Genomic DNA, 57,671 nt, shown 5'->3' on the forward strand with positions numbered 1-57,671 from the left:
AGATGTGAAGCACGCCTTTGATGCATCAGAAGCATTAACCCGAGTCGGCGGCGATGTCACACTGGATGTGATTGACGATTTAGGTCATGCCATTGATGACCGCAGCATTCAAATTGCGTTGGATCATCTGCGTTATACCGTGCCGAAGCATTATTTTGATGAGGCGCTCAGCGGTGGGAAACCGAACGATGACGATATCGTCGAGTTTCTTTGAATAACCAACCTGAGTAACAAATCTGAGCAATAAAAAAAGCCACTCGTCAGGAGTGACCTGTGGCTGATACCATATTAATATGATGGGTTGTGATATTTCATGCAATATTGCGTTTGATTGAGGGTTTTCGTGATCGATTATGATGCTTTACCTGAGCAGCGGCAGGATCTTATCCTTCAGATGCTTACTGAAACTGGCAGGGTCATTGGTGCTGATATTGCCCGTAAGCTAGGTGTTTCAGAACATACTATACGCCGTGATCTTCAGGTTCTGGCCCGTAATGGATTATGTAAAAAAGTCTACGGAGGGGCGGTTAGTCAGCTCAAGCAATCAGCTAGCTTTGAAGCCCGTGTCGAGCAGAGTGTTTCTGAAAAGTCACATGTTGCAAGACGATGCGCGGAGCTCATAAAACCGGATACCTGTATTTTCATTGACGCCGGTTCAACGTATCTGGCGATGGTGGATTTTATCCCTGAGATGCTTGAACTGACCATTGTGACAAATTCTCCACAAATAGCCTCAGCATTAAGCAGTCGACAGTCGGGTGAGTTGATTCTGCTGGGTGGAAAGGTTAATCCCAAAACGGGGAGCACTTTAGGTTTAGATACAGTAAACCAGGTGCGCAATATGATTTTTGACCAGACGTTTATCGGTGTTTGTGGCCTCGACCCGCAGGCAGGACTCACAGCCGTGTATTACGAAGACGCCTGTTTTAAAAAAGAAGTCATCGCCCAGAGCAACGAAGTTATTGCCGCTGTCATCGCAGATAAAATGTGCCAGGTGGCGAGATACAAAGTGGCTACCTGTGATGCTATTGATATTGTTGTGGTGAGCCGTGAAACCCGACTGCAGGATTTTAGCAGCGAAAACATTCGCATCGAGATTGTTGATTAGCCAGAGATTTATATCAGTGAAGACCGGTTGGAACCTTCACTGGATGACTTGTGCAAGCAGACTTCAGGGCTGAAGAGCCAGCATTCTTTTGATTGTTTCCTGAACTGCGTTTGCGTCATTGTATCCAGTGATAAAATTTGCAATCGCCTTTGTTTCCTCGAAGGCATTCCTCATCGCAAAGCTGTATTCAGCCATCGCAAGCAACTCAATATCGTTGTAGCCATCGCCGAACGCCATTGTCTCATGCTTGCTTACATTAAGCAGTTTCTGGAGCTTTTGTATGGTGGTTCCCTTGTGAACCCCATAGTCTGCAATATCAATCCACGCAGCTTCTGACACAACAATATAAGTTTCATTTTCGAAAGCGGACAGATGAGGCCGGGTCTGCGGACACTTACCTTCCTCGTCATAAATCGTAATTTTAACAAAATCAGATGTCAGTGCGTCCAGGTTGTCTACTTCAAGCAGTCTGGAATATGAACTTCGTACTTTATCCTTCAGTCTTTGCGCAAGGTCAGCACGGATCACTGCCCCTTCAGAGGTACAGGCAATAATGACATGTTGAGGATTAACCTCCTGAAGGGTTTTAATGATGCGTAAGCCCAGTTCATTTTTGATAAGCGACTGATAAACAAATTGACCGTTGTGTTTGATACGGGTTGCACTGTCTCCCACAATCCACAGATTCTCGCTGTAGTCACCAAACAACTCCTCAACCCTGTCACACTGCTTTCCTGTACAGGCTGCAAAGTGAACACCTTTTTCAGCCATTAGTGCACTGACCCCTGCGAATGACTCTCTGTCGTAGTCTCCGTTGCTGTTTAGAAATGTACCATCCAGGTCAGTAATAATAAGTTTAATCATGAAGTCAGAACCTCTATAGGATTGAATTTTTACCTGGAGAACGCAGGTACACATGTTGAGTAACTTTAGCTCGATAATGCTCGTTAGTGTATGTTTGTGCAATATTTTGAGCTAAATAATCATTATAGTGCTAGTTTGTGATTGGTTTATTCTAGGTCATATGCTTTTAGAGGTGTGTGGGATTGAGATTTGCCGGGCTGTTAGTGAGTCTGGCCTGATAACCTGAAGAGAATTTTCTATGAAAAATGAACATGTTGGTAAAATCATTATTAATGAATCAGCTATTGCTGAAGGAGTAGCGAGGGTTGCGGCACAACTCAACCAGCACTTTGATGATGCTGTCATCATTACGGTTGTGCCCGGTGGGATTCTCTACACTGCTGACCTAACCAGGCAATTAGAGTTTGATATTAATATGGATTATATTTCCTGCCCACATACTCCAGGCGATAGAAATAATCACTCAACAATAGTTTTCCATAGAAATATCGATATCAGTGATCGAAATGTCATCATCATTGATGATGCAATTGAGTCAGGCGGAACGATGAAACGTCTTGTTCAATTTATCGCTGAAAACTACACGCCAAAATCTATCTCCGTTGCTGTTCTGTTTGTCAAACCGGGGCGGGTGGATATTCCTGTCAGACAATATTATGCGTATGAGATGGAAAATGATGATTTATTGATTGGATATGGTATGCCATGGGAAAATCAGTACCGGAATCTCCCATATGTAGCCAAATTAAAACGTTAAGTTCCGACTGCAACGTTTATCCGGCCTCTGCTGATTTTGCGGTCATACTCAGAAGAATAAAGAGCTGCCAGTATGGTTAACTGACAGCCCTTTATTTGTATGATTAAGGCTTTTTCTTTGGAAAATCGTCTTCATCATCCCACTTATCGTTGAAGTCACGATGCGGGGGAAGTTCGGGCTTGTTCGCCATGTATTTTTTCGGATCGATACGTTTCATGTCCTTAATAACGTTAAGGAAAACGCCGACAAGAAATACCAGTACGATAATCCACCAGTAGTGCGAAAGCCATTCCATGCCAATACCTCACTCGAGTTGTATAGCTCATCAAGCGACGAGCTGCTCCATAATGCGTTGATACATACGGGCTAAAAGTTGCAGGTCTGCGGCGTTAACACACTCGTTAATTTTATGAATCGTCGCGTTCACCGGCCCAAGCTCTACCACTTGTGCACCCATCCGTGCGATAAAACGCCCATCCGATGTACCACCCGTGGTTAATAATTGCGGCCTGATTTCATTATAGTGCTCAACGGCATTCACTACCGCATCCACCAGTTTACCGCGTGAAGTCAGGAACGGTTGGCCTGAAAGCCACCAATCAAGGGTATAACGCAACTGATACTTATCGAGCAGGGCAATCACGCGTTGTTTGATATCTTCCTCAGTCAGCTCAGTGCTGAATCGGAAGTTGAATTGCACTAACATATCGCCTGGGATCACGTTATTGCTACCGGTGCCAGCCTGAACGTTGGCAATTTGCATGCTGGTGGCAGGGAAGAATTCGTTTCCTTTATCCCATTCGATGGTAACCAGTTCGCTCAGCATAGGTGCAGCACGGTGAACGGGGTTATCAGCCAGGTGCGGATATGCAACATGTCCCTGAACACCATGAATAGTGAGGTTACAGGTCAGTGACCCGCGGCGGCCATTCTTCACTACGTCGCCAACAACTTCTGTGCTGGATGGCTCGCCAACCAGGCAATAATCGAGTCTTTCATGACGAGCCATTAAGGTTTCGACCACTTTAACCGTGCCATTTTTAGCACTGGCTTCTTCATCAGAGGTGATCAGAAACGCGAGGCGGCCTTTATGGCGAGGGTTCTGTGCAACAAAACGTTCGGCTGCGACAACCATTGCCGCAAGTGAACCTTTCATATCTGCGGCACCACGACCAAACAGCATGCCATCACGGATGGTCGGTTCAAACGGTGGGTTGATCCAGCGATCGGCGTCGCCTGAAGGCACGACATCGGTATGGCCAGCAAACGCCAGCGTTTCACCTTTTCCTCTCCATGCCCAGAAATTTTGTGTGTCGCCAAAATCCATGTGCTCAATGGTAAAACCGATAGCACGCAGTCGCTCAATCATCAGAGCCTGGCAGCCAGCGTCGTCGGGGCTCAGGGAAGGGCGGCGGATAAGCTGTTGCGTCAGCTCAATAACCGGGCAAGACATAGGACTATACCTCGTTGATAAACTGCTGATAGTTCGATTCATTGAAACCCAGCAGCATAGGCTGCCCGGGCGTGTAGAGCAATGGGCGTTTGATGATTGCAGGCATTTCCAACATCAGAGCAGCAGCCGTCTGCGCATCATTAATGCTGGCTCGATGCGCCTCCTCAAGCTTACGCCAGGTCGTTCCTCGGGTATTCAACAACGCTTCCCAACCTAACTGCTCGATAAAACTATTCAATAACTCGGCATCCAGTCCGTCTACGCGATAATCATGAAATGTATAATCCACACCTTGAGAGTCCAGCCAGCGCCGTGCTTTCTTAATGGTGTCGCAGTTTTTAATGCCGTAAAGAGTTATCACGTAGTAATCCTTATTCTTTCAGTGTGATTATTTATGCAGGTAATTAGAATAATTAAAATGATAAAAAAGTCGCAAGGCAAAATATAGCTTAATTGCTACCCTGAATGTTATGTAATAGTGTTTCTTTTTGCAGTGGTGAGTATTTTATCGCCAATAATGCAACATTATTCTTCACCCCTCACATTATGACGGAATATCAGTGTTTTCGGGCTATGCAGCCAAAATCCTAAAGTTGAAGAAACATTTTGTTTCAAGTGTTCCGTCACATTATTAAAACTCTAGTGGGCTAATAATTAAGCCAATACGTAATCGAATTTCAATATTTGATGATAGTCAGTAAAGCCACGTAGTAACGTAGCTTCACTCAACGTATAATTAAAGCAATAATAAGTGAGGCAGTTATGATTGAACACGAACTAGGGAACTGGAAAGATTTCATTGAAGATATGCTTCGTAAATGATCTGACCGGATATAAAAATCTACAGGAACATGATGTTCTTATTCTCAATACTCTTTGAGCCATGCAAAAAGCGACCTTGTTAAGGTCGCTTTTTTGTTGTTTAGTTTTCTGAATGTGCTTTGAGCGGGAATCGCCTGCGCACCAGAACGAAGAAAAGTGGGACGAAGAATATTGCCAGCACCGTAGCTGAAATCATTCCCCCCATTACCCCAGTCCCCACGGCGTGTTGGCTACCGGAACCCGCACCTGTGCTGGTGGCCATCGGCAGTACACCGAAAATAAACGCCAGCGAAGTCATCAGTATCGGGCGTAAACGCTGTCGGCAGGCATCAAGCGTTGCGGCAACCAGTTCGCGTCCTTGGGCATTCATGTCGTTAGCAAATTCGACAATCAATATGGCGTTTTTGGCCGCAAGCCCGATAACCGTTAACAACCCCACCTGGAAGTAAACGTCGTTTTCCAGCCCGCGCATCCAGGTTGCCAGCAACGCACCAATCACGCCAAGCGGAACCACTAACATCACCGAGAACGGCACTGACCAGCTTTCATAGAGTGCGGCCAGACACAAGAACACCACCAATAGTGAGATAGCGTATAGCGCTGGAGCTTGTGCACCAGAAAGCCTTTCCTGATAAGACATACCCGTCCATTCAAGGCCAAAACCCGCAGGGAGTTTCTGCACCAGGTTTTCCATTATGTCCATCGCAGTACCGGTACTGATACCTGGAGCCGCTTCACCGACAATTTCTAACGATGAATAGCCGTTATAGCGTTCAAGCCTGGGTGAACCGGTTTCCCAATGCGATGTTGCGAAGGCGGAGAATGGCACCATTCCACCGTCTTTATTACGCACATACCATTCGTTAATATCGTCCGGCAACATGCGGTATTTGGCGGCAGCCTGTACATAAACTTTCTTCACGCGTCCACGATCCATAAAGTCATTTACATAGCTCGAACCCCAGGCTGTTTGCAGCGTATTGTTAATATCGGCAATGGAGACACCTAAAGCCTGAGCTTTGCGTTGGTCGATATCGATCTGCATTTGCGGGCTATCGTCCAGGCCGTTGTGGCGCACGCGAGTCAGCGAACTATCATTCCCTGCCATTTCAAGCAATTGGTCGCGAGCCTGCATTAGCGCCTGGTGTCCGGCACCCGCGTGATCCTGCAATTCCATATCAAAACCAGCAGCATTGCCCAGCCCGTTAATAGCTGGCGGGCTGCTGGCAATAACCTGGGCTTCTTTGATTTTACGGAATGCCTTAGTGGCACGTTCAATGATGGCAAAAGAGCTGCCTGTGCTGGAGTCTCTGTCATCCCAATCTTTGAGACGAACAAACATTCGTGCCACGTTTTGTCCGTTCCCTCCAGGCCCCGCACCAATTGTCGAGAACACCGACAGCACGTTGTCCTTCTCTTTGGTCAGATAATACTGCTCGATACGGTCAACGATTTTCAGGGTTTGCTGTTGAGTTGAGCCGCTTGGGAGTTGCACTGAGGTCGTAAATACACCACGGTCTTCCAGTGGCAGGAAGGAGGTTGGCAGGCGCATAAACATAAACACCATACCACCAAGCAACAGGCCGTATATCAGCATCCAGCGCACGCTATGGGCGAGTATTCTCCCCACGCCATGTTCATAACGTTCAGCGTTGCGGTTAAACATGCGGTTAAACCAGCCAAAGAAACCTTTCTGGCCGTGTTGTTCACCCTTATGCAGCGGTTTAAGGAGTGTGGCACAAAGCGCTGGCGTCAGAATCAACGCCACCAGCACCGACAACACCATGGCGGAAACAATGGTGATAGAGAACTGGCGATAAATTGCCCCGGTAGTACCGCCGAAGAATGCCATCGGAACGAATACCGCCGAGAGCACCATGGCAATCCCGACCAACGCACCCTGAATCTGGCCCATTGATTTACGGGTTGCCTCTTTAGGCGACAATCCTTCTTCGCTCATGATGCGTTCGACGTTTTCTACCACCACGATGGCGTCATCTACCAACAAACCGATAGCCAGGACCATGGCAAACATCGTCAGGGTATTAATACTGTAGCCGAAGGCATAGAGTACCGAAAAGGTACCCAAAAGCACCACTGGTACGGCGATAGTCGGAATCAGCGTTGCGCGGAAATTTTGTAAAAATAGATACATGACGAGGAACACCAGCAGGATAGCTTCCAGCAGTGTTTTTACGACATCCTTGATGGATGCTTTAACAAATGGTGTTGTTTCATAAGCGATTTTTGCTTCAAGCCCATGCGGGAAAAACTGCGAAAGCTCGTCGATTCTCGCCCGCGCCAGCGCATCGGTTTCCATCTCGTTGGCACCGGATGCAAGCTTGATCCCAAGCCCAGAAGCGGCTTGCCCATTATAGCGGCTCAGGAAGTCATACTTTTCTGCGCCTAACTCAACGTCTGCAATATCACCGAGCGTAACGACCGAACCGTCCTGGTTCACGCGAAGGGTAATATCTTTAAATTGTTGCGGTGTTTGCAGCAGTGACTGAGCATTAATGGTGGCATTTAGCGCCTGCATATCAACAGACGGCGTCCCGCCTAATTGCCCCACGGCAATCTGCGAGTTCTGGGAACTAATGGCATCAACCACATCTTGTGTGGTCATCTGATAACTGGTGAGTTTGGTTGGATCCAACCAAATTCGCATTGAGTACTGCGAGCCGTAAGCATCGACACTGCCCACGCCATTAATACGGCTGAGCGGGTCTTGAACGTTACTGGCAACGTAGTCGGCAATATCTTGCTTATCCATACTGCCGTCAGAAGAAACAAATGCCACCATCAAAATGTTGGTGTCACCGGTTTTATTTACCGTAACGCCTTGAGTCTGTACCGCCTGTGGCAGCTTACGTAGTGCTGACTGCAACTGGTTTTGCACCTGTTGCACAGCTTCATCAGGATCGGTCCCGGCTTTAAAACTCAGTGTAATGGTGGCCTGGCCTGCACTGCTGCTCTGGGAGGACATATACATCATATTATCCAACCCGGTCATATTCTGTTCGATGACCTGGATTACCGTATTTTCCAGCGTTTGCGCAGAAGCACCCGGATAGTTTGCCGTAATACGTACGTTTGGTGGGGCGAGGTCGGGATATTGCTCAACAGGAAGTGAAAAAATAGCCAGTGCACCGGTAAGGCACAAAATAATGGCCAACACCCAGGCAAAAATGGGGCGATTGATAAAGAAATTCGCCATTCGGTCAGAACCTCGTCAGTACTTCAAATTGTGATTATTGATATCAGTCGTCACTGTAGCCCTAACTGTAAGTCCAAACGTGGAGAAATTAAGAAGATATTGTAAATTATCTCGTGCTCTGTAGTGTTTAGAGTGCTTTAAAACCCTCGACTTTCAAGGAATAGCACGGTTGCAGCGACTCTGGAACGCACCTGAAGTTTGCGCAATAAATTCCGAATATGGACTTTTACTGTTTCTTCCGAAATATGCAGACCTGATGCAATCTGCTTGTTTGATAAACCCCTGGCGACTTCTTGCAACACATCCAGTTCACGCTCGGTCAACACGGTGAACGGGTTATCGATGCGTTTTTCAGTACCACGCGTTCGTAAATACTCTGCGACTTGTTCGCTGTAGGATTCACCTTGCGTTGCACCACGGCGGATATCTTCGAGCAGCACTTCTGGGTCACTGTCTTTGAGCAAATAGCCGTCGGCTCCGGCATCAATAAGAGTGAAAATGTCGCTGCGTGAATCTGAAACAGTCAGCACGACGATACGCGCACTGACACCATCCCGGCGTAAGGCGTTTAACGTATCCAGCCCGCTCAGACCTTTCATATTCAAGTCGAGCAAGATGAGATCTGGAGACAGTCGATTTGCCAGGCTAATGGCCTCGGCTCCGCTGCTGGCTTCGCCCACCACGGAAAAACTATCATCCATCTCGAGTAGCTGACGAATACCACGACGCATTAACGGATGATCATCAACGATCAATACCTGGCAGATAATTTTCTCACTCATCACAACCCCCACAATTGTTCATATTTTTATCGTTATAAATTTGCTGATGTTTAAAGTGTCGTCTGTTCTGACGGCGGCGAACGAAAATTCATCGTAATAAGAGTTCCACCCAGCACAGGGCGTGAAATAGTCAGCTCGCCACCTAAGCGTGCGGCGCGCTCATGCATAATATTTAATCCGTAATGCCCTTCAGGTTCGGTCAGGCTGGCAATCCCATTGCCATCATCAACAATATTCACCGTATGAATCCCCGAAAGGGACGTACTACAGCTTACGGATATATTACGTGCTCGCGCATGTTTAATCGCGTTCAGCACACCCTCACGGATAATCTGTAACAGGTGCACCTGCTGTGGAGCATCCAGAGCCTGAGTTGGAATATGGCAATCAAGCGTAATCGTGGCCGCTGTCTGGTTACGCAGCGGGGCAATCATTTCCTGCAAAGCTGCGGTTAAATCTGCTTGCTGGAGCGTCAGGCGGAATGTGGTTAATAACTCACGCAACTGGCGGTACGCATCGTTCAGTGCCTGGGAAAAATCATCAATAATGTGCTGCGCGGATGGGTTCTCTGCGGGTACGGCACGCTTTAGCAACGCCAGTTGAATACGCAAATAAGAGAGCACTTGTGCCAGCGAATCATGTAATTCGCGGGCAATCGTTGCACGTTCTTCCATCAGCAATAACTGTTGATAGTGTTTTTGCGCCTGATTGAAATACAGACCACGGCCCAACATATTGGCCAGGCTTTGCATTAACACAAGCGGCGGGCTGCCCGCTGGAGCCTGCCAGCGCAGTAAGCCTAATTCTTCATCCTCAAGGACAATGGGCAATGTTTGCCACTCTTCATTTTTTTGTTGAACACCATCGTGTATTTTCCAGTTTTCACCCGTTTTCATTTCAAGATAACTGACCGGTGTTTTCTGACGCACCTGCTGCAAAACTCGCTCAAAACAGTGTTGATCAATGGTGCTGACGGTGAGCGCCTGCGAACAGGCATATAGCACTTCCAGCGTCTGGTTAGCTTCCTGCAAGTCCAATGTTTTTTCCTGCACGCTCTCTTCTAGCGAGCGGTAGAGTTTTTGCAACTCACCAGACATACGCGTAAAGGTATGCGCCAACAAACCCAGTTCATTCGGTAATTGCGTATTCAGCGGCGGGTAATTGAATTCGCCGCGTTCAATGGAAGCACTGGCTTCCATAAGCTTGTTCAGCGGTGCCACAACCTGGTGGCGAAATCGGCGTAAGGTAAAAAAGACCAGTGTGAAAATGGCGATAAAACCCACTACCGAGGCCATAACTACCTGCATCATTTTGCGTTCGGCATAATGTTGAAGCGCTAAAACAAACAGATCGATTTGCTCTACATAGCTGGTGATGTTGTCCTGATACCATTGCAGGTCGCCACGGCGAAGATGGTTTTCCATCGCGATCCAGGCATGGTTAATGCTGTCAAAACGGCTACGCACTTCAGCGGGAACCCACAACTTTTCTAATTTTATCAGGGCAGGTGAGCGTAACGACTGGCTGTACTGTGCAAGATGGTTATCCAATTGTGCACGGTCGCCCTGTAAATCATAACCAAGGCGATAGCTCTGCATACGTAATGAACCGGCTACATTCACCGCCTCTGCGTCACGCAAACTGCTGGCAAGAGTTAGCATCGCGATGCCTGTGGAAAGCAGCGATAGCAATACGATGTAAAAGAAGGCGCGGGCCAGGCTAGTTGAGACCGAGCGTTTTACTATCACCGTGTAATAACCCTTAGAAACTATAGAGAGCGAAACGTACCAGAAACTGGCGATTCCACAAATTCTTGTTGCTTATATTTCGGCATATCTTCCAAAACGACCTTTGAGAATTAACTCAGTTACATCAGAAGAATAACTGCTGCATAACAAAAAGATGAGAAATGACGTTTCATTAAACACGAAAAGAAATTGATCCTTACCAGGTTATTAGCAGATATCGCCGCAAACTGGGCAAATGACCATTGCCAGCGAAGACATCACCAGGTAATAACATACCCCCATAAAAAATAAGCCTCCTGTTTGTCATAACGGGCCAAGGGGTAATGATGAATCGTTTTGTTCTTGCCAACGCACAGCTATGTATCGGTTGTCATGCTTGTGAGGTCGCCTGTGTGATGGCTCACAACGAAGAAAAGCATGTTCTGACAACTCAGCAATTTCAGCCCCGGATTTCGGTTGTTAAACATGATGGGCAACGTAATGCGGTGACATGCCGCCATTGCGAAGATGCCCCATGCGCAAACAGCTGTCCTAATGAAGCCATTTCACGCCTAAACGAAAGCGTGCAGGTGAATCAGCAAAAGTGTATTGGCTGTAAATCTTGTGTCGTGGCATGCCCGTTTGGTGCTATGCAAATCATCACTGTTCCGCTCAATAATGGCCGTTCAGTTAAAGCGAACGCTCATAAATGTGATTTATGTAATGACCGTGAAAACGGCCCAGCATGTGTGGAAAACTGCCCCAGTAAGGCACTGAAATTAATTAATAGCGAGACGCTAACCGCATTAGCAAAAGCCCGGCGTTTACGCTCTGCGGCTCACGAAGCTCAGCCATGGCACAACAGCGCACAGCAAATGGCGCAACAACAGTCATTGGGTGTCGATTTAAGTAAAGTGAGCAAAATGCGCGCCACACCTGCGCGAATTGACCCAGACAAAATAGACCTGGCATTACGTAAAACTGGTTTCGCCGAAATTTATCATACCTTCGATAAATCCCAGGTTGAAGGCCAGGCTGAAAGGTGCCTGAAGTGTGGTGAACACAGTATTTGTGAATGGACTTGCCCACTACACAACCATATTCCCCATTGGATTGAACTCGTCAAAGAAGGGCGCATTCTTGAAGCTGTGGAACTTTCGCACAAGACAAACTGCTTGCCCGAAGTTACCGGACGCGTATGCCCGCAAGACCGCTTGTGTGAAAGTGCTTGTACGCTCAAAGACGAATACGGCGCTGTCACTATCGGCAATATCGAACGCTATATTTCCGATAAAGCATTTGCCAGCGGATGGAAACCCGATCTCTCTTACGTAAAACCGACAGACCGCCGCGTGGCGGTGATTGGCGCCGGACCTGCTGGGCTGGCTTGCGCTGATATTCTGGCGCGTAACGGCATACAGGCCACGGTGTTTGACCGCCATCCTGAAATCGGTGGACTGCTAACGTTCGGCATTCCGGCGTTCAAATTGGATAAATCGCTGTTACGCCGTCGCCGTGAAATCTTCAGCTCGATGGGCATTGAATTCCAACTGAACACCGAGATAGGCCACGACATCACACTGGCAACGGTTCTGGCAGAGTTTGACGCTGTATTTGTTGGCGTCGGCACCTATCGTTCAATGAAAGCTGGGTTGCCGAACGAAGATGCACCAGGGGTTTATGATGCTTTGCCGTTCCTGATTGCCAATACGAAACAGGTCATGGGATTGCCAGAATTGGCGGATGAGCCGTATATCAACATGGCGGGTAAGCAAGTTGTGGTGCTCGGCGGAGGGGATACCGCAATGGACTGTGTACGTACTTCTATTCGTCACTGTGCCGGGCAGGTTACGTGCGCATATCGCCGTGACGAGGCCAACATGCCGGGCTCTAAAAAAGAAGTCAAAAATGCCCGTGAAGAAGGGGCCATGTTTGAGTTCAACGTTCAGCCGCTGAGTATTGAACTGGGCGATACTGGATGCGTATTAGGCATCCGCATGTTACGTACCCAAATGGGGGAACCAGATGAGCAAGGTCGCTGCCGCCCCGAGCCGATTGAAGGTTCAGAATTTATCATGCCAGCGGATGCCGTGATTATGGCGTTTGGTTTCCACCCACATGGCATGCCATGGCTGGAGGAGCAAAGCGTGAAGCTCGATAGTTGGGGGCGAATTATTGCCAGCGTCGAGGATAAATTACGGTACCAGACAAGTAACCCGAAAATCTTTGCTGGTGGCGATGCTGTTCGTGGCGCTGATCTTGTGGTGACGGCAATGGCGGAAGGCCGCCATGCCGCAATCGGGATAATGGAGTATCTTGCTGTTCCTCCACAACACCTTCATTAATCGTTAATTTCACCCCAGTTCAACGCTGGGGTGAGCGTTTGTTTTACAAACTCAATTCCTTTTTGATCCCACCCCAGTATTTACCCCTAAAGGGTGATGCCTCTACCACCCCTTTGTCACATAACGTAACACGTAATAAAAACCCGCGTATCCCCGTCACATTTCAAGTCGCTGGTGCGTTGGCTGTGTTTGCTCACCCGAATCACTTACTTGAGTAAGCTTATCGGGATTCGCTTTCTTGCCACCCTCCAACAACTCGGATTGTTTTGGGTAGAAAACTACGGAAATAACACAGAAGTGTTTGCCGGTTTCAATCCTTAGAAATCTGGTATTTGTGAAGCAAGGATGTGCCTGATGGCTGATTTTTCCCGACGTGGATTATTAACAGGGAGCTTTCGACGCTCCACCACTGCCTTCCGCCCACCATGGAGCGGGGATGAACAACATTTTCTTGTTGATTGCACTCGTTGCAATGCCTGTTTGTCAGCTTGTGAAACCCGCGTTTTAAGACGTGGCCTGGGTGGTTACCCCGAAGTTAACTTCAGCAATGGTGAATGCACCTTCTGCTATGCCTGCGCACAAGCTTGCCCGGAAAAACTTTTTCTTACGCGCGCGGTTTCTCCCTGGGAACATACCTTGTCGATTGGCGATAACTGTCTTGCCAGAAACAGTGTCGAATGCCGTAGCTGCCAGGACATCTGCGAAACACAGGCTATTTCATTTCGCCCCTCTGTGCAGGGCATTGCCCAACCTTTACTCAATCAGACCGATTGTACGGCCTGCGGTGCATGCATCGCAGGTTGTCCTGTTTCAGCCATCTCCATGAGGCACGCAAATGCAAGCTAACTGGCACGTCTGCGGCCTGGTGGTTCAGGCTCATCCACAAGATATTCTCGCAGTCAGTACTGCATTGAACGCGCTACCCGGCAGTGAAGTCGCGGCAAGTGATGCTGAGCAAGGAAAATTAGTGGTGGTTATAGAAGCGGCGCGTAGTGATGCGCTGCTGAATCAAATTGAGTCGGCACGCAATATTGCGGGTGTGCTGGCGGTGTCGCTGGTTTATCACCAGCAGGATGAGCAAGGTGAGGAAACACCATGAAACTCAGTCGTCGTAGCTTTATGAAAGCAAACGCTGTTGCAGCCGCGGCGGCTGCCGCTGGCCTTAGCATACCAGGCGTGGCCCAGGCTGTTGTCGGAAAACAAGATGCCATCAAATGGGACAAAGCTCCGTGCCGTTTCTGTGGTACCGGTTGTGGCGTGTTAGTCGGTACCCAGGATGGCCGTGTCGTGGCAAGCCAGGGTGATCCGGATGCGCCTGTAAACCGTGGCCTGAACTGCATCAAAGGCTATTTTTTGCCAAAAATCATGTACGGAAAAGACAGACTCACCAAGCCATTGCTGCGCATGAAAGATGGTCAGTACGATAAAGAAGGTGAGTTCACTCCAGTCAGCTGGGAGCAGGCCTTCGACATCATGGAGCAAAAATTCAAAACCAGCCTAAAAGAGAAAGGGCCGGATGCAGTCGGTATGTTTGGTTCCGGGCAGTGGACAGTGTGGGAAGGTTACGCTGCGTCCAAATTGTTCAAGGCGGGTTTTCGTTCCAATAACCTCGATCCGAACGCCCGCCACTGCATGGCATCTGCCGTCGTGGGCTTTATGCGCACCTTCGGTATGGATGAGCCGATGGGCTGCTACGACGACATCGAGCAGGCCGATGCATTCGTGCTGTGGGGCTCGAACATGGCAGAGATGCACCCGGTTTTATGGTCGCGCATCACATCTCGTCGTCTGTCGAATGAAAATGTTAACGTTGCCGTTCTCTCTACCTTCCAGCATCGTAGTTTTGAGCTGGCCGACAACGGCATGGTGTTCACGCCGCAAAGCGATCTGGCGATCCTTAACTACATCGCCAATTACATCATTCAGAACAATGCCATCAACGAGTCGTTCTTTAAGCAGCATGTGAATCTGCGCAAAGGGGTGACCGATATCGGCTATGGTTTGCGCCCGACACATCCACTTGAAAAAGCGGCCAAAAACCCAGGTTCTGATGCTTCCGAGCCAATGAGCTTTGAAGATTACAAGGCCTTTGTTGCTGAGTACACGCTGGAAAAAACCGCCGAAATGAGCGGCGTGCCAAAAGACCAGCTCGAAGCGCTTGCTCAGTTGTACGCTGACCCAAATAAGAAAGTGATTTCTTATTGGACGATGGGTTTCAACCAGCATTCCCGTGGCGTATGGGCTAATAACCTCGTCTACAACATCCACTTGTTGACCGGAAAAATTTCTAAACCTGGCTGTGGCCCGTTCTCCTTAACTGGTCAGCCGTCGGCTTGTGGAACGGCGCGTGAAGTTGGCACCTTCTCCCATCGCCTGCCAGCAGACATGGTGGTGACTAACGATAAACACCGTCAAATTGCTGAAAATCAGTGGCAACTACCTGCCGGAACCATTCCTGCGAAAGTGGGCCTGCATGCCGTGGCACAAGACCGCGCGCTGAAAGATGGCAAGCTCAACGTTTACTGGGTGATGTGTAACAACAACATGCAGGCCGGACCGAATATCACCGAAGAACGTATGCCAGGCTGGCGTGATCCGCGCAACTTCGTGATTGTCTCCGATCCGTATCCAACGATCAGCGCATTGAGCGCGGATCTGATCTTGCCGACGTCAATGTGGGTGGAAAAAGAAGGGGCTTACGGCAACGCTGAACGTCGCACTCAGTTCTGGCGCCAGCAAGTTAAAGCGCCGGGTGAGGCAAAATCCGATCTTTGGCAGCTAGTGCAATTCGCGAAACGCTTCAAAGTGGAAGAAGTTTGGCCTGCTGAATTAGTGGAAAAGAAACCGGAATACCGCGGAAAAACGCTGTTCGACGTGCTGTTTGCTAACTCTAACGTCAGTAAATTCCCGGTCACTGAACTGGCAGAAGATCAGCTCAATGACGAATCTCGCGAGCTGGGATTCTATCTGCAAAAAGGGTTGTTCGAAGAGTACGCCGCATTTGGCCGTGGTCACGGACACGATCTTGCACCGTTTGATGACTACCACAAAGCACGCGGTTTACGCTGGCCAGTGGTTGACGGTAAAGAAACACTCTGGCGCTACAGTGAAGGCCACGATCCGTATGTGAAAGCGGGTGAGGGTTTCAAATTCTACGGTAAACCGGACGGCAAGGCCGTTATCTTTGCGCTGCCATTTGAGCCAGCGGCAGAATCCCCAGACCTTGAATACGACCTGTGGTTATCAACCGGACGCGTGCTGGAACACTGGCATACCGGCAGCATGACACGCCGCGTACCTGAGCTACATCGCGCCTTCCCGGAAGCGGTTTTGTTCATTCATCCGCTTGATGCAAAAGCGCGTAATTTGCGTCGTGGTGACAAAGTGAAGGTTATCTCTCGTCGTGGCGAAGTGATTTCGATTGTCGAAACCCGTGGTCGTAACAAGCCACCGCAAGGGCTGGTCTACATGCCGTTCTTCGACGCCGCGCAACTGGTGAATAACCTGACGCTGGATGCGACCGATCCTCTTTCGAAAGAGACGGATTATAAAAAATGCGCTGTAAAACTGGCGAAGGTGTAAGGGGGATTAAATGATGAAAACAACCATCCTGACAAAGACGTTATTTCAATGGGCTACTGCGTTTACTTTGCTGGTAAGTGGTGCGTTATGGGCTGCAAACGGTGTGGATCTGACACAGTCTCCGGAAGTTTCTGCTACACCGGAAGGTTCGATACACATGCCAAAGCAGCAAGGGCGTATGGCGCTCAATTACGTCAATCAGCCGCCAATGATTCCGCATAGTGTCGATGGCTACCAGGTTTCAACTAACACTAACCGTTGCCTGCAATGCCACGGCGTGGAGCATTACCGCACGACGGGGGCACCGCGCGTGAGCCCGACGCACTTTTTAGATAGCGATGGCACAGTACTTTCTAACGTCGCGCCGCGTCGTTACTTCTGCTTGCAATGCCATGTTCCTCAAACCGATGCGGCACCGATTGTCGAAAACACATTCACGCCGTCTAAAGGCTTTGGGAACTAGAGGCCATTATGGATAAATCAACCCGTAAACCCGGTATCATCCGACGTATATGGCAGTGGTGGCGTCGCCCAAGCCGCCTGGCACTTGGCACGTTATTGCTGATTGGTTTCGCTGGCGGGATTATTTTCTGGGGCGGTTTTAATACCGGCATGGAAATGACTAACCGCGAAGAGTTTTGTATTGGTTGCCATGAAATGCGAGCCAACGTCTACGAAGAATATATGCAGACCGTGCATTACAACAACCGTAGCGGTGTGCGGGCTACTTGCCCTGATTGCCACGTTCCCCATGAATGGGGGCCGAAAATTATACGTAAAATTCAGGCCAGTAAAGAGTTGTATGCCAAAGCGTTTGGTTTAATCGACACGCCGCAGAAGTTTGATGATCATCGCCTGGCGATGGCGCAAAGCGAGTGGCGCAGGATGAAAAACAACAATTCGCAGGAGTGCCGAAATTGCCACAACTTTGACTATATGGATTTCACCGCCCAGAAAACGGTTGCGGCAAAAATGCATGATAAGGCGGTAAAAGATGGGCAAACCTGTGTGGATTGCCACAAAGGAATAGCGCATAAGCTGCCGGATATGAGCGAAGTTAAAAACGGCTTTTAGCTTTTCGGTAGATTAATTATTCCCCTAAATAATTCGAGTTACAGGACAAAAGGCTTAGCTTTTGAACAGCGCTTGCGCTGACCCCAAAGGGGCGAGGCTACACTGAGTAACGCGGCCAGATAGCAAGTCCCTAGGAGCATAGTGATCTATGTGACTGGGGCGTGCAGTCGCAGCCAACGCATTTGCAGCTTGAAGTATGACGGGGGGCAAGACAAACGCTACATGAAAGCCTATGATTATCGGCTCCCCTAACTCATTGTGGAGACGGTATGTCGATTAAAATCGAAGTCATCAAAGATAAAATCCTCTCAGATAATTACTTCATTCTGCGTAATATCACCTACGATCTATACCGTAATGAAGCAGAAGCTATCCGTCACAAACGTGAAGTGTATGACCGTGGTAACGGCGCAACAATATTGCTGTATAACCGTGAGAAAAAAACGGTGGTGCTGACGCGCCAGTTCCGCATTGCAACATGGGTTAACGGCAATGCTGATGGCATGTTAATTGAAGCCTGTGCAGGCTTGTTAGATGCAGACGAACCGGAAGTTTGTGCGCGTAAAGAGGCCATTGAAGAAACCGGTTATCAGGTTGGGGAAGTCGAAAAAGTATTCGAACTGTATATGTCTCCGGGCGGCGTAACAGAGTTAATTTACTTCTACATCGCTGAATACACCGAGGCACATCGCGAACACGCTGGTGGTGGTATTGATGATGAAGATATCGACGTGCTAGAACTGCCTTTCCCAAGGGCACTGGAAATGGTAGCAAATGGTGAAATTCGTGACGGAAAAACGGTTATTCTGTTGCAACTACTGCAATTACGCAGACTTATGAATTAAAAACATTTAAATTCAACCTATTACGGATGAATGATTTTAAGTAAATCTATCCGATAAATCCGATTGAGCGCAAACGTTAACCAGACGAAGATATCGCCACTTTTTGTACGATTTTTCTCTTCGTCATTACAGGATGTGTGTCGCCAATGTGTCAGTGGATCAAATCGCTGTTTCTCTTTTTATTCTTTATAGCGAGCTCCGTTTTCGCGGCACCGGCACAAAAATCTTTCTCCGACTGGCAAGTTACCTGCAATAACCAAAATTTTTGTACGGCCCGTAACACTGGGCTGCATCAAGGGTTGGTCATGACTCTTACCCGCAGTGCGGGGGCGCATACTGATGCGACGCTGAGAATTGATCTAGGGAATATGAACACCACGGAAATTAAAGCCCCGTCAATTGCTCCGCACATGCTGGTTGAAGGCGAACCGCTGGTGCTGGATTTAGCCAAATGGCAGGAAACGCCACATCATCTTAAAACGGGAGATGCTGATGCGATTAACAGCTTCCTGGGTAAAGTGGTTAACGCCGATGCGATTACGCTGTCGCAAGGGCAGGGGAATATCTCTTTAGTTGGGTTGAAAGCGTCACTGTTGTTTATCGATAGCCAGCAACAGCGAGTAGGCAGCGAAACGGCGTGGATTAAGAAAGGTGACGATCCGCCACTGAGTGTTCCACCTGCGCCCGCGCTGAAAGAAGTCACGCTGACTAACCCAACGCCAACGCCGTTGACACAGGTCGAGCTAAGTGACCTGATGGATTACGGCACCTGGCGCATGAATAATAGCCAATGTTCGTTAGATCCCGCCCGCCGTGAAGTCCGTGTTTTTGCAATCAGTGATGATAAAGTGCTGCTGATGACTGGCTGTGAAGCTGGGGCTTACAACGTTGTCGATCTCGCCTGGATTGTGTCGCGCCAGAAACCGTTCGCCGCCAGACAAATTCGCTTAAAACTGCCGTTTGCGCCTGCAAGTGGGAATACAGAACTCGAGCTTATGAATGCAGGTTATGACGAAACCAACAAAGAGCTGGTAACACTTGCCAAAGGACGCGGAGTCGGCGATTGCGGCGTGACAACTCGCTGGCGTTTTGACGGGCAACGTTTCCGTTTGGTGCGTTATGCAGAAGAGCCGACGTGCGATGGGTGGAATGGGAGTGCCTCGTGGCCGACTTTGTGGGTGACGAAGTAATTTAGAATCATCCTCACTCCAACCCTCTCCTGTGGGAGAGGGTTGGAGTGAGGATAAAGAGAGACTGATTAAACCCCTAAAACTTTCTTCGCTTTTGCCACCACATTCTCAATGGTAAAGCCAAAGAACGGGAACAACTTATCGGCTGGTGCCGATTCCCCATAGGTCGTCATACCGACAATTGCCCCTTTCAAACCGACATATTTGTACCAGTAATCAGCAATACTTGCTTCTACAGCCACGCGAGCGGTGATATCTGAAGGTAAAACAGATTCACGATACGCTTCATCCTGAGCATCAAAAATATCGGTAGAAGGCAGCGAAACAACACGCACCTTATGGCCTTCCGCTGTGAGTTTATCCGCCGCCAGCACAGTAATTTCCATCTCTGAACCTGTCGCGATAAGAATGACATCCGGCTTGCCGTCACTGTCTTTCAGGATATAACCGCCGCGGCTAATGGCTTTGACCTGTTGCGGGTTGCGTTCCATTTGCGCCAGATTCTGACGCGAAAGAATCAATGCCGTTGGGCCGCAATGTCGCTCAACTGCCGACTTCCACGCAACCGCTGCTTCAACCTGATCGCATGGGCGCCATGTACTGAAATTCGGTGTCATACGTAGACTGGCTAGTTGTTCTACAGCCTGGTGCGTTGGGCCATCTTCACCCAAACCGATCGAGTCATGGGTATAGACCATTATCTGTCGTGCTTTCATCAATGCAGCCATACGCGCCGCATTACGTGCGTATTCCACAAACATCAGGAAGGTTGCTGTATAGGGGACAAAGCCGCCATGGTGGGCTATCCCGTTGGCGATTGCCGTCATGCCGAATTCGCGCACGCCGTAGTGAATATAATTCCCGGCAATGTCTTCTTTAATCGATTTGGAACCAGACCAGATTGTCAGATTGCTGGGTGCTAAATCGGCGGAACCGCCAAGCAATTCAGGCAGAAGTGGGCCGTAAATATTGAGTGCATTTTGCGATGCTTTACGGGTAGCAATTTTTGCCGGGTTAGCCTGCAATTCCTCTATGTAATTCTGCGTGATTTCCTGCCAGTTTTCTGGCATCTCTCCGTGCATCCGGCGGTGGAACTGCGCACTCAACTCTGGATACTCTTTGGCATAGGCGGCGAATTTATCATTCCAGGCCGCTTCAGCTTTTTCACCTTTTTCTTTCGCATCCCAGGCGTGATAAATCTCTTTCGGGATTTCAAATGCCGGGTAATTCCAACCCAATTGCTTACGGGCGAGAGCCACTTCCTGTTCGCCCAACGCCGCGCCATGCGCCTCTTCTTTACCCGCTTTATTTGGCGAACCAAAACCGATAATAGTGCGGCAGATAATTAGCGAAGGCTTATCCTTCACGCTTTGCGCTTCCAGAATCGCCTTCTTCACCGCTTCTGGATCGTGTCCGTCAATTTCATGGACTACATGCCAGTGATACGCCTCAAAACGTTTGGCGGTATCGTCGGTAAACCAGCCTTTGGTTTCACCATCAATCGAAATGCCGTTGTGGTCATAGAAGCCGATTAATTTGCCAAGGCCAAGGGTGCCTGCCAGTGAGCAAACTTCATGAGAGATGCCTTCCATCAGGCAGCCATCCCCCATAAATACATAGGAAAAGTGATCGACAATTTTATGGTTGGGGCGGTTAAATTGCGCCCCAAGTGTACGTTCGGCAATAGCCATGCCGACGGCATTGGCTAACCCCTGGCCAAGCGGTCCGGTGGTTGTTTCTACACCGGGCGTGTAACCAATTTCCGGATGGCCTGGGGTTTTGGAGTGTAACTGGCGGAAGTTTTTCAACTCCGACATCGGCAAGTCATACCCGCTCAGATGCAACAGGCTATAAAGCAGCATCGAGGCGTGGCCGTTGGACAGAATAAATCGGTCGCGGTTAGCCCAGGTGGGGTTCGTCGGGTTATGGTGCAAGAATTCGTTCCATAACACTTCGGCAATATCTGCCATCCCCATCGGTGCGCCAGGGTGGCCCGAATTCGCTTTTTGTACCGCGTCCATACTCAGGGCACGAATGGCATTAGCAAGCTCTTTACGAGATGACATGTTTCACTCCGTTGTTGTCGTTCAAATTTTGGCGGCGAGCAAATCTTCCAGTTTGCGTTGATCAATTGCGAACAAGCGGATGCCTTCAGCCAATTTTTCTACTGCCATTGGGTCCTGATTATGTTCCCAACGGAAGTCAGCTTCGCTAATAGGTTCCGGACGGCGGAATCCCTGCGAAGTAGGTACCAGTTTGCGTACTACGGGTTCATCGCTTTCCTGGAGCTGTTGCAGCAGGTTAGGCGCGATGGTCAAACGGTCGCAACCCACCAGCGCCAGAATTTGCTCGGTGCGACGGAAGCTCGCGCCCATCACAATGGTGCTGTAGTTATGCTGCTTAAAGTAATCATAGATATTGCGCACCGATTTGACGCCCGGATCTTCTTCAACCACATACGGGTCCATCGGCTTACGGGCTTGATACCAGTCATAGATGCGCCCAACGAACGGTGAAATTAGGAAGACGCCTGCTTCAGCACAAGCTCGCGCCTGCGCAAAGGAAAACAGCAGCGTCAGGTTGCAGTCGATGCCTTCTTTTTGCAGTTCTTCTGCGGCACGAATACCTTCCCAGGTAGAAGCAAGCTTGATAAGAACTCTTGATTTATCAATGCCAAGTTCTTCATAAAGCGCAATCAGCTGGCGTGCTTTAGCAATACTTTTCTCTTTATCAAAAGAGAGGCGGGCATCTACTTCTGTCGAGACTCGCCCTGGGATGCTTTTCAGAATCTCTGCACCGAAATTAACCGCCAACTTGTCGCAGGCTTGTACGACTTGCTGTTCTTTCGCACCACCACGTTGTTTACCGTAAGCAATGGCATCATCAATGAGCGTTTGATAGTGCGCTAAACCCGCAGCTTTCAGTAATAGTGAGGGATTGGTTGTCGCATCAATAGGCTGGTAATGACGGATAGATTCAATGTCTCCACTGTCGGCAACAACGGTGGTGAATTTTTTAATGCTGTCTAACTGGCTCATGACTATCTCCTTGAAATACAGGGTGTAGCGCGAGTGCTCCATGTCACTCGCGATAAGAATTCATCGTCGGCATAACTAAAAAGCATAGCAGATAGGCTTAGCATTGTTGTTAATGCCGAGTAACATAGTCGCCTTGATTTACTAACATTTCTCTCGGACATTGCTGATAGTATGGCGATGTTCAAAGTTTAGAGCGCGCACAAGCGTGATACTACGTGACCTTACCGACCCTTTAGAGTGATAAAAAGGAACGAAGAAATGGATGAACAACTGAAGCAAAGTGCCCTCGATTTTCATGAATTCCCTACTCCCGGAAAAATTCAGGTATGCCCAACCAAACCGCTGGCGACTCAGCGTGACCTTGCGTTGGCCTACTCCCCGGGCGTTGCGGCACCTTGTCTTGAGATAGAAAAAGACCCACTTGCTGCTTATAAATACACGGCACGTGGCAACCTGGTCGGCGTTATTTCAAACGGCACTGCCGTTTTGGGACTGGGCAATATCGGTGCGCTGGCGGGCAAGCCAGTGATGGAAGGTAAGGGCGTTCTGTTCAAGAAATTTGCCGGTATCGACGTGTTCGATATCGAAGTTGATGAAATGGATCCCGACAAACTCATTGATGTGATTGCTGCCCTTGAGCCGACGTTTGGCGGCATCAACCTTGAAGATATCAAAGCGCCAGAGTGTTTCTACATCGAGAAAAAACTGCGTGAGCGCATGAACATTCCTGTGTTCCATGACGATCAGCATGGTACTGCTATCATCTGTACTGCTGCCGTACTTAACGGCTTGCGTGTTGTTGAGAAGAATATTTCAGATGTGCGCCTCGTCGTTTCTGGTGCGGGTGCATCCGCCATTGCCTGTATGAATCTGCTGGTGCAATTGGGGATTCAGAAGCACAACATCGTAGTCTGCGACTCCAAAGGCGTTATCTACAAAGGCCGTGAAGAAAACATGGCGGAAACCAAAGCCGCTTACGCGGTGGACGATAACGGTAAACGCACACTTGATGAAGTGATTGAAGGCGCGGATATCTTCCTTGGCTGTTCTGGCCCGAAAGCGATGAGCCAGGAAATGGTTAAGAAAATGGCTCGCTCACCGCTGATTCTGGCGCTGGCAAACCCTGAGCCAGAAATCCTGCCACCGCTGGCAAAAGAAGTGCGTCCGGATGCGATTATCTGTACCGGCCGCTCTGACTTCCCAAACCAGGTTAACAACGTGCTGTGCTTCCCGTTCATTTTCCGTGGCGCGCTGGATGTAGGTGCAACGGCGATTAACGAAGAGATGAAACTGGCGGCGGTTCACGCCATTGCTGAACTGGCTCACGCCGAGCAAAGCGATGTTGTCGCTTCTGCTTATGGTGAAGAAGAACTGACTTTCGGTCCTGAATACCTGATTCCAAAACCATTCGACCCGCGTCTGATTGTGCAGATTGCGCCAGCGGTTGCGAAAGCGGCGATGGATACCGGTGTGGCTACGCGCCCGATTAAGGACTTCGATGCCTACAGAGAAAAACTGACCGAATTCGTCTACAAAACTAACCTGTTTATGAAACCTATCTTCTCTCAGGCGCGTAAAGATCCAAAACGCGTCGTGTTAGCGGAAGGGGAAGAAGCTCGTGTGCTGCATGCGACTCAGGAGCTGATCACGTTAGGTCTGGCGAAACCGATTCTGATTGGTCGCCCAGCGGTTATCGAAATGCGGCTGAAGAAACTTGGCCTGCAAATGCGTGCAGGTGTTGACTTCGAAATCGTGAATAACGAATCCGATCCGCGTTTCAAAGAGTACTGGAATGAGTACTACAACATCATGAAACGCCGTGGTATTACACAGGAACAAGCGCAGCGTGCGGTTATCAGCAATACGACGGTTATCGGCGCAATTATGGTGCACCGTGGTGAGGCTGATGCCATGATTTGCGGCACTATCGGTGAGTACCATGAACACTTTGCCGTACTGGAAAAACTGTTCGGCTACCGCGAAGGCGTAAAAGCAGCGGGTGCCATGAACGCATTGCTGCTGCCAAGCGGCAACACCTTCATTGCAGATACTTACGTTAATGACGATCCATCGCCAGAAGAGCTGACAGAAATTACCCTGCTGGCTGCGGAAACGGTGCGTCGTTTTGGTATCGAGCCGAAGGTCGCGCTGTTGTCGCATTCCAACTACGGTTCTTCGGATTCGAAAGCCGCTTGCAAAATGCGTAAAACGCTGGAGATGGTTCGCGAGCGTGCACCAGAGCTGGAAATTGACGGTGAGATGCATGGTGATGCAGCGCTGGTGGAAAGCATTCGTAACGAACGTATGCCAGACAGCCCGCTGAAAGGTTCGGCAAATATCCTGATCATGCCGAACGTGGAAGCCGCTCGCATTAGCTACAACCTGTTGCGGGTTTCCAGTTCCGAAGGGGTGACCGTAGGGCCAGTATTGATGGGCGTGGCAAAACCGGTGCATGTGTTAACACCGATTGCCTCTGTGCGTCGTATTGTGAATATGGTCGCGTTGGCAGTTGTTGAAGCGCAAACCGTTCCGCTGTGATTTAAACCCAGTCTTTAACGGGTAAGAAATCACTATACAAGGCAGCCTCCGGGCTGCCTTCTTCTGGCTGGTAGTTATATTCCCATCGCACCAACGGTGGCATCGACATTAAAATCGACTCTGTGCGCCCACCTGTCTGCAAGCCAAACAACGTTCCGCGATCCCACACTAGATTAAACTCGACATAACGGCCACGGCGATAAAGCTGGAAGTCACGCTCACGCTCACCCCACGGCAAAGCTTTGCGGCGTTCAACAATCGGCAGATATGCATCCAGATAACCGTTGCCCACCGCCTGCATAAAGCTAAAGCAGTGATCGAAATCTGGCGTGTTCAAATCGTCAAAGAACAAGCCACCTATTCCGCGCTGCTCGTTGCGATGTTTAATGAAGAAGTAGTCATCGCACCACTTTTTGTAACGTGGGAAAACGTCTTCGCCAAACGGTTGGCATAGGTCGTGTGCGGTTTTGTGCCAGTGAATAGCATCTTCTTCAAAGCCGTAGAAGGGAGTTAGGTCAAAGCCACCACCAAACCACCATACGGGGGAACTGCCAGGTTTTTCAGCAATGAAAAAGCGCACGTTAGCGTGGCTGGTTGGCACGTATGGATTGAGCGGATGTACCACCAATGACACACCCATCGCTTCAAAACTGCGACCGGCTAGTTCCGGACGATGCGCTGTTGCTGATGCAGGCATTGCATCGCCATGAACGTGGGAAAAATTAACCCCCGCTTGTTCAAAGATATTCCCGCCACGTAAAACACGGCTTCGCCCACCACCGCCACCTTCACGTTGCCAGCATTCTTCTTCGAATGTGGCTCCATCAACGGCGCTGAGTTGCTGGCAAATAGTGTCCTGCAATTGCAGCAAAAATTGTTTTACGGCGTGAATATCTGGCAAGTTCATAGGCATCAACGTTTTTTATTGTGAGCTTTCTGGTTATCAAACCAATGGAAGTAGCTAATGATGCCCGAGGCAATAGCACTAGCGATTTTCTGGCGAAAGGCAGCAGTGCCTAATAACTTCTCTTCGCCAGGATTGGTGATAAATGAGGTTTCAACCAGCACTGACGGAATCGACGGTGATTTTAAAACGACAAACGCCGCTTGTTCGGTGTTGCGGCTGTGAAGTTTATGCACCGGTTTAATCTGCTTGAGAATATGCGAGCCGAGCGTCAGGCTATTTTTGATGGTGTCGGTTTGCACCAAATCGAACAGCACTTGTTGCAGGTACTGATCTTTATGCTTCACTTTGCTGCCAGCGACGTCATCGGCGGCGTTTTCTTTATCAGAAAGATATTTTGCCATCGCGCTACTTGCACCACGATTGGAAAGGGCAAACACCGACGCACCGGCAGCTGTCGGGCTAGTGAATCCATCAGCATGTATCGACATAAAGAGATCAGCACCATGTTTATGGGCGATTTCTACACGATCGTACAACGGAATAAATTCATCACTGGTACGTGTGAGTTTGGCCTCTATCCCATTGCTTTTTAGAATGCTCCGCACATTTTTAGCAATGGCCAGTACCACATGTTTCTCTTTAGAACCGTTATGACCAATCGCGCCAGTATCAATACCGCCGTGGCCTGGGTCTAGCATCACAACCCGACGAGCACCGGATTTTTTCGTCGGTTTGCTGTGGTTAGTAGTGGTTTTAAGGGGTTTAGTCTCGGAGCTGGCCAAAGCCTTATTTACGCCCGTTAACGTTAAGGCAGCCAAACCAGTAAGCAGTAACTGGCGGCGGGTAGTCAGATGCGTCAGTGATTTAATTTTGCTCATGCGGCTAATTTTTTATCTTAAAAATTCTCGATAGGCATTTATAGCGTATCGGCAATAGCTTAACGACTAGCATTTTCTTGAAATGATTATCTTTTCATTTCAAGAAATGAATGAGGCGTAAGTATGCCATTTTTTACCTGCTTTTGCGTTAATTGTCAGTTCCCGCCATAATCAGCTTTTTAGACCTTTCAGGTGGCTAATACCATGGAAATACGTGTTTTTCGCCAGGATGATTTCGAAGAAGTCATTACGCTTTGGGAACGCTGCGACTTACTGCGTCCGTGGAACGATCCTGAGATGGATATTGAACGCAAACTCAATCATGACGCAGATCTTTTCTTAGTGGCTGAAGTGGGTGGTGAAGTGGTTGGCTCGCTAATGGGGGGCTACGACGGACATCGTGGTTCGGCTTATTACCTTGGCGTTCACCCCGAATTTCGCGGGCGTGGTATTGCCAATGCGTTGCTCAGCCGCCTTGAAAAAAAGCTAATTGCACGCGGCTGTCCAAAAATTCAGATCATGGTGCGTGAAGAAAACGAACTGGTAATTGGGATGTATGAACGCCTTGAGTATGAGCAGCAGGAAGTCATGCTACTCGGCAAGCGTCTAATTGAAGACCAAGAATATTAATGCCTTATCTGTATCCACCTTCAGATTACGATGCTCACGGTAATCTGAAAACACCCTTTATGTTCTGGTGCATCCTCCTGTTGCAGGCGCGAACCTGGTTTGTGTTGGTGTTGGCTGCGGCGTCTCGCCAGCAGGGCGATGCCATCCTGGGCGTGTTCTACCCTGACCGCGATAACTTTTGGTTTGGGTTATTGCCGGGCGTTCCTGCCGCACTGGCATTTATTCTCAGTGGTCGTCGTCATTTATATCCTCGATTATGGTCGGTCTGGCGCTGGGTATTAATTGCTGCGCAAGGGACGCTTTTGATCTGGCAACTGCTGCTGTTAGTGCAGGGTGAAGAGCTGACCGGCGTAACGCTGGCGCTGCTGATTGCCGATATCTTTGCTTTATGGTGGCTGTTTACCAGCCGCCGCATTCGCGATTACTTCATCCTCAGCCGTGAATAACCTGGCACTTTTGGGAAAGTTTGCACTCCAAAGCGCGTATCCATGCTTAACAAAGGAATTTCTGATGAAAACACTGCGCCTGATGTTGTTAGGCTTGCCACTGGTTCTGAGCGGATGTTCGACACTGTCATCCGTTAACTGGTCAGCGGCAAATCCCTTGAACTGGTTTGGTTCGTCGCTTGAAGTGAGCGAGCAGGGTGTAGGCGAATTAACTGCCAGCACGCCGATGGATGAAAAAACCGTCAGCAGTGCGCTGAACGATAACTACCGTTTGCGCAGTGGCATGAAGACTGACAATGGTGAAATCGTGCGTTTCTTTGAGGCGATGGACGACAAAACCGTGATGGTTATCGTCAATGGAGAAAAAGGTACCGTGAGCCGTGTCGATGTTATGGATAGCTCTATAAAAACCGATAGCGGTGTGAAAATTGGTACACCGTTTAGCGAGTTGTATAGCAAAGCGTTTGGTTCGTGCAGTAAATCCACGGGCGATGACAGCGCTGGTGTGGAATGCAAAGCACCAAACAGCCAACATATCAGTTATCTATTTAGCGGTGAGTGGCACGGCCCTGAAGGGTTAATGCCGTCTGACGACTCGCTCAAAAGCTGGAAAATTAGCAAAATTATTTGGCGTCGATAAAAATTAGTCCCTGGTTTGCGTCTTCTCAATAAGGCGCAGCCGTAATTGGGTATCATAAGGGAATAAACACCACGTAGAGTGGTGTGTTCTTTTTTAGGAGGATTCATGTCTCGTGTTCAAACTGGCATTCTGCCAGAACATTGTCGTGCTGCCGTTTGGCTGGAAGCGAGTTTTCAGGGCGATTTCGACGCTATTCGCCAGGGTTGCAAAACCTTTAATCAGTCACTGAGCGCTTTTCAGGATAAATTCCCTGATGCTAATTTAGGTGCGGTAGTGGCATTTGGCCATGACCTGTGGCGCGATTTAAGTGGTGGCGTTGGTGCAGAAGAACTGAAAAACTTTGCACCATTAGGTAAAGGCCTGGCACCGGCAACGCAACATGATGTGATGATCCACATTCTTTCTTTACGCCATGATGTGAATTTTTCTGTGGCGCAAGCAGCACTTGCCGCGTTTGGCGACGCACTGAAAATCGAAGAAGAAGTTCACGGCTTCCGTTGGGTTGAAGAGCGTGACCTGAGCGGTTTTGTCGATGGTACCGAAAACCCGCAGGGAGAAGAAACGCGCCGCGAAGTGGCCGTTATTAATGATGGTATTGATGCGGGTGGCAGCTACGTGTTGGTTCAGCGCTGGGAACACAATCTCAAGCAACTTAATCGCATGAGCGTATCCGATCAGGAAATGATCATTGGCCGTACTAAAGAGGCTAATGAAGAAATTGATGGCGACGAACGTCCTGAAACTTCTCACCTGACTCGTGTTGATCTGAAAGAAAATGGCAAAGGCTTGAAGATTGTTCGCCAGAGTCTGCCATACGGCACCGCCAGCGGTACACACGGCCTGTATTTCATCGCCTATTGTGCGCACCTGCATAATATCGAGCAGCAACTGCTGAGCATGTTCGGCGAAACCGACGGTAAACGTGATGGTATGTTGCGTTTCACTAAACCGGTGACCGGCGGGTACTATTTTGCACCGTCGCTAGATAAGCTTTTAAGCCTGTAATATTCTTTGGCGCAGCGCTCGCTGCGCCTGATTTCCGTCTTATACCCCTTTCTTATTGCAAATCACCAAACGATATATAAAACCGTTACAACTTTGCTGCCTGTTATAAATACACTGGTAACCATTAAGCATGACCGTTATCACATTTATAAGGGTGCCCAATGGCCAAAACGTCCGTTAAAAAAGTCTGGAGCGCGATCGTTGTTTCCGCACTGCTGGCAGGTTCAGCCCATGCCACAGAACTGCTGAACAGCTCTTATGATGTGTCCCGCGAGCTATTTGCCGCCCTGAATCCAGCCTTCCAGAAACAATGGGCGCAGGAAAATAATGGCGACAAGCTGGTGATTAAACAATCTCATGCCGGGTCATCAAAACAGGCGCTGGCGATTTTGCAGGGTTTAAAAGCAGACGTTGTAACTTATAACCAGGTCTCTGATGTGCAAATCCTGCACGACAAAGGCCAGCTTATCCCAGCCGATTGGCAGACTCGCTTGCCGAACAACAGCTCACCGTTTTATTCCACCATGGCGTTTCTGGTGCGCAAAGGTAACCCGAAGAATATCCACGACTGGAGTGATTTGGTTCGCCCGGACGTAAAACTGGTTTTCCCGAATCCCAAAACCTCCGGTAATGCGCGTTATACCTATCTGGGTGCATGGGGTGCGGCAAATAAAGCTGACGGCGGCGATAAAGCCAAAACCGAGCAGTTTATGACGCAGTTTCTGAAAAACGTTGAAGTGTTCGATACCGGCGGTCGCGGCGCGACAACCACTTTCGTTGAACGTGGTTTGGGGGATGTGCTGATTAGCTTTGAATCTGAAGTGAACAACATCCGTAATCAATACGCTAAAGACGGCTACGAAGTGGTGGTGCCGAAGGTCAATATTCTTGCAGAATTCCCGGTGGCCTGGGTGGATAAAAACGTCAAAGCCAACGGCACTGAAAAAGCAGCAAAAGAGTATCTGAACTTCCTGTACAGCCCCGCGGCGCAGACCATCATCACGGATTATTACTATCGTGTGAATAACCCACAAGTGATGGAAAAACTGAAGGATAAATTCCCGCAGGTTGACTTGTTCCGCGTGGAAGATGAATTCGGCGGTTGGCCGGAAGCGATGAAAACCCATTTTGCCAGTGGTGGTGAGTTCGACAAGCTGGTTGCGGCGGGGCACAAGTAAATGTTAGCGGTTTCTACCAAACGCGTGCTGCCGGGCTTTACCTTAAGCCTTGGCACCAGTTTGCTGTTTGTCTGCTTGATTTTACTGCTGCCACTCAGCGCGTTGGTGATGCAATTGTCACAGATGACGCTGGCGCAATATTGGGAAGTGATCACCAATCCACAGGTTGTGGCCGCGTATAAAGTGACGCTGCTGTCTGCGGGTGTGGCATCAATATTCAATGGTTTCTTTGGCATGTTGATGGCATGGATTCTAACGCGTTATCAGTTTCCTGGCCGTAGCCTGCTTGATGCTTTGATGGATTTACCATTCGCATTGCCAACGGCTGTTGCCGGTTTAACGCTTGCAGGGCTGTTCTCAGTTAACGGTTGGTACGGTGAATGGTTGGCACAGTTTGGCATTAAGGTGACGTACACCTGGCTCGGTATCGCGGTGGCTATGGCGTTTACCAGCATCCCATTTGTGGTGCGCACCATTCAGCCCGTGCTTGAAGAACTGGGCCCAGAATATGAAGAAGCAGCAGAAACCCTGGGTGCTACGCGCTGGCAGAGTTTCCGCCGCGTGATTTTACCTGAGCTTTCTCCGGCATTAATGGCGGGTGTGGCGTTGTCATTCACTCGCAGTCTGGGGGAATTTGGTGCGGTTATTTTTATCGCCGGTAATATCGCCTGGAAAACCGAAGTGACGTCGCTGATGATTTTTGTACGCTTGCAGGAGTTTGATTATCCGGCAGCCAGCGCGATTGCCTCGGTGATTCTTGCCGCTTCACTGCTGTTGCTGTTTACCATTAACACCTTGCAGAGTCGCTTTGGTCGGCGTGTGGTAGGTCACTGATGACGGACGTAACTGAATTGAAAAGCTATCGCCGAACAGGCTTTAACTGGGGTAAGTGGACGTTAATCGGCCTCGGCGTGCTGGTTTCGTTTTTGCTGCTGGTGGTGCCAGTCGCCTCTATTTTTGCTCAGGCCTTCTCGAAAGGGTTGATGCCTGCGCTTACCAACATCGTCGACCCGGACATGCTGCACGCTATCTGGTTAACGGTGATGATTGCGTTGATTACCGTGCCGGTAAACCTGGTATTCGGTATTTTATTAGCCTGGTTGGTCACACGTTTTGACTTCCCTGGCCGCCAACTGTTACTGACGCTGCTGGATATTCCATTTGCCGTTTCCCCGGTAGTCGCCGGTTTAGTCTACCTGCTGTTTTACGGCTCCAATGGCCCATTAGCGGGCTTTATGGATGAGTATAACATTCAGATTATGTTCGCATGGCCCGGCATGGTGCTGGTCACGATTTTTGTCACTTGCCCGTTTGTGGTACGTGAATTGGTTCCAGTGATGTTAAGCCAGGGCAGCCAGGAAGATGAAGCGGCGATTTTACTTGGTGCTTCAGGCTGGCAGATGTTCAGACGCGTTACATTGCCTAATATCCGCTGGGCACTGCTTTACGGTGTGGTGTTAACCAATGCTCGCGCCATTGGTGAGTTTGGTGCCGTGTCGGTAGTTTCTGGTTCTATTCGTGGTGAGACGTTCTCGCTGCCGTTACAGATTGAACTGTTGCAACAGGATTACAATACCGTCGGCTCATTTACCGCCGCTGCGTTGTTGACCCTGATGGCAATCGTTACGTTGTTCTTCAAGAGTGCGTTGCAGTGGCGCCTGAATAGCCAGGAAAAACGCCTGCAACAGGAGGGAAATCATGAGCATTGATATTACCAATATTAAGAAATCTTTTGGTCGCACCCAGGTGCTGAATGATATCTCTCTGGATATCCCTTCTGGTCAAATGGTGGCGTTGCTGGGGCCTTCCGGTTCCGGTAAGACTACACTTTTGCGTATTATTGCGGGTCTTGAGCATCAGAACAGCGGGCGTATTAGCTTCCATGGCACCGATGTGAGCCGTATCCACGCGCGTGACCGTAAAGTCGGTTTTGTGTTCCAGCATTACGCGTTGTTCCGCCATATGACAGTGTTCGATAATATCGCTTTTGGCTTGACGGTTTTGCCTCGTCGCGAGCGTCCTTCTGCTGCGGCAATTAAACAGAAAGTCATTCGTCTACTGGAAATGGTGCAGTTGTCGCATTTGGCGGATCGTTTCCCGGCGCAGCTTTCCGGCGGGCAGAAACAGCGTGTGGCATTAGCGCGCGCGTTGGCTGTTGAGCCGCAAATCTTGCTGCTGGATGAACCCTTTGGTGCGTTGGATGCACAGGTTCGTAAAGAGCTTCGCCGTTGGTTGCGTCAGTTACATGAAGAGCTGAAATTCACCAGCGTATTCGTGACCCACGACCAGGAAGAGGCGATGGAAGTCGCGGACCGCGTAGTGGTAATGAGCCAGGGGAATATTGAACAGGTTGATACGCCTGAAGCCGTATGGCGCGAACCGGCGACTCGATTTGTGCTGGAATTCCTCGGTGAAGTTAACCGCATGAAAGGCACTGTGCGTGGAAGCCAGTTCCATGTGGGCGCTCACCGCTGGCCACTGGGCTTTACACCAGCACACCAGGGCGCGGTGGATTTGTTCCTGCGTCCGTGGGAAGTTGATGTCAGCCGTCGTACCAATCTGGATTCCCCACTGCCGGTGCAGGTGCTGGAGATCAGTCCTCGCGGGCATTATATGCAATTAGTTGTGCAGCCGCTTGGTTGGTACGACGAACCGTTAACGGTTGTTCTGCGTGAAGATCATGTTCCGGTGCGCGGCGAACGTTTGTTCGTAGGCCTGCAACATGCGCGCTTGTACGACGGGAAGAATCGAATTCAAGGTGTAGACCTGGCGCAGACCGCCTGATAAGTTTACCGAACAACACGACACGCAAAAGCGGCCTACGTGGCCGCTTTTCTTATATCTGGACAGGCAAGTGAACACCTTAGAAAGCACAATCGGCAATACGCCTCTGGTTAAATTACAACGCACCGGCCTCGAAAATGGCAGTGAAATCTGGGTAAAGCTGGAAGGAAATAATCCGGCTGGCTCAGTAAAAGACAGAGCAGCACTTTCTATGATTGTGCGTGCGCAAGCTCGCGGTGAAATCTCACCTGGGGATACGCTCATTGAAGCGACCAGCGGCAATACCGGAATTGCGCTGGCAATGATTGCAGCGCTTAAAGGCTACCGCATGAAGCTTTTAATGCCCGACAACATGAGTATGGAACGCAAAGCTGCGATGCAGGCTTATGGCGCAGAACTGATTCTGGTAACCAAAGAGCAGGGGATGGAAGGTGCTCGTGAGCTTGCGCGGTTGATGGACGAGCGCGGTGAGGGGAAAGTCCTCGACCAGTTTAATAATCCAGATAACCCATACGCGCATTACAGCACCACCGGGCCTGAAATTTGGCAACAGACGCAAGGTCGCATCACGCATTTTGTCTCCAGCATGGGAACCACAGGAACGGTTACTGGCGTGAGCCAATTCATGCGCGAGCAAGATAAGCTGGTCAAAATTGTCGGGTTACAGCCAGAAGATGGCAGTAGTATCCCGGGGATTCGTCGCTGGCCTGAGGAATGGCTGCCAAAGATCTTTAATCCTAATCTGGTTGATGAAGTGATTGATATGTCACAAGTCGAAGCCGAGAGAACGATGCGTCGCATGGCGCGCGAAGAAGGGATTTTCTGTGGTGTGAGTTCGGGTGGTGCGGTTGCTGGCGCATTGCGTGTGGCGCAGGAAAATCCGGGATCTGTCGTAGTGGCGATAATCTGCGATCGCGGCGATCGTTATTTATCGACTGGCGTGTTTGGCGAAGAGAGCTATTCGCAAGGTTCTGGCATTTAGTCAACGCATTAGTAAACAAAAACGGCACCACAAGGGTGCCGTTTTCTATTGTGCGGACAGCTTACTTCTTGATACGGATTACCGGGGTTTCGCCCACAGTCACGCTACCAGTCAATTTGATCAGCTCTTTGATTTCGTCCATGTTGGAGATAACAACCGGAGTCAGGGTAGACTTCGCTTTCTCTTCCAGCAGAGCCAAATCAAATTCAATTACCACGTCGCCTTTCTTAACACGCTGGCCTTCTTCTGCGATACGCTTGAAGCCTTCGCCTTTCAGTTCAACAGTATCGATACCGAAGTGGACGAACAGTTCAATGCCGCTATCGGATTCGATAGAGAAAGCATGGTTAGTTTCGAAGATTTTACCGATGGTGCCGTCAACCGGAGCAACCATTTTGTTGCCAGTCGGTTTAATTGCAATACCATCGCCTACGATCTTCTCTGCAAATACCACATCTGGAACGTCTTCGATATTAACGATTTCGCCAGAAAGCGGGGCAACAATCTCAATGGTTCCGGTGTCTTTTTTATCATCAGAAACCAGAGATTTCAGTTTATCAAACAAACCCATGATCTTCTCCTAAGCAGTAATTTGGGCCGCATCCGGTGGATTAGCAGATTGTTTTTTCTTCAATGAACTTGTTAACCAGCGCCATTAACTCGTCCGTTGTCGGTTGAGCAAGAGCTTGCTCTGCTAACACCTTCGCATCTTCGAAGTTCGTGTTACGAATAATCTTCTTAATGCGCGGGATAGAAATGGCACTCATACTAAATTCGTCCAGACCCATACCCAGCAACAGAAGTGTAGCACGTTCATCGCCCGCAAGCTCACCACACATTCCGGTCCATTTACCTTCAGCATGAGAAGCATCAATAACTTGCTTAATCAGAGTCAGTACGGATGGTGACATTGGCTGGTAAAGATGTGAGATCATATCATTACCACGGTCAACAGCCAGGGTGTACTGCGTCAGATCATTGGTACCGATACTAAAGAAGTCGACTTCTTTTGCCAGATGGTGAGCAATCGTGGCAGCAGCCGGAGTCTCAACCATCACGCCAATTTCGATAGTTTCGTCAAACGCTTTGCCTTCTTCACGCAGCTGCGCCTTCATGATTTCAATCTCAGCTTTCAGTGCGCGCACTTCTTCAACAGAGATAATCATTGGGAACATGATACGTAATTTACCGAAAGCAGATGCACGCAGAATAGCGCGTACCTGTGCGTGCAGGATCTCTTTACGATCCATTGCGATACGGATTGCACGCCACCCCAGGAACGGGTTCTCTTCTTTCGGGAAGTTCATGTACGGCAGCTCTTTGTCGCCACCGATATCCATGGTACGTACGATAACTGCTTGTGAGCCACAGGCTTCAGCAACAGCTTTGTACGCCGCGAACTGCTCATCTTCAGTTGGCAGTGAATCGCGGTCCATGAACAGGAATTCTGTACGATACAGGCCTACACCTTCTGCGCCATTACGCTCTGCACCGTCGATATCACGTACAGTACCGATGTTTGCGCAGACTTCTACCTGATGGCCATCGAGAGTGATTGCTGGCAGGTCTTTCAGTTTTGCCAGTTCAGCTTTCTCAGATGCATCCTGCTGCTGTACAGCACGCAGGGCTTCGATCTCGTCGTTGGTTGGGTTAACGTAAACTTTATTGTTAACAGCATCGAGGATCAGGTAATCGCCGTTTTTCACCTGGCTGGTTACGCTACCAGTGCCCACGATCGCTGGCAGTTCAAGAGAACGCGCCATGATGGAAGTGTGGGAGGTGCGGCCGCCGATATCGGTGATGAAACCCAGAACCTTTTGCAGGTTAAGTTGTGCGGTTTCGGACGGGGTCAAATCTTTAGCGACCAGGATAACTTCATCCTGAATGGAGCTAAGGTCGATAATTGCCAGACCAAGGATATTGCGCAGCAGACGCTTACCGATGTCACGTACGTCAGCCGCACGTTCTTTCAGGTACTCATCGTCTAATTCTTCCAGCGCGATCGCCTGGCCTTCGATAATGTCGTAAGCCGCTGCATCAGCAGTTACTAATTTATCTTTGATAAGGGCTATGATTTCCTGCTCAAGCTCTTCGTCTTCCAGCAACATAATGTGGCCTTCGAAGATAGCTTCCTTTTCTTCACCGAAGGTCTCGCCAGCTTTAATTTTGATCGCTTCTAACTGTGCTGACGCTTTCGCGCGCCCGCTTAAGAAACGTTCAACTTCCTGCGCAACTTTGTCGGCAGAAATTTTCTTCCGGTCGATGACAATTTCATCTTCCTTCAGCAAAAGTGCCTTGCCGAAAGCGATACCCGGGGATGCTAAAATGCCTGAAATCATAACCCTACCTTACTTGTGACTGATATTTACGAAGAACCCAGAACTTACTCGAGTTCAGCCATCAGTTTAACCAGATGCTCAACTGCTTTCTGATCATCTTCACCTTCAGCGGAGATGGTCACAACGGTACCTTGAGTCAGGCCCAGAGTTTGCAGTTTGAACAGGCTTTTTGCGCTTGCGCTTTTGCCGTTGGAGGTCACAGTGATCTCAGAAGTGAAGCCTTTAGCTTCTTTAACGAACTGAGCAGCAGGGCGGGTATGCAGACCGTTTGGAGCGGTGATGGTAACTTCTTGCTGGAACATTGTATTTCCCCAACTTATAGGTTTAGTGTTCTGGAACTAAAGTCTAGCCTGGAGGCAAAACTTTAGCCTGATTGTTAGCGTCGCTGTTAACTATTACTGTACGCGACACGAGATGCTTTCGGGAACCGCGATAATGTACTCTGGTAAAACCATGTGCTTAGCGGCTCGCTCGTCGTTAATCATTATGCCGTGAAATATGATTTTGCACCAAATCGTTAAATCGATTCAGCAGACCTATCTCACAATCCGATTAATTTCGCGCATCAAAATAATTTGCTGGATAGATACCAGACCTGGCGAAGTGAAGCAATGGCAGGGTAGCCAAAAGTTTGACGAGCGCCACAAAAAAGCACCCGTTTGGGTGCTTTTTTACACAAAATTACCTGGTTGGCATCACTGTTGCAGTTCTTTTTCAGTGAAAAGATCGGCAAACAGGGCCGTACTCAGGTAACGCTCCCCAGACGATGGGAGTATAACCACAATATTTTTGTTGGTAAACGCTTCATCTTCTTGCAGTTTTAATGCCGCAGCTACTGCTGCGCCGGAAGAAATACCTGCAAGAATACCTTCCTCTTCCATCAAGCGGCGCGCAGTTGAGATGGCTTCGTCGTTGGTGATGGCAATAACCTTGTCGATGAGCTTCAAATCTAGGTTACCAGGAATAAAACCGGCACCGATACCCTGAATTTTGTGTGGGCCAGGTTTGAGCTCTTCGCCCGCCAGTGCCTGCGCGATGACCGGAGAGTCCGTTGGTTCAACGGCTACACTGATAAGATCAGTTTTACCTTTGGTGTTCTTGATGTAGCGACTAACGCCAGTCAACGTACCGCCAGTACCAACACCTGCAATGAATACGTCTACTTCGCCATCTGTATCTTCCCAGATTTCTGGACCAGTGGTTTTTTCGTGAATTTCTGGGTTCGCCGGATTGCTAAATTGTTGCAATAGCAAGAATTTATCTGGATTACTGGCAACAATATCTTCTGCTTTTTGAATCGCGCCTTTCATACCTTTTGCGCCTTCAGTCAGTACCAGGTTGGCACCTAGTGCTTTCAGGAGCTTACGGCGTTCGATGCTCATGGTTTCAGGCATGGTCAGCGTCAGTTTGTAACCACGTGCAGCAGCAACATAGGCCAGTGCGATACCAGTATTACCGCTGGTAGGTTCAACTAACTCGATACCAGGCTTTAGTACACCGCGTTTCTCGGCATCCCAAATCATATTGGCTCCGATACGGCATTTAACGCTAAAGCTCGGGTTACGGGACTCTACCTTGGCCAGGATGCGTCCATTACCGATACGGTTCAGTCGAACCAGCGGCGTATGACCGATAGTCAGAGAATTGTCTTCATAGATCTTGCTCATAACCCGTCCTTAACTGTATGAAATTTGGGAAACCTCTTCAGCATACCTGCTTAGGCGTTATGCGGAAGTAAAGAAATCGTATATGTATATGTAGAAGGGAAATAAGCAGAAGCAAGAAGGAATAAGGAGCGGTATAAGCCGCTCCTGTAAAACTATTTCCACATCGCGTGTTTTGGACGATAACAATCGACCCACATCGCGGTGGCACCGCAGACGGCTACTGGCATGATAACCAGGTTCAGGAAAGGAATAAGCGTAAACAGACTGACTAACGAGCCAAATTGCATGTTGATGATTTTCTTCTGACGCAGCGAAATACGCATCTCTTTGAATGGTACTTTATGGTTATCAAATGGATAGTCGCAATACTGGATAGCCAGCATCCAGGCGCTAAACATGAACCATAAAACCGGCGCAACGGTTTGCCCAATACCCGGAATGAAATAGAGCACTAACAACACCAGCGCTCGTGGAAGATACCAGGAAAGCTTTTGCCACTCGCGCTTCATTATACGTGGAACATCTTTCATGATGCCAAACACACCGGTGTCAGGCGGTGTCGCTCCAGTTAGACGTGCTTCGAGCTGCTCGGCCAATAACCCATTGAAAGGAGCAGCAATCCAGTTCGCAATGGTTGAAAAGAAATAACCAAACACCAACAAAATAGAAACGACCGCCAGCGGCCAAATTAGATAGCTTAGCCACTGCAACCATTCTGGTACGTATGACAGCAGAGTTGGGACCCAAACATCCAGGCGCGTAAACAACCACCAAAATGCTCCCCCCATCAATATAATATTGACCAGCAGTGGTATGAGCACGAAACGTTTGATTCCAGGCTCACGGACCAGCTTCCAGCCCTGCGAAAAATAGTAAACGCCACTGCGTGGCAGGGGTCCTGAAGGTGAAACCATAATCTGAACGAGCTCCTTTTTGGTCATTGCGATGACATGCTGGCCTATCATAACTGAGTGCCAGGAGAAAAACTTATTAGGAAATGGTCGAAAAAACAGCAAAAAACCGATTTCGACCCATCTTTATGCTGAGAAAACCGTGTGCGCACTTGCACTTGAGCAAATGGGCAAATACTCTTAGTGAGTAAATGTTTGCCGCGGTGGCAAGGTGTTAGAACAACAGAGAATATAATGATGCAGGATTTGCGTCTGATATTAATCATTGTTGGCGCGATCGCCATAATAGCCTTACTGGTTCACGGTCTGTGGACGAGTCGTAAGGAACGTTCTTCCGTTTTCCGTGATCGTCCAATGAAGCGTTTGAAGTCAAAGCGTGACGAACTCGAGCCGGATGACGACGAGGCTGACGATGAGCAAGATGATGGAGTAGGTGAGGTGCGTGTGCGTCGGGTTAACCCTACGCCGGATACAACGACTCGCGAGCCAGAAATGCCTCGTCAGCCGCAAGCACCTCAACATCAGTACGAGCCTCCTTACGCTTCTGCGCAACCGCGTCAGAATGCACCTGTGCGTCAACCTGAACCGGTTGCATCACATCAGGAAGTGCCTGTTGCGCCGACACATCAACCCGCGCCTGCGCAGCCTGTTGTTCATCAATCAGCGGAACAACCGCCAGTTGTACAACAACCGCAGCCAGTGGTACCACAATCTCCGATTCAGCAGCCGACAGCTCAACAGGTTCAGCATTCTGAACCAGTTGATCAACCAGCTCCGGCCCCTGAACCACCAGCGCGTCGTAAAGAGACGGTGATTGTGTTGAACGTCTCGGCTCACGCAGGCAGCATGATTAACGGCGAAGTACTGTTAAACAGTATTCAGCAAGCAGGCTTTATCTTTGGTGAAATGAACATTTTCCACCGCCACCTCAGTCCTGATGGCAGCGGCCCGGTTTTGTTTAGCCTCGCCAATATGGTTAAGCCTGGTTCGTTTGACCCAGAAAGCATGACGAACTTTGCCACGCCAGGCGTGACAATCTTCATGCAGGTGCCATCTTATGGGGATCCTGCGCAGAACTTTAAGTTGATGCTACAGTCTGGCCAGCACATTGCCGATGAAGTGGGTGGTGTAGTGTTAGATGACCAGCGACGTATGATGACCCCGCAAAAAATGCGTGAGTATCAGGACCGTATCCGTGAAGTGGTTGAAGCTAACGCAAGCGTTTGATACCCCTTCTGAACATGTTTCTCCCTAAACCCCCGCATGTCGGGGGTTTTTTATATTGATGGTGCGATATGGACACAATCGAACAACAAATCACTCAGCTGCGAACCACGCTTCGCCATCATGAATATCTCTATCATGTACTTGATAACCCAGAAATCCCGGATACTGAATATGACCGCCTGATGAGTGAGCTGCGTTCTTTGGAAGAAGCGCATCCTGAGTTAATCACGCCTGATTCCCCAACTCAGCGCGTGGGGGCAGCCCCGCTAAGCGAATTCACTCAGGTTCGCCACGAAGTTCCGATGCTCTCGCTGGATAACGTATTTGATGAAACCAGCTATCTGGCGTTTAACAAACGTGTTCAGGATCGTTTGAAAATCACCGAGGCCGTCACTTTTTGCTGTGAGTTAAAGCTTGATGGATTGGCTGTCAGCCTGCTGTATGAAGACGGAATACTGATTCGTGCCGCAACGCGTGGCGATGGCACTACTGGTGAAAATATTACCGCCAATGTGCGCACTATCCGCTCCATTCCTCTTAAATTACGCGGTGAAAATATTCCTCGTCGGCTGGAAGTACGTGGTGAGGTGTTCCTGCCACAGGCTGGTTTCGAAAAGATTAATGAAGAAGCTCGTCGTTCCGGCGGTAAAATCTTTGCTAATCCGCGTAATGCGGCAGCAGGATCACTGCGCCAACTCGACCCACGTATTACTGCAAAACGCCCGCTAACATTCTTCTGCTATGGCGTTGGCCTGCTAGACGGCGGTGAGTTACCTACCAGCCACCTTGCGCGTTTGCAGCAGTTTAAAGAGTGGGGTTTGCCAGTTAGCGATCGTATTCGTTTATGCAGCACGCCGGAAGAAGTGCTGGCGTTTTATCACCAGGTTGAAGCTGATCGTCCAACGTTAGGTTTTGATATCGACGGCGTGGTGATTAAAGTCGATTCACTTGCTTTGCAAGAAACGCTCGGTTTTGTTGCTCGCGCACCACGCTGGGCAGTGGCATTCAAATTTCCGGCTCAGGAACAGATGACGTTTGTTCGTGATGTCGAATTTCAGGTCGGGCGTACCGGTGCCATTACGCCGGTAGCGCGTCTGGAGCCAGTACAGGTTGCAGGTGTGTTGGTCAGCAATGCTACGTTACACAATGCAGATGAAATTGAGCGCCTGGGTTTAAGAATCGGTGACCGTGTGGTTATCCGCCGTGCTGGTGATGTTATTCCTCAAGTTGTGGGTGTAGTGGAATCTGAACGACCGGATAACACCACGGAGATCGTTTTCCCAACTCATTGCCCAGTTTGTGGTTCTGACGTTGAGCGCGTGGAAGGCGAAGCGGTGGCTCGTTGTACTGGTGGCCTAATTTGCGGTGCCCAACGTAAAGAATCACTCAAACATTTTGTCTCTCGCCGTGCGTTAGATGTGGATGGTATGGGCGACAAGATAATCGATCAACTGGTCGAAAAAGAATATGTTCATACGCCAGCGGATCTTTTCCGTCTGACAGCCGGCAAACTTACTGGGCTTGATCGCATGGGGCCGAAGTCGGCTCAAAATGTGGTTGATGCGCTGGTGAAAGCGAAAGAAACCACTTTTGCTCGCTTCTTGTATGCTCTCGGGATCCGTGAAGTCGGCGAGGCGACAGCAGCAGGGTTAGCGGCATATTTTGGCACTTTAGATGCGCTAACCGCTGCGAGTATTGAGGAACTGCAAAAAGTACCAGATGTGGGCATTGTCGTTGCCACGCATGTCTTCAATTTCTTCGCTGAAGAAAGCAATCTGGAAGTCATTCGTCAGTTGACGCAAGAGGCGGGCGTGCACTGGCCAGCCCCCGTTATCATTAAAGCGGAAGAAATCGACAGCCCGTTTGCTGGCAAAACCGTGGTATTGACCGGCTCACTGAGCATTATGTCGCGCGATGATGCGAAAGCACGTCTGGTGGCATTGGGTGCTAAAGTCTCAGGTAGTGTGTCGAAGAAAACTGATCTGGTGATTGCGGGTGAAGCGGCGGGCTCAAAACTTGCTAAGGCTCAAGAGTTGGGTATTGATGTTATTGATGAAGCTGAAATGATTCGCTTATTAGGTGAATGAGATGGATAAAGAACAGCTTATTGAGATAGCCAATACCGTGATGCCGTTTGGAAAATACAAAGGCCGTGTGCTTATTGATGTGCCGGAAGAGTATCTTCTGTGGTTTGCCCGCAAAGATGAATTCCCACAGGGGCATCTTGGTGAACTGATGAGGCTGACGCTACTTATCAGAACAGAAGGGCTTGAGGGACTGGTGAAGCCCCTCAAACGGCACTAAGCGTTATCCAGGGACTTCGGTGGCGGTTTTGGTTGCCACCTGAGTTTCCCTCTGGTAACGGCGAGCTAGCACCGCGCATATCATTAGCTGCAACTGATGGAAGATCATTAGCGGCAGCACCATCATCCCCACAGTGGCTACCGGGAACAGTATGTTTGCCATGGGAATACCATTAGCCAGGCTCTTTTTCGAACCGCAGAACACAATGGTAATTTCATCGGCCTTGCTAAAGCCCTGGCGTCTTGCCACAAGCATGTTGAGGCTGATTACAATCGCCAGTAATACCAGACTTACTACCACGATAAACAGCAGTGAACCCAGTCCTACTTTGTGCCAAATCCCATGTCTTACTGCTTCGCTAAACGCCGTGTAGATGACAAGAAGAATTGAAGTCTGATCGGTTTTACCAATCCATTTTTTATGTTTAGCGACCCAGTTACCAATCCACGGACGAGAAAGATGGCCGAGTACAAATGGCACCAGTAACTGCAACATAATACTGCCCACTTGCTGCAAACTGCCGCTTGCGCCATGTACATTCATCACCATGCCGACTAGCAATGGCGAAAGGAAAATCCCGAGTAGACTTGAAGCGGAAGCGGCGCATACCGCCGCTGCAACATTACCCCCAGCAAGGGATGTAAATGCAATTGCCGATTGCACCGTGGCAGGCAAAATACATAGATACAAAAAGCCGGTATAGATTTCAGGACTGACGTTTACCGGCGCCCACCAGGCGAACAAAACTCCCAAAACCGGGAACAGAACGAATGTGCTGCACATCACCCATAGATGCAAGCGCCAGTGACTGCTCCCTGCAATAATCGCATCGCGAGAGAGTTTTGCCCCGTGCATAAAAAATAAAAGTGCGATGGCGGCCGTGGTAAGTCCTTCAAAGAAGCCAACAAAGCTGCCTTGAGCCGGGAAGAAAGATGCCACCATTACGACAAAAATGAGTGTCAGTGTAAAAGGGTCGAGTACGCGAGAGAGTTTCATCATCATTCCTCAAACTGTGATGGGGCCATTGTGCTTTTATCGGTTTTAGAAATAAAATTGATTTATTAAATACATTGATGAATAAATTAGATGAATTATTCCCTGCGCCAGTTAAAAGTGTTCGTCGCAGTTGCCCATGCCGGGAGTTTTAGTCGGGCAGGGGAGCAAATTGGTTTGAGCCAATCGGCGGTAAGTCACAGCGTAAAAGAACTTGAGAGCGAGCTAGGCGTAAAGCTGCTGGATCGTACCACTCGCGAAGTCGCTCTGACGCAAGCAGGCCAGCAACTGGCTGCACGCCTTGAGCGGTTATTGGAAGAGTTGACGAGTACATTGCTGGACACGCGCAGCGTGGGTCATCAACTAAGTGGAACGGTTCGTGTTGCCGCGAGCCAGACTATCTCTGCACATTTGATGCCGCAGTCTATAGCAGCCGCAGCCCTGGAGTATCCAGCCATTCGTTTTGTGCTACATGACCGCCCACAACAATGGGTACTGCAAAGTATCCGTCAGGGCGAAGTAGATTTTGGCATGGTTATAGACCCCATTCAGGCAAGCGATCTGGATTGCGAGGCGGTACTTTCCGAACCGTTTTTACTGCTTTGCCGCGATGACCATCCGTTTTCACTTCAGACTCAGGTGTCATGGCAGGCGTTGCAAGGTGCGAAGTTGGTGTTACAGGATTATGCTTCAGGCAGCCGTCCATTAATTGATGAAGCGTTGCAACGTCAGGGCATAGAGGCAAATATTGTTCAGCAAATTGGCCACCCGGCAACGCTCTTTCCAATGGTAGAAGCGGGAATTGGTATCAGCGTTCTCCCGGCGTTAGCATTACCGTTACCACAGGGCCGCCCACTGGTTGTAAGACCACTCATTCCGGTTGTAGAGCGGCAATTAATGTTGGTTCGCCGTAAAAATAGGTCGCTTTCTCGTGCTGCAGAAGCAATTTGGGAGGTTGTTCGCCAACAGGCGCAACAGTTAACCGCTGCGCGCCTGGGAGATCCTCTTTTTCACAACGATTAAATGTAGATATCAATCTGGTTATTTTCAGATGGCTTATTCACACCTTCGACTCTTGATTGCTGCTGATCCTGTTTTTTCTGGGCTTCTTCAACCTGTTGACGCTGCAATTGTGCCACTTGAGCTTGCAGCATTTTGATTTGAGCCTGGATCAACTCTTGTTGCTTTTGTTTCTCTTCAGTGGTCCCGCTACCGTTCGCAATATCTTTGGCCTGCTGCGTTAGCTTAGTGATTTGTTGCGTAATACGGCTGATTTGTGATGCCAGGCTATTGTCGCCTGAACTTGCAGATGCCGAAGAATTGGCCTGAGGTGACGGCGTTGACGTGGTAATGGTGTTGCTCATGATGGTTCCTTGAAGGACTGAATAGAACAAATATCGGCCAGACAAGGGTAAATCTTGAGGGGAATTGTGGGTAGGTCGCTAATTCTGTATCGAGGGTTAGGAATCGCACATAGCAAAAAGGCGCCTTTAGGGCGCCTTTCTACATTGGTGGGGCGTGCAGGATTCGAACCTGCGACCAATTGATTAAAAGTCAACTGCTCTACCAACTGAGCTAACGCCCCGAATGGTGGGTGATGACGGGCTCGAACCGCCGACCCCCTCCGTGTAAAGGAGGTGCTCTACCAACTGAGCTAATCACCCGAACTTCGGTACTGCTATTACAAGAGTAGATAATGGTGGGTGATGACGGGCTCGAACCGCCGACCCCCTCCGTGTAAAGGAGGTGCTCTACCAACTGAGCTAATCACCCAAATCTTATCTCTTGCTACACTGCGGTATCACTCACTAATGAATGGTGGGTGATGACGGGCTCGAACCGCCGACCCCCTCCGTGTAAAGGAGGTGCTCTACCAACTGAGCTAATCACCCCCGCTGTGTGGAGTCGCATTATAGGGAGAGTTGAAAATGAGTCAACGCCTTTTCTAAAGATTTTGTTCGTTCGTCGTAAAAATAATCAATGCGATCAGTAATTATCCATGGGTGATTGATTTGTCACCAGAATGTATGGATTCCTGACAACTAAAGGTATCGACATTGAGGAATCAGCCTGGAGTGGTAGAATGTTATCGACTAAATATTCCCTGGCATTAGCCGGCTTCCCGGTACTTTTGCGTAATTAAGGCCGTTCAATGAAAATCAAAACTCGCTTTGCGCCAAGCCCTACGGGCTATTTGCACGTTGGTGGTGCTCGTACTGCTCTCTACTCCTGGCTTTTTGCTCGTAACCACGGCGGCGAGTTTGTGCTGCGTATAGAAGACACTGACCTTGAGCGTTCCACTCCAGAAGCTATCGAAGCTATTATGGATGGCATGAACTGGCTGAGCCTGGAGTGGGATGAAGGTCCGTACTACCAGACTAAACGCTTTGATCGCTACAATGCGGTTATCGACGAAATGCTGGAAGCGGGTACAGCGTATAGATGTTACTGCTCTAAAGAACGTCTTGAAGCCCTGCGCGAAGAACAAATGGCGAACGGCGACAAGCCGCGTTATGACGGTCGCTGTCGCCATGGTCATGAGCATCACGAAGCTAACGAACCTTGTGTTGTGCGTTTTGCTAACCCGCAAGAAGGTTCGGTTATTTTCGATGACCAGATCCGTGGCCCGATTGAATTCAGCAACCAGGAACTTGACGATCTGATTATCCGCCGTACCGATGGCTCTCCAACTTATAACTTCTGTGTCGTTGTGGATGATTGGGATATGGAGATTACTCACGTTGTTCGTGGTGAAGACCATATCAACAACACACCGCGTCAGATCAACATTCTGAAAGCATTGAACGCGCCGGTTCCCGTTTATGCACACGTTTCTATGATTAATGGCGATGATGGTAAAAAACTGTCCAAACGCCACGGCGCAGTAAGCGTGATGCAATATCGTGATGATGGTTACTTGCCAGAAGCACTGCTGAACTACCTGGTACGCTTGGGCTGGTCCCATGGTGATCAGGAGATCTTCACTCGCGAAGATATGATCAAATTGTTCACGCTAGACTCGGTAAGCAAATCTGCCAGTGCATTTAACACTGAGAAATTGCAGTGGCTGAACCACCACTACATTAATCATCTTGCTCCTGAATATGTGGCGACACATCTGCAATGGCATATTGAGCAGCAAAACATTGATACCCGTAATGGCCCACAGCTTGCTGAACTTGTGAAACTGCTTGGCGATCGCTGCAAAACTCTGAAAGAAATGGCGGAAACTTGCCGCTACTTCTATGAAGACTTCAGCGAGTTCGACGCTGACGCTGCGAAAAAACACCTGCGCCCTGTTGCTCGCCAACCGCTGGAAGTAGTTCGCGACAAACTGGCCGCATTAAGCGACTGGACTGCGGAAAATGTGCATAACGCTATTCAGGCAACGGCTGATGAGCTGGAAGTAGGTATGGGTAAAGTGGGTATGCCACTGCGTGTAGCGGTAACCGGAGCCGGGCAATCACCAGGCCTTGACGTTACCGTTCACGCTATTGGTAAGCAACGTTCCATTGCGCGTATTAACAAAGCGCTGGAATTTATTGCTCAGCGCGAAGTACAACAGTAACGCTAGATTAAATCATTGAGCGTACTTGCTTAAAAGCCGACTTAATGTCGGCTTTTAAATACTCGTCTTACTCATCACGAATACCTAAACGTTTTAAAACTCCCGCAATACCTTCACGCAGAAGCAATGCTGACATCTGTTCTTGCTCTGAAATCGACATTTGCTTCATCGAATTAAGTAAAAGAGCTTCCAACGAAGTGCTATTAACGTGGTAACTGCCGTGCTTTTCCGAAACGCGTTTTGCGCTATTAATAAAGTCGCGGACACGTTCATCCACATGAATCAGGCGAGCTTTTCCTCCCTGAACTCCAGGCTTTTGAGTCGTAAGCCAATTTTCTTTGCGTACCCATTTGTTGATTGTTTGGCGACTATAGCCAGTCATCATCGCCAGCTCTTCTGGGGTCATACGTTCCTTGAGCACAGTTTTTTCCTTAAATCCAAAAGGGTTATTAGGGGTTCATTTTATGAGATCATTTTACTGGAAACTGTGACAGGATTAACTACCGCAGGATGAGATGCAATTTGCTTTAGCTGCAGCTGTTTGCTTTTTCGACGATTGATCGCAGAAGCCGAATTTGACGTTGACACTCTTGAGTGGGTTTCATATGATGCCGCCCGTCGATACGACACGGTTTCACGGTACGGGGCTATAGCTCAGCTGGGAGAGCGCTTGCATGGCATGCAAGAGGTCAGCGGTTCGATCCCGCTTAGCTCCACCAAATCTTTACCAGCAAGATTTGAATCGTTAAAACCAAACCCATTCGTGGGGCTATAGCTCAGCTGGGAGAGCGCTTGCATGGCATGCAAGAGGTCAGCGGTTCGATCCCGCTTAGCTCCACCAAAATATGAAACCCTCGCCTGATGGCGGGGGTTTTTTTATGCCTCTGAATACTTCTCTAAACAGCCATTTCACCGTGATATTTATTCTTCTAATCAGCAATTTTTGAATACGATTGATTCTTAATATATATATATCAAATTATTTCTCTTTGTATGATTGTATAAAAATACAGTAAATTTAAAGGGGTATGATATTTTGTAAGCTTGATTTGTGCAATAAATAAACGTATTCTTTACCACCGAATAATGCTGTAAGGCTATTACAGCGCACAGATTCCAGAGCTTATGATTTTTAATACATCAATCAGAAAATACGCCACAGCACTGGTTTTATGCCTCTTACTTTTCCCTTTTTCTCGCTATATTTCTCCATTAACCACTGTAGGGGGGCATCAGATTTATCTCGCCTACCTTCCAGTCAGTTTGATGATTGCCATGGTGTTTATTTATGGCCGAGTTGCGATTGTTCCTCTGATAATTTCTTCAGTAGTGACATTTTCATTTTTCCTGAATTTTCCGTTCATTGCGTTAGCAGCTTTTATTATTTGTTTGATATTCCCAATCATCATCTGCAGTATGATTGTTCGTTATTATCTGGGGCCGCGATGGCGCTATGCCCTGACCGATAAAGGCATGGGGATTAGAATATTATGGCTTGGCTTTGTTGCCCCTGTCAGCATTAAATTACTAATGTATTTTGCGGGGCAGTATATTTCTTTCCCTGCAAATGTAGCCGCTTACTTTGGCGATAATTCACACATGTTTATGGTGATGGATTTCCAAAGTCTGGTTGCCTCATCTCTCATCTTTAATTTTCTATTTTATTATCCATTAAGGATGATCCTAAACCCTCATTACGCACGTGCATTCTGGCGTCGTTGCGTGATGCGTGATTTCATTGGACCGCGTCGTTTTTACTCCTTCACATGGCTATTGAGTTTGGTAGTGCTGTTGACCGTACTTTGTTCACCCTCAAGCATGCTAACGATTTCTGGTTACCTGGTGCCGGTTGTCTTCATATTGTTTACCTTGGGGATCCGTCATTTTGGCCCACGTTTAATGGGCCTGCTTTGGGGCCTTTCTGCATGGTTTCTGCTAACTTTTAACCGTGGTTTTCTTTACGGAGTGAACACAGAATTCGCCCTGTCCTTTATTCTTTCTGTATTTATCTCTTTTTCAGTCTGCATGCTATACATGACGATGATATTTAAGAAAAATGAATGGATGAAGCGTATTTATCATTCACAGGCTCTCACTGATCCATTAACGCAATTACCGAATTTACGTGCGCTGGAACAACACGTGCAATGTTATCCGGAAGGAACGTTATGTTGTCTACGTATGTCTAATCTGGAGTTTCTCAGCCGCCATTACGGCATGATGATGCGCATTCATTGCAAGCGTATTATTACCAGTCAAATAGCACCTTTGATGCAACAAGGTGAACAAGTATTTCAGTTGCCCGGCAGTGAATTATTGATTTTTTTGCGTGGGCAACATACTAATGCGCGGCTTGAACATATTGTTGATCTACTCAATTGCAAAAAAATAAAATGGCATAACACTATGCTGGAGATTGAGTATGGTGCTGCTTATAGTGTTATCGACAATAACTTGGTTGAACTACACCATACATTAGGGAAATTAAGCTATTTGTCTGAGCAGACTAGTATCGCCACGCGTGTGCTTAGTCTGAATACTCAAATTGATTACGTTTCTGATAAGACCACTGAACGTGTTTTGTTATTACAGAAAATTAAACGTGTATTGAATGAAGAAGATCCTGTGGTGCTCTACGCGCAGCCTATCGTAGATGCAACAGGGAAAGGATATTACGAAATACTCAGCCGCATAGTTTTTGAAAACCAGATAATTGCTCCTGACAAGTTTATTCCTATTATTGCAGAGTTCAACCTCAGCACCCGCTTTGATATGTTGGTGGTGAAAAAATTAGTGAATTTCTTGTATCTTCATCCAAACGATATGCAGCAACCGCATTTTTCTGTCAATCTTATGCCATTGACGTTGATGCAAAAAGACATCGCTCAGAAAATTGTTTCGCTGTTCACCCAATACCAAGTTCCAACCAGCAGTGTCATTATTGAAGTCACCGAAGAACAGGCGTTCTCGGACTCAGAAACATCAATGCAGAACATCACACTGCTGCGTGACAATGGTTTTAAAATCGCCATTGATGATTTTGGTACGGGTTATGCGAATTATGAACGACTCAAACGGCTTCAGGCGGACATAATCAAGATTGATGGCTGCTTCATAAAAGACATCACCTCGGACTCTCTTGACCCCCTGATTGTTAAATCTATATGCGATATGGCTCGTGCTAAGCAATTGAATGTTGTGGCCGAGTATGTCGAAACTGAAGAACAGCGTGCGCTATTGCACGAACTGGGCGTACAGTTTTTACAAGGGTATCTGATTGGTAAACCAGAGCCTCTTACCGCAGTTCATGCTTTAAGGTCGTAGTATGTTGCGAGCATATGATCAAAGGGCTTATTTGTGAGCACTTCATTAGCAAATCGGTTTCGCCTGCCTATGGCTAAAACACTGCGTGTGATCCACCTGGTTTTCATTTTTGTTTTTGTGCTGAACACTGTTTTGTTCTGGCAGCAGGGACAGCTATTTAGCCACGGTTATCGCACCAGCCACCTCAGCCATCTTGAAAGTGTTATTACCCGTATTGAAAGTAAAGCTCAGTACAAAATTGATAACCTTCGCTATCTAAAGCGTATCTTCGTTGAATCAATGGATGACCCGCTATTTCCAGGTGCTGCGATTGTTCCTTCCGAAATCGATGATGGTTCAGGCAACAATCGCCTTTGGGTAGGTGATTTGCCTTTGCCAAATGTTATCACTGAAGATTCCGCATTTCCTGGGCAAGAAGCATTTGAAGTTCGCCAGGAACTCTATGCATTGCGCAAAATTCAGAGTCTTTTCCCGTTGGCTTCCGGTGCAAATGAATTAACAGCTGATTTGTACTACATCTCGCGCGAAGGCGAATTTATTGTCTCTTTATCGCAAGAAGTTAACTCGCTATTGATCAGCAGCTACAACCCTCATGAAAAGCAGGGCAGTTTCGTGCTGGCATCACCGTTGTTGAACCCGCAGCGCGAGCCTTTCTGGACGCGGCAAAATATCGCGCAAAGCAATGACACACTGATCAACGGTGCCATTCCGGTCGATTACCGTGGTAATTGGATAGGATTGCTGGGTATTGCTTTTAATAATGACTCGGTGCAAAAATTCCTGGCCTCTTCGTTACCGGAAGGGACACAAAGTGCGTATCAACTGTATGACGAACAACTAAAGCCGTTAACGGGTGTAGTTGGGGATATCAATCATTTTCAACTGAGTGCGAAGCAGTTATCGACTATTCGCCAGACGCTTGAAGTCTCCTCGCGCGGCACCATACGTGACGGCACAGTATTTATCACGTTTGGCAAAGTTGTCGGAACCCAATCGGTTGTTGTAAGCACGCAAACGCTCAGCCAGGGGCTACATGAGGGCTTTGGTCGTTTCAGTATTCTGTTGGTGGTGATGTGGGTGATTTTCGTGCTTTTCCTTTGGGGGTCGCACAAGGTCATTTGCCGCCTGGTACGAAATATGGGCAGTTTACAGCGTGAAATGCAACACCATGCGCTTCACGACGACTTGACAGGGGCACTCAATCGGCGCGGTTTTTTTGCGCGTACATCACAAATAAGCCCCAACTATGTGGATTACACCATCGTGCAGCTTGACCTTGACCACTTCAAAAGAGTGAATGATGTTTACGGGCATTTGGTCGGCGATAATATGCTGGTGCATGCTACTGGGCGTATTCAGCGAGCAATCCGCAACCAGGATATTCTGGGGCGCATCGGCGGTGAAGAGTTCTGTATTTACCTACCGAATTCCGATCTGAAAGCCGGGATTATGGTTGCCACAAGAATTAAGTGGGAGCTTGAGTCTTCTGGACTGATGCTTGAGGATGGCTCTCTGCTCCCGATTACCGCATCGTTGGGTATTGCTTCGCACAGTGAGTATCCAGAGAACTCGCTTGACCAAATTCAGGCGCTTGCTGATATGCGGATGTACACCGCGAAAGAACGTGGAAGAAATCAGGTGTGCTGGCAGTATGACGACGTGATTCAGGCATAAAAAAACCGGGGCAAATGCCCCGGTTTTTATTGTGAGGATTCTTACAAGAACAGGCCAGCGATAGACGCTGACAGAATACTCACCAGCGTCGCACCGTAAACCAGTTTCAGACCAAAGCGAGAAACAACGTTACCTTGCTCTTCGTTCAGGCCTTTAATCGCACCCGCGATAATCCCGATAGAAGAGAAGTTGGCAAACGAAACCAGGAACACAGACAGGATACCTTCCGCACGTGGGGAAAGCGTACCAGCCAGTTTTTGCAGATCCAGCATCGCAACGAATTCATTGGATACCAGTTTGGTGGCCATAATACTACCAACTTGCAACGCTTCATTTGACGGAACACCCATCACCCAGGCTACCGGGTAGAAGATGTAACCCAGAATGCCTTGGAAGGAAATGCCCAGAACAGCTGCAAACAGTGCGTTCAGCGCGGAGATCAAAGCGATAAAACCAATCAGCATTGCGGCTACGATAATCGCGACTTTAAAACCTGCCAGAATGTATTCACCGAGCATTTCGAAGAAGCTTTGACCTTCATGCAGGTTAGACATCTGTAGGTTTTCTTCGCTCTCATCAACGCGGTACGGGTTGATAAGAGAAAGCACGATGAAGGTACTGAACATGTTCAATACCAGCGCTGCGACCACATATTTAGGTTCGAGCATCGTCATATAAGCGCCGACAATCGACATGGACACAGTAGACATGGCCGTAGCGGACATGGTGTACATGCGGTTGCGCGACATCTTGCCGAGAATATCCTTATAGGCGATAAAGTTTTCTGATTGTCCCAGAATCAGCGAGCTTACGGCGTTAAAGGATTCCAGTTTACCCATACCATTCACTTTAGACAGAAGGGTACCGATAAAGCGGATAACAATTGGCAAGATGCGGATGTGCTGCAAAATCCCGATCAGCGCAGAGATAAAGACGATTGGGCAGAGTACTTTCAGGAAGAAGAAGGCGAGTCCTTCGTCATTCATCTTACCGAATACAAAGTTTGTCCCTTCATTAGCGAATGACAGCAGCTTCTCAAACATTTCTGAGAAACCTCTGACAAAGCCCAAACCAATTTCTGAGTTCAGGAAGAACCAGGCAAGAATGAGTTCAATCACTAACAGTTGAACGATAAAACGAATACGGATCTGCTTACGGTTGCTACTCAGCAATAAAGCAAGTAGCGCAACCACGGCAAGCGCTAAGACAAAGTGAAGAACGCGGGACATATTTGCTCCAAACATGAGGCAGGTTTAATTTCGTTGCACATTCTATGAAACAAGCAATAAGAAAACGAGAGCAAACGCACACTATAGTAATGTCATGTGACCAAACTCAAAATTAGTGATCAAACATACATTTCTGCTATGTTAAGTAAAGAAGATAAAAGTTGCGTCAACGCACATATCTTTAACATAGTTCTTGTCACAGTTGCTGTTCGTTAACCGGCGATAGAAAATCGCTACTGCAAATCCTTCATTGTTTCAGTCTATCAAAGAAATCAATTTATGCCCTTTAAATGAATTTGATAATCATTCTCATTTTTGATAGCTTAAAACATAGCAAAGGCTATATCTCCAGAGGCAGATAATGACAAACAGTCGCGTTGAAAATAGTGGTACTCGCACAGCGCGCAGATTACGTCTGGCGTTAATGGGCCCGGCATTTATCGCGGCTATCGGTTATATCGATCCCGGTAACTTTGCCACCAACATCCAGGCTGGTGCTAGCTTTGGTTATAAATTGCTGTGGGTGGTGGTATGGGCCAACCTGATGGCGATGCTGATACAAATTTTGTCGGCAAAACTGGGGATTGCGACCGGGAAAAATCTCGCCGAGCAAATTCGTGACCATTATCCGCGTCCAGTTGTTTGGTTGTACTGGATACAGGCTGAAATCATTGCCATGGCTACCGATCTTGCCGAATTCATCGGTGCTGCGATTGGTTTCAAATTGATCCTTGGCGTCTCGCTATTGCAAGGCGCAGTACTGACTGGCATCGCCACGTTCCTGATTCTGATGTTGCAACGACGCGGGCAAAAGCCACTCGAAAAAGTGATCGGTGGATTGCTGCTGTTTGTCGCTGCGGCTTATATCGTTGAGCTGATTTTCTCCCAACCTAAGCTGGCGGAGCTGGGTAAAGGAATGCTGATCCCTAGCCTGCCAACCAGCGAAGCGGTGTTTTTGGCAGCGGGTGTGCTGGGCGCAACCATTATGCCGCACGTTATCTACCTGCATTCGTCACTGACCCAACATCTGCACGACGGCAATCATGCGGAGCGTTATTCAGCCACCAAATGGGATGTTGGTATTGCGATGACCATCGCTGGATTTGTAAATCTGGCGATGATGGCCACGGCTGCCGCTGCGTTTCACTTTTCAGGCCATACCGGCGTTGCCGATCTTGACGAAGCGTATCTGACGCTGGAGCCGTTATTGAGCCACTCGGCTGCCACCATTTTCGGTTTAAGTCTGGTTGCTGCAGGCTTATCATCAACCGTTGTCGGTACACTGGCAGGGCAAGTCGTGATGCAGGGGTTTGTGCGTTTCTATATACCGTTGTGGGTACGTCGCTCTGTCACCATGGCGCCTTCATTTATCGTGATTCTGATGGGGCTTGACCCAACACGAGTCCTTGTCATGAGCCAGGTATTACTCAGTTTTGGTATCGCACTGGCACTTGTCCCTCTGCTGATTTTTACCAGCGATGAAAAATTGATGGGTGATTTGGTCAATACCCGCGTAGTGAGAATAGTGGGGTGGGTGATTGTCGCAATAGTTGTTGCGCTCAATATCTGGCTACTGATTGGCACCGCGCTCGGATTGTAGACGTAAAAATGGGAGCCGCGGCTCCCATTTCAATATTCTAAATAGTGCGATTAGTGGCGATGACCGCCGCCATGACCATGTCCATGATCGCCACGCCCACGCCCACCACGATGATCATCGCGATCGTTCCAGCCTGCGCGATAGCCGTTCTCAAAACTGCTACGACCACGGTCTTTATACCAACCACGGTGATAACCGTTGTCATGGCGATGCCAGCGGTTATCACGCCATTCGTAGTTATTACGCCAGTAATCACGGTCGCGCCAGCCACCACCGTCCCAGTAATTACCGCGATAATCCTGATCGCCTATTTGTAGCTTAACCGACGGCAGCAGGGTGATTTCGCCCGCATTTGCCACCAGCGGTACAGATGCCAGTAATGCAATCGCAAGAATCAGTGACCTGAACATACTCTCTCCTTAATACACGGTAACCGCCAGGCGGTCTGTTACCGCAATATTAAGGCGTGGTAAACAAGTGTTTCATCGCCACAAATCCTAAATCGCAGAAGATAGCACGTTTTGCTAATTTCGCTTATAATTAAACCAGTCAGTGATAGCGATTACACTAAAATTTCTTCGATCTCTGCAAGCTCTGCCGCAGTGAAGTGGCGATTAGCTAACATGCCAACAGCATCATCTATTTGGCTGGTTTTACTGGCACCAATCAGAACTGATGTCACTCTGTCCCCGCGCAGCACCCATGCCAGTGCCATTTGAGACAGTTTTTGCCCACGGCGTTGCGCTATCGCATTTAATTTACGTACTTTTTCCAGCTTCGCAGTGGTGAGTTGATCGGCATTGAGAAAAATACTCCCGCTTGCAGCGCGTGAATCCGCCGGGATGCCACTCAGATAACGGTCAGTGAGTTGCCCACCCGCCAGAGGTGAGAACGCAATGCTCCCCACACCTTTTTCTTGCAGTACATCCAACAAACCATCTTCTACCCAACGTTCAAACATCGAGTATTTTGGCTGATGGATCAAACATGGCGTACCGAGATCGTTAAGAATATCAATCGCCTGTGCTGCGAGTGCAGCCGGGTAATTTGAAATACCGACGTACAACGCTTTACCCTGGCGCACCACGGTATCCAGCGCGCGCATTGTCTCTTCAAGCGGGGTTTCCGGGTCAGGGCGGTGATGATAGAAGATGTCGACATACTCAAGCCCCATACGCTTCAGGCTTTGATCGAGACTTGAAATCAGATATTTACGTGAGCCCCAATCACCATAAGGTCCACCCCACATGGTGTAGCCTGCTTTTGACGAAATAATCAGTTCATCGCGATATGGAAGGAAATCTTCACGCAAGATGCGGCCAAAGTTTTCTTCAGCAGAACCTGGAGGTGGGCCATAGTTATTGGCCAGATCCAAATGGGTAATCCCTGAATCAAACGCACGATGTAAAAGCTCGCGGCTGTTGTCCAGAAGTGTGGTATCACCAAAGTTGTGCCATAAGCCAAGCGAAATGGCGGGCAATTTAAGTCCGCTGCGCCCACAACGGCGGTATTCCATTGATTCATAACGCGCAGGATGTGCCTGATAAACCATTTGTTTCCCCTGTTAATAGATAATGCCTAACGTAATGTATACGTTTCCACAAAATTTCCGGCTATCAGACTACACCCCAGTTAAGTGTAAATCCCTCTTTCCACGACCTTATTCTCCTGGTTCCTCGACAGTGATCACATATGCCCAATACTCACTGTAAGCCCTCTGAGAAGGAATGAGTTATGTCTTACACCATCGCGGACTATCTTCTGGACCGATTCACCGAAGCTGGGATCACCCATCTGTTTGGTGTCCCAGGTGACTACAACTTACAGTTTTTGGATAACGTGATTAGCAACCCAACCCTCTCTTGGGTGGGTTGTGCCAACGAGCTAAATGCCGCCTATGCCGCTGATGGCTATGCCCGCTGCAACGGTGCCGCAGCATTGCTAACGACATTTGGTGTCGGTGAGTTAAGTGCAATTAACGGTATCGCCGGAAGCTACGCCGAGTATTTACCTGTTATCCATGTCGTTGGAGCGCCTTGCCTT

Annotated in this window: 53 protein-coding genes and 6 tRNA genes (2 of these 59 running past the window's edge); 33 read left to right on the plus strand and 26 right to left on the minus strand. The window is 48.7% G+C overall.

The window, feature by feature from the left end; genetic code table 11:
- A protein-coding gene (gene ypfH / locus FH968_RS11370) for an esterase (protein ID WP_139879497.1) crosses the window boundary here: on the plus strand, positions 1–214 show its end. 485 nt of this gene lie to the left of the window's left edge; only the last 214 of its 699 coding nucleotides appear in the window; its start codon lies off the left edge, out of view; its stop codon occupies positions 212–214.
- Between the two features lie 129 nt (positions 215–343).
- On the plus strand, positions 344–1,108 hold the full coding sequence (locus FH968_RS11375) for a DeoR/GlpR family DNA-binding transcription regulator (protein ID WP_139879500.1): 765 nt from the start codon (positions 344–346) through the stop codon (positions 1,106–1,108).
- A gap of 63 nt (positions 1,109–1,171) precedes the next feature.
- On the opposite strand, the gene FH968_RS11380 is transcribed toward FH968_RS11375, so the two are convergent.
- Positions 1,172–1,972 carry a Cof-type HAD-IIB family hydrolase gene (locus tag FH968_RS11380; protein WP_139879502.1) on the minus strand — a complete coding sequence of 267 codons (801 nt, stop codon included), beginning with the start codon at positions 1,970–1,972 and terminating at the stop codon, positions 1,172–1,174.
- 238 nt (positions 1,973–2,210) lie between these two features.
- Here FH968_RS11380 and FH968_RS11385 point away from each other — a divergent pair, with 238 nt between their 5' ends.
- Entirely contained in the window at positions 2,211–2,729 is a 519-nt protein-coding gene (locus FH968_RS11385) for a phosphoribosyltransferase (protein ID WP_189389093.1), read from the plus strand.
- 103 nt (positions 2,730–2,832) lie between these two features.
- Here the strand turns inward: FH968_RS11385 and FH968_RS11390 are convergent, their stop codons facing one another.
- The 3 genes from FH968_RS11390 to FH968_RS11400 are packed head-to-tail and all read right to left on the minus strand — an operon-like array spanning position 2,833 to position 4,543.
- Positions 2,833–3,024, minus strand: a complete 192-nt coding sequence (locus FH968_RS11390) for a YpfN family protein (RefSeq protein WP_139879504.1) — start codon at positions 3,022–3,024, stop codon at positions 2,833–2,835.
- Positions 3,025–3,054: 30 nt separating this feature from the next.
- Positions 3,055–4,182, minus strand: a complete 1,128-nt coding sequence (dapE, locus tag FH968_RS11395; protein ID WP_139879506.1) for a succinyl-diaminopimelate desuccinylase — start codon at positions 4,180–4,182, stop codon at positions 3,055–3,057.
- A 4-nt stretch (positions 4,183–4,186) separates the two neighbouring features.
- Positions 4,187–4,543: an ArsC family reductase gene (locus FH968_RS11400; RefSeq protein ID WP_139879509.1), complete on the minus strand. Its 357-nt coding sequence runs from the start codon at positions 4,541–4,543 to the stop codon at positions 4,187–4,189.
- Positions 4,544–4,944: 401 nt separating this feature from the next.
- Between FH968_RS11400 and ypfM the strand changes: the two genes are divergently transcribed.
- A complete protein-coding gene (gene ypfM, locus FH968_RS11405; protein WP_087867655.1) occupies positions 4,945–5,004 on the plus strand; it encodes a protein YpfM in 60 nt (19 codons plus the stop codon).
- Between the two features lie 100 nt (positions 5,005–5,104).
- Here the strand turns inward: ypfM and acrD are convergent, their stop codons facing one another.
- From acrD to narQ, 3 genes are all read right to left on the minus strand, one after another.
- Entirely contained in the window at positions 5,105–8,221 is a 3,117-nt protein-coding gene (gene acrD, locus FH968_RS11410; RefSeq protein ID WP_139879511.1) for a multidrug efflux RND transporter permease AcrD, read from the minus strand.
- A gap of 137 nt (positions 8,222–8,358) precedes the next feature.
- Positions 8,359–9,003, minus strand: coding sequence for a nitrate/nitrite response regulator protein NarP (gene narP, locus FH968_RS11415; RefSeq protein ID WP_139879513.1), 645 nt, complete (start codon positions 9,001–9,003; stop codon positions 8,359–8,361).
- A 50-nt stretch (positions 9,004–9,053) separates the two neighbouring features.
- Positions 9,054–10,751, minus strand: coding sequence for a nitrate/nitrite two-component system sensor histidine kinase NarQ (gene narQ, locus FH968_RS11420; protein WP_139879515.1), 1,698 nt, complete (start codon positions 10,749–10,751; stop codon positions 9,054–9,056).
- 326 nt (positions 10,752–11,077) lie between these two features.
- Here narQ and aegA point away from each other — a divergent pair, with 326 nt between their 5' ends.
- The 8 genes from aegA (at position 11,078) to FH968_RS11460 (ending at position 19,766) form a co-directional block, all read left to right on the plus strand.
- Positions 11,078–13,075, plus strand: a complete 1,998-nt coding sequence (gene aegA, locus FH968_RS11425) for a formate-dependent uric acid utilization protein AegA (RefSeq protein ID WP_139879637.1) — start codon at positions 11,078–11,080, stop codon at positions 13,073–13,075.
- A 351-nt stretch (positions 13,076–13,426) separates the two neighbouring features.
- On the plus strand, positions 13,427–13,921 hold the full coding sequence (gene napF / locus FH968_RS11430) for a ferredoxin-type protein NapF (RefSeq protein ID WP_223271317.1): 495 nt from the start codon (positions 13,427–13,429) through the stop codon (positions 13,919–13,921).
- On the plus strand, positions 13,911–14,174 hold the full coding sequence (gene napD / locus FH968_RS11435) for a chaperone NapD (protein ID WP_139879519.1): 264 nt from the start codon (positions 13,911–13,913) through the stop codon (positions 14,172–14,174). Before napF ends, napD begins: the two co-directional genes overlap by 11 nt.
- Positions 14,171–16,657 carry a nitrate reductase catalytic subunit NapA gene (gene napA, locus FH968_RS11440; RefSeq protein WP_139879521.1) on the plus strand — a complete coding sequence of 829 codons (2,487 nt, stop codon included), beginning with the start codon at positions 14,171–14,173 and terminating at the stop codon, positions 16,655–16,657. Before napD ends, napA begins: the two co-directional genes overlap by 4 nt.
- A 13-nt stretch (positions 16,658–16,670) precedes the next feature.
- Complete coding sequence (gene napB / locus FH968_RS11445) at positions 16,671–17,120, plus strand: nitrate reductase cytochrome c-type subunit (RefSeq protein WP_139879639.1); 450 nt, start codon at positions 16,671–16,673, stop codon at positions 17,118–17,120.
- Between the two features lie 8 nt (positions 17,121–17,128).
- The gene (gene napC, locus FH968_RS11450) at positions 17,129–17,731 is read left to right on the plus strand and encodes a cytochrome c-type protein NapC (protein WP_139879523.1); all 603 of its coding nucleotides are present in this window, start codon (positions 17,129–17,131) and stop codon (positions 17,729–17,731) included.
- A gap of 269 nt (positions 17,732–18,000) precedes the next feature.
- Positions 18,001–18,576 carry a GDP-mannose pyrophosphatase NudK gene (nudK, locus tag FH968_RS11455; RefSeq protein ID WP_139879525.1) on the plus strand — a complete coding sequence of 192 codons (576 nt, stop codon included), beginning with the start codon at positions 18,001–18,003 and terminating at the stop codon, positions 18,574–18,576.
- A 146-nt stretch (positions 18,577–18,722) separates the two neighbouring features.
- Positions 18,723–19,766 carry a DUF1176 domain-containing protein gene (locus FH968_RS11460; protein WP_139879527.1) on the plus strand — a complete coding sequence of 348 codons (1,044 nt, stop codon included), beginning with the start codon at positions 18,723–18,725 and terminating at the stop codon, positions 19,764–19,766.
- A gap of 68 nt (positions 19,767–19,834) precedes the next feature.
- Here FH968_RS11460 and tkt read toward each other — a convergent pair whose 3' ends face one another.
- Together tkt and tal are read right to left on the minus strand one after the other, a co-directional pair.
- Positions 19,835–21,832, minus strand: coding sequence for a transketolase (gene tkt, locus FH968_RS11465; protein WP_139879529.1), 1,998 nt, complete (start codon positions 21,830–21,832; stop codon positions 19,835–19,837).
- Between the two features lie 21 nt (positions 21,833–21,853).
- On the minus strand, positions 21,854–22,804 hold the full coding sequence (tal, locus tag FH968_RS11470; RefSeq protein ID WP_139879531.1) for a transaldolase: 951 nt from the start codon (positions 22,802–22,804) through the stop codon (positions 21,854–21,856).
- Between the two features lie 258 nt (positions 22,805–23,062).
- On the opposite strand from tal, the gene maeB reads away from it, so the two are divergent.
- Complete coding sequence (gene maeB, locus FH968_RS11475) at positions 23,063–25,342, plus strand: NADP-dependent oxaloacetate-decarboxylating malate dehydrogenase (protein ID WP_139879533.1); 2,280 nt, start codon at positions 23,063–23,065, stop codon at positions 25,340–25,342.
- Position 25,343: 1 nt separating this feature from the next.
- Here maeB and hemF read toward each other — a convergent pair whose 3' ends face one another.
- Positions 25,344–26,249, minus strand: coding sequence for an oxygen-dependent coproporphyrinogen oxidase (gene hemF / locus FH968_RS11480; RefSeq protein WP_139879642.1), 906 nt, complete (start codon positions 26,247–26,249; stop codon positions 25,344–25,346).
- A 5-nt stretch (positions 26,250–26,254) separates the two neighbouring features.
- The gene (gene amiA / locus FH968_RS11485; RefSeq protein ID WP_139879536.1) at positions 26,255–27,127 is read right to left on the minus strand and encodes an N-acetylmuramoyl-L-alanine amidase AmiA; all 873 of its coding nucleotides are present in this window, start codon (positions 27,125–27,127) and stop codon (positions 26,255–26,257) included.
- A gap of 204 nt (positions 27,128–27,331) precedes the next feature.
- On the opposite strand from amiA, the gene FH968_RS11490 reads away from it, so the two are divergent.
- The 9 genes from FH968_RS11490 (at position 27,332) to cysM (ending at position 34,792) form a co-directional block, all read left to right on the plus strand.
- Entirely contained in the window at positions 27,332–27,757 is a 426-nt protein-coding gene (locus tag FH968_RS11490) for a GNAT family acetyltransferase (protein WP_139879538.1), read from the plus strand.
- The gene (locus tag FH968_RS11495) at positions 27,757–28,203 is read left to right on the plus strand and encodes a DUF2919 domain-containing protein (protein ID WP_139879540.1); all 447 of its coding nucleotides are present in this window, start codon (positions 27,757–27,759) and stop codon (positions 28,201–28,203) included. The genes FH968_RS11490 and FH968_RS11495 overlap by 1 nt, the downstream gene beginning before the upstream one ends.
- 64 nt (positions 28,204–28,267) lie before the next feature.
- The gene (locus FH968_RS11500) at positions 28,268–28,843 is read left to right on the plus strand and encodes an RpoE-regulated lipoprotein (protein ID WP_139879542.1); all 576 of its coding nucleotides are present in this window, start codon (positions 28,268–28,270) and stop codon (positions 28,841–28,843) included.
- Between the two features lie 105 nt (positions 28,844–28,948).
- Positions 28,949–29,848 carry a Dyp-type peroxidase gene (locus FH968_RS11505; protein WP_139879544.1) on the plus strand — a complete coding sequence of 300 codons (900 nt, stop codon included), beginning with the start codon at positions 28,949–28,951 and terminating at the stop codon, positions 29,846–29,848.
- 161 nt (positions 29,849–30,009) lie between these two features.
- Complete coding sequence (locus tag FH968_RS11510; protein WP_139879546.1) at positions 30,010–31,026, plus strand: sulfate ABC transporter substrate-binding protein; 1,017 nt, start codon at positions 30,010–30,012, stop codon at positions 31,024–31,026.
- Positions 31,027–31,860, plus strand: a complete 834-nt coding sequence (cysT, locus tag FH968_RS11515; RefSeq protein WP_139879548.1) for a sulfate/thiosulfate ABC transporter permease CysT — start codon at positions 31,027–31,029, stop codon at positions 31,858–31,860.
- On the plus strand, positions 31,860–32,735 hold the full coding sequence (gene cysW, locus FH968_RS11520; protein WP_139879550.1) for a sulfate/thiosulfate ABC transporter permease CysW: 876 nt from the start codon (positions 31,860–31,862) through the stop codon (positions 32,733–32,735). The genes cysT and cysW overlap by 1 nt, the downstream gene beginning before the upstream one ends.
- Positions 32,725–33,810: a sulfate/thiosulfate ABC transporter ATP-binding protein CysA gene (gene cysA, locus FH968_RS11525; RefSeq protein ID WP_139879552.1), complete on the plus strand. Its 1,086-nt coding sequence runs from the start codon at positions 32,725–32,727 to the stop codon at positions 33,808–33,810. Before cysW ends, cysA begins: the two co-directional genes overlap by 11 nt.
- Before the next feature lie 70 nt (positions 33,811–33,880).
- A complete protein-coding gene (gene cysM, locus FH968_RS11530) occupies positions 33,881–34,792 on the plus strand; it encodes a cysteine synthase CysM (RefSeq protein WP_139879554.1) in 912 nt (303 codons plus the stop codon).
- 61 nt (positions 34,793–34,853) lie between these two features.
- Here cysM and crr read toward each other — a convergent pair whose 3' ends face one another.
- The 5 genes from crr to cysZ form a co-directional block, all read right to left on the minus strand.
- Complete coding sequence (gene crr / locus FH968_RS11535) at positions 34,854–35,363, minus strand: PTS glucose transporter subunit IIA (protein WP_034459029.1); 510 nt, start codon at positions 35,361–35,363, stop codon at positions 34,854–34,856.
- A 40-nt stretch (positions 35,364–35,403) separates the two neighbouring features.
- Positions 35,404–37,131 (minus strand): phosphoenolpyruvate-protein phosphotransferase PtsI, encoded by a 1,728-nt coding sequence (ptsI, locus tag FH968_RS11540; protein WP_139879556.1) that lies wholly within the window; start codon positions 37,129–37,131, stop codon positions 35,404–35,406.
- Between the two features lie 44 nt (positions 37,132–37,175).
- Positions 37,176–37,433: a phosphocarrier protein Hpr gene (gene ptsH, locus FH968_RS11545; protein ID WP_034459025.1), complete on the minus strand. Its 258-nt coding sequence runs from the start codon at positions 37,431–37,433 to the stop codon at positions 37,176–37,178.
- 393 nt (positions 37,434–37,826) lie between these two features.
- Complete coding sequence (gene cysK / locus FH968_RS11550; RefSeq protein WP_139879558.1) at positions 37,827–38,798, minus strand: cysteine synthase A; 972 nt, start codon at positions 38,796–38,798, stop codon at positions 37,827–37,829.
- A gap of 152 nt (positions 38,799–38,950) precedes the next feature.
- Positions 38,951–39,712: a sulfate transporter CysZ gene (gene cysZ, locus FH968_RS11555; RefSeq protein WP_139879560.1), complete on the minus strand. Its 762-nt coding sequence runs from the start codon at positions 39,710–39,712 to the stop codon at positions 38,951–38,953.
- 231 nt (positions 39,713–39,943) lie between these two features.
- Between cysZ and zipA the strand changes: the two genes are divergently transcribed.
- From zipA to FH968_RS11570, 3 genes are all read left to right on the plus strand, one after another.
- Positions 39,944–40,936 (plus strand): cell division protein ZipA, encoded by a 993-nt coding sequence (zipA, locus tag FH968_RS11560; protein ID WP_223271313.1) that lies wholly within the window; start codon positions 39,944–39,946, stop codon positions 40,934–40,936.
- Positions 40,937–41,004: 68 nt separating this feature from the next.
- A complete protein-coding gene (gene ligA / locus FH968_RS11565; RefSeq protein ID WP_139879565.1) occupies positions 41,005–43,023 on the plus strand; it encodes an NAD-dependent DNA ligase LigA in 2,019 nt (672 codons plus the stop codon).
- Position 43,024: 1 nt separating this feature from the next.
- The gene (locus tag FH968_RS11570; protein ID WP_139879567.1) at positions 43,025–43,240 is read left to right on the plus strand and encodes a DUF3820 family protein; all 216 of its coding nucleotides are present in this window, start codon (positions 43,025–43,027) and stop codon (positions 43,238–43,240) included.
- A gap of 3 nt (positions 43,241–43,243) precedes the next feature.
- Here the strand turns inward: FH968_RS11570 and FH968_RS11575 are convergent, their stop codons facing one another.
- Positions 43,244–44,236, minus strand: coding sequence for a bile acid:sodium symporter family protein (locus FH968_RS11575; RefSeq protein WP_139879569.1), 993 nt, complete (start codon positions 44,234–44,236; stop codon positions 43,244–43,246).
- Between the two features lie 90 nt (positions 44,237–44,326).
- Between FH968_RS11575 and FH968_RS11580 the strand changes: the two genes are divergently transcribed.
- Positions 44,327–45,256, plus strand: a complete 930-nt coding sequence (locus tag FH968_RS11580; protein ID WP_139879571.1) for a LysR family transcriptional regulator — start codon at positions 44,327–44,329, stop codon at positions 45,254–45,256.
- Here FH968_RS11580 and FH968_RS11585 read toward each other — a convergent pair.
- The 5 genes from FH968_RS11585 to FH968_RS11605 form a co-directional block, all read right to left on the minus strand.
- Positions 45,253–45,597: a FlxA-like family protein gene (locus FH968_RS11585; RefSeq protein ID WP_139879573.1), complete on the minus strand. Its 345-nt coding sequence runs from the start codon at positions 45,595–45,597 to the stop codon at positions 45,253–45,255. The two genes, FH968_RS11580 and FH968_RS11585, sit on opposite strands and share 4 nt — an antisense overlap.
- Positions 45,598–45,742: 145 nt before the next feature.
- A tRNA-Lys gene (locus FH968_RS11590) sits at positions 45,743–45,818 on the minus strand.
- A 3-nt stretch (positions 45,819–45,821) separates the two neighbouring features.
- Positions 45,822–45,897: transfer RNA gene (locus tag FH968_RS11595), tRNA-Val, on the minus strand.
- Positions 45,898–45,930: 33 nt separating this feature from the next.
- A tRNA-Val gene (locus tag FH968_RS11600) sits at positions 45,931–46,006 on the minus strand.
- A 43-nt stretch (positions 46,007–46,049) separates the two neighbouring features.
- Positions 46,050–46,125, minus strand: a tRNA-Val gene (locus FH968_RS11605).
- A gap of 260 nt (positions 46,126–46,385) precedes the next feature.
- On the opposite strand from FH968_RS11605, the gene gltX reads away from it, so the two are divergent.
- Positions 46,386–47,801: a glutamate--tRNA ligase gene (gene gltX / locus FH968_RS11610; protein ID WP_139879576.1), complete on the plus strand. Its 1,416-nt coding sequence runs from the start codon at positions 46,386–46,388 to the stop codon at positions 47,799–47,801.
- A 67-nt stretch (positions 47,802–47,868) separates the two neighbouring features.
- Here the strand turns inward: gltX and FH968_RS11615 are convergent, their stop codons facing one another.
- Positions 47,869–48,222 carry a YfeC-like transcriptional regulator gene (locus FH968_RS11615; protein WP_139879577.1) on the minus strand — a complete coding sequence of 118 codons (354 nt, stop codon included), beginning with the start codon at positions 48,220–48,222 and terminating at the stop codon, positions 47,869–47,871.
- A gap of 222 nt (positions 48,223–48,444) precedes the next feature.
- Here FH968_RS11615 and FH968_RS11620 point away from each other — a divergent pair.
- The 4 genes from FH968_RS11620 to FH968_RS11635 all read left to right on the plus strand — a co-directional run bounded on the left by FH968_RS11620 (position 48,445) and on the right by FH968_RS11635 (position 52,799).
- Positions 48,445–48,520, plus strand: a tRNA-Ala gene (locus FH968_RS11620).
- A 46-nt stretch (positions 48,521–48,566) separates the two neighbouring features.
- Positions 48,567–48,642 (plus strand) — tRNA-Ala (locus FH968_RS11625).
- Positions 48,643–48,926: 284 nt separating this feature from the next.
- Positions 48,927–51,125 carry an EAL domain-containing protein gene (locus FH968_RS11630; RefSeq protein WP_139879579.1) on the plus strand — a complete coding sequence of 733 codons (2,199 nt, stop codon included), beginning with the start codon at positions 48,927–48,929 and terminating at the stop codon, positions 51,123–51,125.
- 33 nt (positions 51,126–51,158) lie between these two features.
- Positions 51,159–52,799, plus strand: coding sequence for a diguanylate cyclase (locus tag FH968_RS11635; RefSeq protein ID WP_223271314.1), 1,641 nt, complete (start codon positions 51,159–51,161; stop codon positions 52,797–52,799).
- Between the two features lie 41 nt (positions 52,800–52,840).
- On the opposite strand, the gene FH968_RS11640 is transcribed toward FH968_RS11635, so the two are convergent.
- Positions 52,841–54,028 (minus strand): NupC/NupG family nucleoside CNT transporter, encoded by a 1,188-nt coding sequence (locus FH968_RS11640; protein ID WP_139879582.1) that lies wholly within the window; start codon positions 54,026–54,028, stop codon positions 52,841–52,843.
- Positions 54,029–54,389: 361 nt separating this feature from the next.
- Between FH968_RS11640 and FH968_RS11645 the strand changes: the two genes are divergently transcribed.
- Positions 54,390–55,628: an Nramp family divalent metal transporter gene (locus FH968_RS11645; RefSeq protein ID WP_139879584.1), complete on the plus strand. Its 1,239-nt coding sequence runs from the start codon at positions 54,390–54,392 to the stop codon at positions 55,626–55,628.
- A 50-nt stretch (positions 55,629–55,678) separates the two neighbouring features.
- On the opposite strand, the gene FH968_RS11650 is transcribed toward FH968_RS11645, so the two are convergent.
- Positions 55,679–56,038, minus strand: coding sequence for a DUF2502 domain-containing protein (locus FH968_RS11650; protein ID WP_139879586.1), 360 nt, complete (start codon positions 56,036–56,038; stop codon positions 55,679–55,681).
- Between the two features lie 152 nt (positions 56,039–56,190).
- Complete coding sequence (gene mgrA / locus FH968_RS11655; RefSeq protein WP_139879588.1) at positions 56,191–57,180, minus strand: L-glyceraldehyde 3-phosphate reductase; 990 nt, start codon at positions 57,178–57,180, stop codon at positions 56,191–56,193.
- Positions 57,181–57,362: 182 nt separating this feature from the next.
- On the opposite strand from mgrA, the gene FH968_RS11660 reads away from it, so the two are divergent.
- Positions 57,363–57,671, plus strand: the 5' end (the start) of a protein-coding gene (locus FH968_RS11660) for an alpha-keto acid decarboxylase family protein (RefSeq protein ID WP_139879590.1). The gene runs 1,350 nt beyond the window's last position; only the first 309 of its 1,659 coding nucleotides appear in the window; its start codon is at positions 57,363–57,365; the stop codon falls past the right edge of the window.

This window comes from Buttiauxella sp. B2 (assembly GCF_006376615.1).
Lineage (GTDB): Bacteria > Pseudomonadota > Gammaproteobacteria > Enterobacterales > Enterobacteriaceae > Buttiauxella.

Excerpts from the sequence above, each read along its gene's own strand:
- FH968_RS11495 (WP_139879540.1), top strand. The coding sequence starts at position 27,757 with ATGCCTTATCTGTATCCACCTTCAGATTACGATGCTCACGGTAATCTG.
- cysA (WP_139879552.1), top strand. The coding sequence starts at position 32,725 with ATGAGCATTGATATTACCAATATTAAGAAATCTTTTGGTCGCACCCAG.
- FH968_RS11570 (WP_139879567.1), top strand. The coding sequence starts at position 43,025 with ATGGATAAAGAACAGCTTATTGAGATAGCCAATACCGTGATGCCGTTT.
- FH968_RS11385 (WP_189389093.1), top strand. The coding sequence starts at position 2,211 with ATGAAAAATGAACATGTTGGTAAAATCATTATTAATGAATCAGCTATT.
- ligA (WP_139879565.1), top strand. The coding sequence starts at position 41,005 with ATGGACACAATCGAACAACAAATCACTCAGCTGCGAACCACGCTTCGC.
- FH968_RS11650 (WP_139879586.1), bottom strand. The coding sequence starts at position 56,038 with ATGTTCAGGTCACTGATTCTTGCGATTGCATTACTGGCATCTGTACCG.
- napC (WP_139879523.1), top strand. The coding sequence starts at position 17,129 with ATGGATAAATCAACCCGTAAACCCGGTATCATCCGACGTATATGGCAG.
- FH968_RS11500 (WP_139879542.1), top strand. The coding sequence starts at position 28,268 with ATGAAAACACTGCGCCTGATGTTGTTAGGCTTGCCACTGGTTCTGAGC.
- cysK (WP_139879558.1), bottom strand. The coding sequence starts at position 38,798 with ATGAGCAAGATCTATGAAGACAATTCTCTGACTATCGGTCATACGCCG.
- nudK (WP_139879525.1), top strand. The coding sequence starts at position 18,001 with ATGTCGATTAAAATCGAAGTCATCAAAGATAAAATCCTCTCAGATAAT.
- zipA (WP_223271313.1), top strand. The coding sequence starts at position 39,944 with ATGATGCAGGATTTGCGTCTGATATTAATCATTGTTGGCGCGATCGCC.
- crr (WP_034459029.1), bottom strand. The coding sequence starts at position 35,363 with ATGGGTTTGTTTGATAAACTGAAATCTCTGGTTTCTGATGATAAAAAA.
- maeB (WP_139879533.1), top strand. The coding sequence starts at position 23,063 with ATGGATGAACAACTGAAGCAAAGTGCCCTCGATTTTCATGAATTCCCT.
- FH968_RS11575 (WP_139879569.1), bottom strand. The coding sequence starts at position 44,236 with ATGAAACTCTCTCGCGTACTCGACCCTTTTACACTGACACTCATTTTT.
- FH968_RS11460 (WP_139879527.1), top strand. The coding sequence starts at position 18,723 with ATGTGTCAGTGGATCAAATCGCTGTTTCTCTTTTTATTCTTTATAGCG.
- tal (WP_139879531.1), bottom strand. The coding sequence starts at position 22,804 with ATGAGCCAGTTAGACAGCATTAAAAAATTCACCACCGTTGTTGCCGAC.
- hemF (WP_139879642.1), bottom strand. The coding sequence starts at position 26,249 with ATGAACTTGCCAGATATTCACGCCGTAAAACAATTTTTGCTGCAATTG.
- FH968_RS11585 (WP_139879573.1), bottom strand. The coding sequence starts at position 45,597 with ATGAGCAACACCATTACCACGTCAACGCCGTCACCTCAGGCCAATTCT.
- FH968_RS11510 (WP_139879546.1), top strand. The coding sequence starts at position 30,010 with ATGGCCAAAACGTCCGTTAAAAAAGTCTGGAGCGCGATCGTTGTTTCC.
- napB (WP_139879639.1), top strand. The coding sequence starts at position 16,671 with ATGAAAACAACCATCCTGACAAAGACGTTATTTCAATGGGCTACTGCG.
- FH968_RS11645 (WP_139879584.1), top strand. The coding sequence starts at position 54,390 with ATGACAAACAGTCGCGTTGAAAATAGTGGTACTCGCACAGCGCGCAGA.
- dapE (WP_139879506.1), bottom strand. The coding sequence starts at position 4,182 with ATGTCTTGCCCGGTTATTGAGCTGACGCAACAGCTTATCCGCCGCCCT.
- napA (WP_139879521.1), top strand. The coding sequence starts at position 14,171 with ATGAAACTCAGTCGTCGTAGCTTTATGAAAGCAAACGCTGTTGCAGCC.
- cysW (WP_139879550.1), top strand. The coding sequence starts at position 31,860 with ATGACGGACGTAACTGAATTGAAAAGCTATCGCCGAACAGGCTTTAAC.
- mgrA (WP_139879588.1), bottom strand. The coding sequence starts at position 57,180 with ATGGTTTATCAGGCACATCCTGCGCGTTATGAATCAATGGAATACCGC.
- FH968_RS11580 (WP_139879571.1), top strand. The coding sequence starts at position 44,327 with ATGAATTATTCCCTGCGCCAGTTAAAAGTGTTCGTCGCAGTTGCCCAT.
- gltX (WP_139879576.1), top strand. The coding sequence starts at position 46,386 with ATGAAAATCAAAACTCGCTTTGCGCCAAGCCCTACGGGCTATTTGCAC.
- napD (WP_139879519.1), top strand. The coding sequence starts at position 13,911 with ATGCAAGCTAACTGGCACGTCTGCGGCCTGGTGGTTCAGGCTCATCCA.
- ptsH (WP_034459025.1), bottom strand. The coding sequence starts at position 37,433 with ATGTTCCAGCAAGAAGTTACCATCACCGCTCCAAACGGTCTGCATACC.
- tkt (WP_139879529.1), bottom strand. The coding sequence starts at position 21,832 with ATGTCATCTCGTAAAGAGCTTGCTAATGCCATTCGTGCCCTGAGTATG.
- amiA (WP_139879536.1), bottom strand. The coding sequence starts at position 27,127 with ATGAGCAAAATTAAATCACTGACGCATCTGACTACCCGCCGCCAGTTA.
- aegA (WP_139879637.1), top strand. The coding sequence starts at position 11,078 with ATGAATCGTTTTGTTCTTGCCAACGCACAGCTATGTATCGGTTGTCAT.
- cysT (WP_139879548.1), top strand. The coding sequence starts at position 31,027 with ATGTTAGCGGTTTCTACCAAACGCGTGCTGCCGGGCTTTACCTTAAGC.
- FH968_RS11490 (WP_139879538.1), top strand. The coding sequence starts at position 27,332 with ATGGAAATACGTGTTTTTCGCCAGGATGATTTCGAAGAAGTCATTACG.
- narP (WP_139879513.1), bottom strand. The coding sequence starts at position 9,003 with ATGAGTGAGAAAATTATCTGCCAGGTATTGATCGTTGATGATCATCCG.
- FH968_RS11380 (WP_139879502.1), bottom strand. The coding sequence starts at position 1,972 with ATGATTAAACTTATTATTACTGACCTGGATGGTACATTTCTAAACAGC.
- FH968_RS11390 (WP_139879504.1), bottom strand. The coding sequence starts at position 3,024 with ATGGAATGGCTTTCGCACTACTGGTGGATTATCGTACTGGTATTTCTT.
- acrD (WP_139879511.1), bottom strand. The coding sequence starts at position 8,221 with ATGGCGAATTTCTTTATCAATCGCCCCATTTTTGCCTGGGTGTTGGCC.
- FH968_RS11640 (WP_139879582.1), bottom strand. The coding sequence starts at position 54,028 with ATGTCCCGCGTTCTTCACTTTGTCTTAGCGCTTGCCGTGGTTGCGCTA.
- ptsI (WP_139879556.1), bottom strand. The coding sequence starts at position 37,131 with ATGATTTCAGGCATTTTAGCATCCCCGGGTATCGCTTTCGGCAAGGCA.
- cysZ (WP_139879560.1), bottom strand. The coding sequence starts at position 39,712 with ATGGTTTCACCTTCAGGACCCCTGCCACGCAGTGGCGTTTACTATTTT.
- FH968_RS11505 (WP_139879544.1), top strand. The coding sequence starts at position 28,949 with ATGTCTCGTGTTCAAACTGGCATTCTGCCAGAACATTGTCGTGCTGCC.
- FH968_RS11630 (WP_139879579.1), top strand. The coding sequence starts at position 48,927 with ATGATTTTTAATACATCAATCAGAAAATACGCCACAGCACTGGTTTTA.